Here is a 54,700-nt window from a genome sequence, read left to right as displayed (position 1 = left end):
GGGCGTCCAGTACCGGCGCAGCGCCTTTCGTCATGACTGGAGCGACTTCGTGAACGCCGGCGATCTGCTGACGGCGGGCTATTCGCCCGACTTCGACGGCGATCAGCAGACCGTGGCCGCCTATGCCGAAGGCCGTGTTCACCTGGGCGACCGGGTCGAGGGGCAATTGGCCGGGCGGTACGAGTCCTATGACGGAGAAGGACGATTCAGTCCTAAGGCCGCCGTGCGTTGGGATGTCACCGACACCGTCGCGCTGCGCGCGTCCTGGGGGCAAGGCTTCCGCGCACCTTCGGTCTATGCGCAGTCAGGGGCGCAAGCCTCTCAGCCGTCGGTATTTGATCGCGGCGCCTTTGTCTTCGTCAACACCTTGACGTCGGGTGACGCGGACCTGAAGCCTGAAAAATCCGAGAGCCTGACTTTCGGGGCTCAATGGCGTCCTGTTCAGGGCCTTGCGTTGGGATTGGACGCCTGGCGGTTCGACTACACCGATCAGGTGGTCAAGGAATCGGCCCAGGCGATCATCAACCAGGCGGCGGCTGACACGGCCGCCGGCCTGACGGGCACGGACGCTCAGTCGCGCCTGACGCGCTCGGCCAGCGGCGCCCTGACCTTCGTTCAGCTCTATTTCATCAATGCGTCGTCGGTGGAGACCCAGGGCATGGATGTCTCGGCCCGCTATGGTCATGCGCTTTGGGGTGGTCAGGCCACGGCTTCCGCGACCTGGACCTATGTGGATCGTTACGACATCCGCTTGAATGACAGTGCGGCGGAAGTGTCCGGCGTTGGTTCGACCAATCTGAACAACATCGGCCGTTCCTTGCCGCGCAATCGCGGGGAGTTTGTGCTGGGGTGGAGCGGCGGCGTCCATTCCGTGACCGGCCTGGTCCACTACACCGCCGGCTATGACAATGACCGCAGCGGGGTGACGGATACGACGATCGCCAGCCAGACGACGATCGACCTTCTGTATAGCCGTGCACTCGGCGCCGATCTCGAGCTGGCTGTGGGCGTGGTCAATCTGGCAGACAAGGCGCCGCCTCTGGCGCAGTTCGCCTTCGGCTATGATCCCGTCGTCGCCGATCCGCGCGGACGAGTGGTCAGCCTGGGGCTCACAAAGCGCTTCTGATCAGGCCGCCAGGGGGCGGGCAGGGGGCAGGGCGGCGCTCATCGCCTCGATCAACATATGGACGTCCAGCGGTTTGGCGACGAATCCGTCCAGGCCGGCTTCGCGGCCCTGTTCGCGGACTGATGCGGAAACATCGCCGGAGAGCAGGATCAGCGGGGTGCGGCGTCCATCGACCTCTTCCGCGCGGATCTTGCGAGTGGCCTCGAAACCGTCGCAGACCGGCATGCGAAGGTCCAGCAGGACCATGTCGTAGGAGTCGTCACGCCATGCAGCGACCGCCTGGTCGCCATCCTCCACAACCGTGACCTCCATTCCGAGGTTCGGCAGGATGGCGGCCAGCACCTTGCGGTTCACCGCATTGTCGTCGGCCGCCAGCACGCGAAGTCCGGCCAGGCTGGGCGCGCTTTCCGCCTCGGTGGCGGCGGCGATGCCGCGCTCGAGCGGCAGTTCCACCGTGAAGCAGGAGCCTTGGCCGGGCGTGCTCTCCACGGTGATGTCGCCGCCCATCATCCGGGCCAGAGAGCGGGAAATGGATAGGCCGAGGCCTGTCCCTCCATGGGTGTGCGAGGTTTCGGCGCTGGCCTGCACATAGGGGGCGAACAGTCTTCCGAGTGCGGCCTCGTCCATGCCGATGCCGCTGTCGCGCACATCCATCCGGAGCCCGCCTGCCGTCGAGACTGCGACGGCCACGACGACCTCGCCGCGATCAGTGAACTTCACGGCGTTGGAAATCAGATTGGCCAGGATTTGCCCAATTCGAACCTTGTCGCCGATCCAGTCTCCGGCGGCGTCCGGTGTCACTTCAATCCGCAAAGCGACGCCCTTCTTGTGGGCGACTTCGCCGAAAGCGGCCTTCATACGATCCAGCAACCGGGCCAGGTCGAAGTCCGCCTCCACAAGTTCCAATCTCCCAGCCTCGATCTTAGAGGCGTCCAGGAGATCGTTGAGAAGGGACGTCAGGGTTTCGCCCGACTCCAGCGCGACCTCCAGCCTCTGCTTCTGGGCTGGATCCATCGGTTCGCCGGCCATTATCTGCAACATGCCCAGCATGCCGTTCAGCGGCGTGCGAATTTCATGGCTGACCACGGCCAGCATTCGCGTCTTGGACTTGGCGAAGGCAAGGACCTCGCGTTCACGTCGGTCCGCGATGCGAACAGCCCAAAGGCCCATGCCGGCGCCGAAGCCGAGCGCGGCCAGACCCACGGCGACGATTGTAACCCGGGCGGTCGCATAGGCGAGATTGCGCGCGCCTTCGCGTTCAAGCGTCATGGCGGCCTCTTGCGCCCGAAGGGCTTCTAGCCGGCGGCGAAGCTCGTCCATCGCGGCTCGCCCCTCGATCGCCAGGACGGGGTCGGCGCCCTTGTCGCTCAAGCTCGACAGTCGAGGTTCAGCGTAGACCGCTCGCCAGGTTTCCATCGCCGTCCGCACGCCGTCGAGCTGAGCCTTCTGGGAGGGATTGCCGAGCGTCAGCCGGGACAAGGTCTGGAGCTCGTCAGAAAATTTCTGCTGGCCTTTGATGTAGGGCGGTAGGAAATTTCCGTCGCCGCCGCTCTCTACATAGCCTCTGACGCCCGTTTCCTGATCAAGAGCCGCCGTCAACAGATTGGCCGCTGCGCGTTCCACCATCGCCGTGTGCCTGACGGACTGATCGGCCGAGTTGAGCGTGGAGAGATTGGCCCAGACCACCAGCAACATGACCGCAACCATCGCCGTCATCGTCGCCAACACGGCCAGGGCGGAGCGCGCCGCCCGTGTCTGGATCAAGGCCCGAAGGCGAGCCGTCGGGACGGAGATCGTCATGTGCGAACCGTGTGTCAGCGTCTGACGCGAATTAGGCCTTTCCCGATGAAAAATGTCTTTCAGGACCGATCAGGATGATTATCTAGGCGGCCCAAATCTCCACCTCAGCATGGATCTCCGATGGCTGTCGTTCTTTATGGTATTCCCAACTGCGACACCGTCAAAAAGGCGCGTGTCTGGCTGGAGCAGCAGGGCGTTGACTACGTCTTCCATGACTACAAGAAGGCGGGTGTTGATGCTGGCGCTCTGGGGCGATGGGTCGACGAGCATGGCTGGGAGACGGTGCTGAACCGCGCCGGCACGACGTTTAAGAAACTGGCCGACGCGGAAAAGGCGAACGTGGATCGTGAGAAGGCCATGGCCCTGATGTTGGCCCAGCCGTCTATGATCAAGCGGCCGGTGCTGGATCTGAGCGACCGCCGCCTCGTGGGATTCAAGCCAGAGGCCTATGCGCAGGCCTTCAGTTAAGCGCAACCGTCGCGGTGACGCCGAAATGATCTGACGGGTATTCGCCGTTCGTGGGCTGGTCGCCAAAGACATGGGCGGCGGTGGGGGTGAAAAACTCCGGCTCCACGAAGATATGGTCGATGACGCGGCTGGCGTGGCCCTTGGCGGGATTCAGGGTGGTCGCCGCCGAACCGGGGGGCAGGGCGCTGACGAAGCGAGGACCGGTCATGGTCGCCAGTCCCGGATCCTCTTGGGGCGCGTTGAAGTCGCCCATGACGACAAGAGGGACGCCGTCCTGCGGGAGCCAGGACAAGAGGTGCGAAATCTGGCGGGCGCGCACGGCTCCCGCCTCCGGCTGGTGCGCCAGGTGGGTGACGACGACATCGACCGGTCGGTCCGCAACGGACACCCGCACCCGTAGCGCCGTGCGGTAATCATCCAGCGGTTCCAGCCGAACCGAGTCCTGGGCCAGTATGGGCAGCCGGGTCAGCAAGGCGCTTCCGTAACGGCGCGGCGCGCCCTCCGGGTCGGTCGAGACGAAGGCGACCTTATAGCCGCCCAGTTCTCGGGCCAGCATCTCAGCCTGGTTCTCCAGCCCGGTATTGGCGTCTTCCAGGACTTCCTGCAACGCGATGACGTCTGCGTTCTGGGCCCGCAAGGCTTCGATCAGTAGAGGCCGCCGCGCGGGCCAGTCGCCCATATTGTGCCAGATGTTGAAGGTCGTCAGCGTCAGGTGCGATGAGTCGGCCGTGACCGGCTCGGAACTCAAGCCGGCGTGCAACGCGGGCGCGCAGGCCGCCATCGGCACAAGCGCGGCTGCAGCGATCAGGAAACGACGTGAAACCACTCGCGTGGTTCTCAACCTTCGACGTCAGTGACGGGCCGATCATGGCCGTCGGCGGTTTCGGTGATCCAGCGACCGTCTGCGGTTTGATACTCGATGGCTGCGTTCTTATCCGGAACCTTCTGCTCCCGCGCCGCGCGGACCGCAGCCGCCTTGGCGGCGTCGTGGCTGGAGAAGGTCTCGGAATAGACGCTGTCCGACTGATAGGCCCAGCCGCCGTCGTGCTCTACGATGCGATAGGTGACGGTTGTCATGGGGGCTCTCCTTATGGATCAGGACTTACCCTAGCCCGAACCGTGCGACGCGTCATCGTGCCCGACGCCTGACCTTACGAAGATTTCACGTCCGTCGTCGCATCCATGGGCGCGTCCCGCAGCCTCTTGTGATCAGAAGGCCGCCGCATCAGGCTGTCGCACCGGATCAAAAGAGAGTTCATTATGGACGCTACACCCATCTTCGTCGTCTTCATCATCTTCTCGTCCATCGTTGCTGTGATCGTTGGACCATCCTTCCTGAAAAATCGGGAGCGTCGCGAGATGCAGCTGACGGTTCGCCATGCGGTGGACAAGGGACAGACCCTGCCGCCCGAATTGATCGACGCCATGACCAAGGATGTGGAGAAGGGCTTGCCGTCTCGCACCAAGGATATCCGCAAGGGCGTGCTCAGCCTGGCGACGGGCTTCGGCATCGCCGGCTTTGCGCTGGCGGTTGACAACGCCAGCCGTGACTGGGGCGGCAATGGGGAAGGCGCACTGTTGGGCCTTGCCTGTATCCCGGTGGCCATCGGCGTCGCCTTCATCATCCTGGGCATCTTCAACCCCAACAAGGCCTGAGGGTCGGGTCGGGGGAGAGGTCATGAGCAAGTCCTTGCGCGATCTCCACGACGTGGAGCTGGCCGCCCAGGCGGCGGCCGGCGGTCGGCGGGAGTATGGCGAACTGGTCCGCCGGCATGGTTCGGCGGTCCGGGGGCTTCTGCGCCGCATGGGCGCGGCGCCGTCCCTGGCTGACGATGTGGCCCAGGACGCCTTCTTGCAGGGGTTCCAACGCTGCTCGGAGTTTAGGGGGCAGGGGACGTTCGCGGGCTGGATCAAGAAGATCGCCGCGCGTCTTTATCTGAAGCGCGTCGCCCGCGAGGCCCGCTATGTCGCCGAGGTCGAGGCTGATGAGGCCGATGTCGTCGTCGATCGGGCGGGGGTCATGGACCTGGATGAGGCCCTGAAGACGCTCAGCGAGACCGAGCGTGTGTGCGTGTCCCTGTGCCACGGCGCAGGAATGTCCCATCCCGAAATCGCGGCGGCCATGGATTTGCCGCTCGGCACGGTGAAGTCCCATGTCAAACGTGGTCTGGATAAACTCCGCGCCCGGCTTCAGCCGGCGCACGGCTCAGGCGGGAGGTCGACCCATGTCGGCTGATGAATTCGATCCGATGATCGAGCGACTGTTCGCGCAGACGCCTCGAATGGCCGATGAGGCCCTGTTCCTGGCCACGGTCCAGGCCAGCATGGAGAAACGGTCGCGCTGGCGCACCCTGGCTCTGACGAGCGCCGGCCTGGTCGGCGGCGTCCTGGCGGTGAGGGAAGGGGTCAACTTCAACTTCTCCGCCGGCGACGAAACGACCCTGACGCAGGGCGTGCGGACGGCGGCGGCGACGGCCCAGGGCGCGGCTCAATCCGGGCTGGAGGGCTTGGGTGTCGGGTCCTTCGACCTGATGGACGGGTCCGGCATGATGGCGTTCTGGATCGTGGCTGGGGCGCTTGTCGCCCTTCTGGCGGCAGGGCTGGTGAAGCTGTCGCAGGACGTCTGAGGGTGACTTGGCGGATCGCGGGGCTTATCTGACCGCACTTCAGGTCAGGAGGCCCCTCGATGTCCGTTCACACCCAGGAGACGATCAAGCGCGTCTCCGTGCCCGATATCGCGAGCCGCAAGAGCGGCGAGCCCATCGTCTGTCTGACGGCCTATGACGCCCCGATGGCGGGATTGCTGGATCCGCACTGCGACGTGCTGCTGGTCGGGGACAGCCTGGGCATGGCGGTTCACGGCCTGCCCAACACTGTCGGGGTGACGCTGGAGATGATGATCCTGCACGGTCAGGCGGTGGTGCGGGGATCGCGTCGGGCCCTGGTGGTGGTGGATATGCCTTTCGGTTCGTACGAGGGCGGCAAGGAGGTCGCCTACGACAACTGCGTGCGGGTGATGAAGGAGACGGGCGCCCAGGCGGTCAAGCTGGAGACCAGCGTCGAATTGGCCGAGATCGTCGCCTTCCTGGTCAAGCGCGGCATCCCGGTTATGGGCCATGTGGGGCTTCGGCCTCAGGCGATACTGGCCGAGGGCGGGTTTAAGGCCAAGGGACGCACCGATTTCGAGCGGGACCGTGTCATGGCGGAAGCAAAGGCCACGGCCGAGGCCGGCGCCTTCTGCATCGTAATTGAGGGGGTCGCCGAATCGCTGGCGCGGGAAATCACCGAGAGCATTGACGCGCCGACCATCGGCATCGGCGCATCGGCGGCGTGCGACGGCCAGGTCCTGGTGGTCAACGACATGCTGGGCATGTTCGACTGGACCCCGAAATTCGTGCGGAAGTACGCGGATCTGCGCACCGAGATCGACCGCGCGGCCGCAGCTTTCGCCAATGATGTGAAAACCCGCCGTTTTCCTGCCGAAGTCGAGACCTACTTCTCGAAAAAGCCGGCTTCGCAGTAACGGACGACGTTGCGGGCGGGGAGCCGACCTTCTAGGGTCCGCGCCGGTTTGCTTTTTGCGATTTTGGGGCGACGTTTCAGTGGTTGATGTCTTCGAGCAGGTCGAGGAGGAGCTTCGCTCCGACCGGTACAAGCGCCTGGCCCGCACATGGCTGCCTGTCGTGGGCGTCGTTCTGGTGGTCGCCCTGGTCGCGGCCCTCGGCTGGTGGGGCTGGGACAGCCTGAACTCCAACAAGGCCGGAAAGGCCGCAGAGGCCTATGATCGCGGCATGGAGGCCCTGCGTGCTGAAAAGCCCGCCGAGGCTCGCCTCGCCTTCGAGGAAGCGGTCAAGGAAGGCAATGGCGCCTACAAGGTCCTGGCCTTGCAACAGCAAGCCGGCCTGGCCGTAACCGCCGACAAGATCCCCGACGCCGTCCGCCTGTTCGATGAGGCCGCAAAGGCGTCCAGCGATCCGATCCTGTCGGACCCGCCCGCCCTTAAGGCCGCCTTCCTGGTGATGGACACCGCGCCGCTGGCCGATATCGAGGCGCGCTTGACGCCGCTGGCCGAGGATGATCGCCCGCTGCACGCTTTCGCCCAGGAAGCCCTGGCCCTGGCGCGTCTCCAGCACGGCAAGACCAAGGAGGCCCGTGAGGCCTTCGTCCTGCTGCAACTGGGGCAGGATGTGCCTGACGACGTTCGTCAGCGCGCCAATATCGCCGTCGCCACCATCGACGCCGGCACGGCGGGTGCGCTCAAAGACATCGTGAATGCGGCTAAGGCCGCGGCTCCGTCGGCCGCCGGCGCCGCCAATGCGCCGACTCCCGGCGCTCCGGCCCAACAGTGACGACCCCTTACAGGACGCCAAAGATGAACCGAGTTCTGAAAGTCGCGCTGATCTGCGGCGTCGCTGCGACCATGGCCTCGTGCGGCACGGTCAGCCGCAACCTGCCCTTCGGCCTGGGCAAGAAGGAAGATCCGCAAGCGACCGCATCCGCCGGCGACCGTATCTCGGTGCTGGAGTTCGAACAGCAGCTGACTCCGTCGGCGGCCCTGTCCGGACGCGACTTCTTCCTGCCGGGACCTCAGGCCGCGACGGCCTGGACCCAGCCGGGCGGTTCTGCCGAAAACCTGGTGGAGCATGTCATCGCCGCTCCAAACTTCCAGATCGCCTGGAAGCGCAGCATCGGCGAGGGCTCGGCGCGGGTCGGCAACGTCATGGCGCCGATCGTGGCCGCCGACGGCAAGATCTTCGTAATGGACGGCGAATCGACCGTTTCGGCTGTCTCGGCCGATAGCGGCGAGATCCTGTGGAAGGCCAACGTCAAGGACGCCGACCGTGATCGCAATGGCGGCTTCGGCGGCGGCGTCGCCTTCGCCGGCGGCAAGCTGTTCGTCTCGTCCGGCTATCGCTCCATGACCGCGCTCGACGCCGGCACCGGCGCCGTCGTCTGGACGCAGCAGGTCGATTCTCCGATCCACGGCGCCCCGACGGTCGTCGGCGCCCACGTCTTCGTCGTCGATGTAGACAGCCAGTTGTTCGCCTTCGACGTCAATACCGGCGCCCAGGACTGGACCTATCGCGGCATCGCCGAGCCGGCCCGCGTTCTGCGAGCCTCCAGCCCCGCCGTGACGGGCAATACGGTCATCGCGCCGTTTGCCTCGGGCCAACTGGTCGCGCTCAGCGCCTTGAACGGCCAGACGCTTTGGGAACAGACGCTGTCGCGCACCAGCCGCACCAGCGCCCTGTCCGAAGTCCGGGACGTCGCCGGTCGCCCGGTCATCAGCCGCGGCATGGTTTACGGCGTCAGCCACTCGGGCGTGCTTTCGGCTCTGGACCTACGCTCGGGCCAGCCCAAGTGGCAGCTGCCCGTGACGGGCGTGAACGCGCCCCTGCCGGTCGGGGACGTCGTCTATGCGGTCTCCAAGTCCGGCGAACTGATCACCGCCAACCGCGACACGGGCCAGATCTACTGGACCCGCGAACTGAACGAAGGCCGTCAGCGCAAGGTCGGCGGCTTCTTGAACTTCGGCCGCCGGACCATCTATCCGCAATGGTCGGGTCCGCTGTTGGCCTCCAACCGCCTGGTGATGGTCAATTCCTACGGCGAGGCTGTCGCCTTTGATCCCAAGACAGGTGCGGCTCAAACCACGTTGAAGTTGGGCGCGCCCGCCTATATCGCACCCGCCGCCTACAACGGCGCCCTGTATGTGCTGACCGATAACGGTCAGCTGATTTGCATCCGCTGATTTTCAGCCCGAACTAAGCTAGAAAGCCGACATGGCTCTAAAGGTCGCCATCGTCGGCCGCCCCAATGTGGGCAAATCGACACTGTTCAACCGCCTCGTCGGCAAGCGCCTTGCGCTTGTCGATGATCGCCCCGGCGTGACCCGGGACCGGCGCTACGCCGACGGCAATATCGGCGACATGGATCTGACGCTGATTGATACGGCGGGCTACGAGGACGTCACCGACGACAGTCTGGAAGCCCGGATGCGCGAGCAGACCGAGGCCGCGCTGGACGACGCCGAACTGGTCATGTTCATGATGGACGCCCGCGAAGGCGTCACCTCGCTGGATCGGATTTTCGCCGAGCGCCTGCGTAAGGTTCACAAGCCCATCATCCTGCTGGCCAACAAGTCCGAGAGCCGCGAAAGCGGCGGCGGCGTCGGCGAGGCGCACGCCCTGGGCTTCGGCGAGCCGGTCGCCATCTCGGCCGAGCACGGCGAGGGCATGGCGGACCTGTACAAGGCCATCCGCGCGGCGTCCGAGGACATCTTCATCGAAGAGATCGACGAGCCGGACAAGCCGATCCGCATCGCTGTGATCGGCCGTCCGAACGCCGGCAAGTCCACCCTGATCAACCGCCTGATCGGCGACGACCGCCTGCTCACCGGGCCGGAAGCGGGGATCACGCGCGATTCGATCTCGGTCGACTGGGTGTTCGAGGGCAAGAATATCCGCCTGGTCGATACGGCCGGCATGCGTCGCAAGGCGCGTGTGCAGGAGAAGCTGGAGAAGCTGTCGGTCGCCGACACCATCCGCGCCATCACCTTCGCCGAAGTTGTCATCCTGATGATGGACAAGGACGACGCCTTCGACACCCAGGACCTGCAGTTGGCCGATCTGGTCGAGCGTGAAGGTCGGGCCTTGGTGTATGTGGCGTCCAAATGGGACCTGGAAGAAGAGCCCCAGGCCCGCATGGCCAAGCTTAAGGGCATGGCCGAGGACAAGCTGCCCCAGCTGAAGGGCTCGCCTTTCGTAGCCCTGTCTTCGCATTCGGGACGGGGCGTCGAACGCCTGATGCCAGCCGTGCTTCAGGCCTATGACACCTGGTCGGTCAAGGTGAAGACTAAGGACCTGAACACCTGGCTGTCCATGGCCACACAGCGGCACCCGCCCCCCGCCGTGGACGGCAAGCGGATCAAACCGAAATACATCGCTCAGACCAAGGCCCGTCCGCCCACCTTCGTGCTGATGGCCAACCGCGCCGAGTCGATGCCGGAGCATTACAAGCGCTATCTGGTTAATTCGATCCGCGAGAGCTTCGACCTGCCGGGCACGCCGATCCGTTTGAACGTTAAATCAAGCGGCGTGAACCCCTATGCCGAGGGCGGCGCCAAGTCGGGTCCGGAACGCTACAAGGGCGACGCCAAGACCGCGCCGCGCCGGATCAAGAAGGCGGAAAAGGAAGAGGCTCTGTCCAAACTGCCCGGCAAGGCGCTGGAGCAGAAGAAGACCCGCAAGGCCCAGCCCAAGGTCTTGGGCGGGCTGAAGTCCAGCGCGTCGAAGAAGGCCGGGTCGTCGGTGGCGGTCCAGAAGGGCGCCCGCGGCGGCGCCCGTCAGGTCTCGCGCTCCGGCCGCATCCGTACGGGCCAAAAGGGCGGCGCCAAGAAGTGAGCGCCAAGGTCTAGGATATGATCTCGGCCGATCCCGTCCTTCCCGATCGTCCGACTGCGCGCTGGCTGATCCTAGACGGGGAGGGACGGGTGCTGCTGTTCCGGTTCGCCTTCACCGACGGCCCCATCGCGGGATCTGAGTTCTGGGCCACGCCCGGAGGCGGTTGCGAACCCGGCGAGACCTACGAGGAGGCGGCTCGACGCGAACTGTTCGAGGAGACCGGATTGGTCGTCGCCGATCCAGGCCCCCAGGTCGCACGTGTGCGTGTCAGCTTCCGTCTCCCCGACGGCCGCATGGCGGATGTGGATCAACGGTTTTTCCTGCTCCGCACTGAAACCTTCGACCTGTCCTCTACCGGTTGGACCGAGGAGGAGCACCGCATCCTGGCTGAACACCGCTGGCGGAGTCTCGATGACATCCACGCTTCTGACGAGACGATCTGGCCGGCGGAGTTGGCGGATTTTCTTTCTAGAATCCAAGATTGACGATTAGGCCGTGGTCTTGCCATGGTCACAGCCGGAGGGGCTATGGACAATTTCGCCATTGCGGCTATCGCGCTCGCGCTCATTTTTCAGGCTGAGGAGCCGCCGCCCGGCGTATGCAAGGTTCCCGAGCCTCCTCCGGTTATTCGTCCGACTAAGCCCGAGCGCCCTGCAGTCCCGGCCTGTGTGGATGAAGCTCGATCCAGGCACAACTGCCGCGCCTCCGTGATCGCAGTTTACAATCGTCAGATGGAAACCTACGCAGCCGCATTTGATGGCTATGTCACGCAGATGAACGGCTACGTCGATGCCTTGAACCGCTACATTGCGGAGGTGAACACCTATGCATCATGCGAGCGCAGGGCCATCGGGGCAGATCGCTTCATCGCTGGTTGATCGGTGTGGTTTAAGACTTACGTCCCAGCCGCGCCAGTACGGCGTCCCGGTAGGTGCGGCTGACCACCCGTTCGGCGCCGCTCTCCATCGTCAGTCGCCATGCCCCGTCCGACAGTGGCTGCACCCCACAAACCCGCGCCAGGGCCAGGAACTAGGTATTGAAATGTAAGGCCGTCATCACCCGGGCGCAGGCCAGAAGCGTGATCATAAGGCCTGCAAACAACCGTCCCCACCACCGATGGGCGCACGATCCCTAGCGGGTCCAACTGGGCGAGACCGATCAAGACAGCGACCAGGCCAGTGAGATATGCAGAATGAGCAGACGGGCGAACAGGGTCATGCCCCGCCGTCCTGCCCGCCGCCGCCGTCGCTAACGCCGCTGGGATCGGATGTGGCTCCTGGGGACGAATGGTCAGCCGGGCATCAGGCTTTCGCGCATCCGCGCCGCGTCCCGGCTGGGCGGCAGGCCGAACTGGCGGGCGTATTCGCGGCTGAACTGGGATGGGCTGTCATAGCCGACGGCAAAACCGGTCTCCGCCGCTCCGTCGGCGCCGGTCAAGAGTCTGGCACGCGCCTCACGCAGTCGCACCTGTTTGTGGAACTGCAGCGGGCTCATGGTCGTGACCGTGCGGAAATGCCGGTGGAAAGTGGATAAGCTCATCCCCGCCAAGTCCGACAAGGCCTCGACCCGCATCGGTTCGGCGTAGTTGGCGCGGATCCAGTCGATGGCGCGGCCGACGCCCGATAAGCGGCTTTCGGCCGAACCGATCTGGCGCACGGTCGCTGCGTGCCGGCTGTGAAGTAGTCGCCAGATCAACTCTCGCTCGATCATCGGCGTCATCATGGCGATCTCGTGTGGACGGTCCAGCAGGCGTAGCAGGCGCGCCATCGGTTCCAACAGTTCGTCTTCTAGCCGCGTGACATGTATGCCGGATGGAGGGGGCTGATCCGCCGCGGCGGGGGCGTCGATTTCCAGCATCAGTCCGGCGATCGTTGCGGGGTTCAGGTCAAAGCTCAGTGCGCGGTACGGGGTCTCGATGATGCTGCCGCAAACCGGCAGTTCCGCCGACACCACCAGGCAGTCGCCGGCCCGATAGGAATAGACGGTCTCGCCGAGGATCGTCTGTTTGCCGCCGGACACCACCAGACACAGCATGGGATCATAGTTCACCGACACCATCCGAGTCGGCGCGTCGCTGCCATACAGGCGCAGGCCCGGCACGGCCGAGCGCGACAGGTCGGGCGGCGCGTGGCGCGCAACGATGTCGCTCATTTCGGGCAAGTGGCTCATGTCTGCATCCAACGCTTCTCGTCACACTCGCGCAAGTGACCGGGAGTGGTTTGACAGGATTGTGCAAGACTTCGCCCGGATCGCCCTAACGCCGGACCGGCAATCGGGCGTTTCCTCCTCGCCGTCAGACAGAGGAGACTTCCATGACAACCCCGACCCCCAAGACCTGGCTCATCACCGGCGCGGCCCGCGGATTGGGCGCCGCCATCGCTCAAGCCGCCGTGGACGCTGGCGACCGTGTTGTCGTCACCGGCCGTCGCCGTGAGGCTCTTGTCAAAACCTTCGGCGAAGATGGCGACGCCCTGTTGTCTCTGGCCTTGGACGTCACCGACGCGGCCCAGATCGCGGCCGCCGTCGAGACCGCTGTGGCTCGCTTCGGCCGGATCGACGTCCTGGTCAACAACGCCGGCTACGGCTACCTCGGCCTGTTCGAAGAGACCCGGCCTCAGGACGCCCGCGCCCAGTTCGACACCAATGTCTTTGGCCTGTTCGACATGACCCGCGCCGTCCTGCCGGTCATGCGGGCCCAGCGCTCGGGCCATGTATTCAACGTCTCGTCCGTGGGAGGGATGGTCGGCGGGGCGTCCGGCTCGATCTACTGTGCCTCCAAGTTCGCGATCGAGGGCTTCAGCGAGTCCATCGCCCAGGAAGTCAGCCCCTTCGGCGTCCATGTGACCATCGTCGAGCCGGGCTTCTTCCGCACCGACTTCCTCGACGCGAGCTCGGTGGTCTACGCCGCCAACCCCATCGCCGACTACGCCCAGGCCTCGGCCGCAATTCGCGAATTCTATGACGCTCGCAGCCATAATCAGGCGGGGGATCCGGTCAAGCTGGGCCAGGCTCTGGTGACCCTGGCCAATGCGGAAAACCCGCCCGTGCGATGGGCGGCCGGGACGGACGCCGTCGGCATGATCGAGGGCAAGATCGCGGGGCTGACGACGGAGTTAGAGGCCTGGCGCGACCTGTCGCAGTCGACCGACGGTGACTTCTCGTTCCGTGAGGAGCCGGGCGCTGGCGCCTGGGGCTGACTTTGCCTTAGACCAGCGCTTCCGCCGTCGGGCCGGCCTTCCAGTTGCGGAAGCGGATCGTCGGCGGGGGCGTGGCGTCGCCGCGCGCAAGATCGACGACCAGTTGACCGATCTCGGACGGGTGGGGCAGGGTCTGCGGGTCCTCGCCGGGGAAAGCCTGGGCGCGCATGGCCGTACGCATACGGCCGGGGTCGACGATGCTGACGCGTATGGAGGTGCTCTCCACCTCGTCCGCCCAAGCCTTCATCAGGGCCTCAGCGCCGGCCTTGGTCGCGGCGTACATGCCCCAGAAGGCGCGGGGCGTCGCCGCCACGCTGCTGGTGAAATGGATCGCCCGTCCGGCGTCGGAGGCGCGCAGCAGCGGCTCCAGCGAGCGGATCAGCCGATAGACTGCGGTGAAGTTGACCTTCTCGACCTTGGCGAACTCGCGTGGGTCAGCATGGGCCACCGGCGTCAGGCCCGACGGCCCCATGGTCGCAGCCGCCTGGACCCAGATGTCCAGTTTCTTGAAACGATCGAAGATGGCGCCGCCCAGTCGGTCGATCCCGCCGCCATCGACCAAGTCGAACGGGACCAGGGTCGCGTGCTTACCAGTTGCGGCGAAGATGGCGTCGTCCAGTTCTTCCAGCCCACCTTGCGTCCTTGCCGTGGCGACCACGTGCGCGCCGGCCTTGGCCAGCGCCAGAGCGCTCTCGTAGCCAATGCCGCGCGAGGCCCCGACGACGAGGGCGATGCGATCGTTCAGGGGAAGTTCTGACATAGAGCGCTGATAGCGCGGCCTTGACCCTCAAGCCAAGGCCCGCCACGCGGTGGAGTTAGGCGCTGACGAGCAGCGACAATTGCTTGGCCCCAAATTCCCGGCCGCCTTCCTCGATCTCGCGATCCAGCAGACGGGTGGGGTAGTCGCCGGTGAAATAGTGGTCGGTGAATTGAGGGGCGGCGTTGTTGCGGCCGGTCTCGCCCATGGCGCGGTACAGGCCGTCGATGGACAGGAAACCGAGCGAATCGACCTCCAGCAGTTCGCGCATCTCTTCCAGCGTCTTGTTCGCCGCCAGCAGCTGCGCCCGTTCCGGCATGTCGATACCGTAGAAGTCGGGGAACAGGATCTGCGGGCTGGCCGAGCGGAGGTGGACCTCCGTCGCGCCGGCGGCGCGGACGGCGCGGACCAGCTTGACCGAGGTGGTGCCGCGCACGATGGAATCGTCGATCAGCACGACCCGTTTGCCGGCCAAAGCCGACTTGTTGGGGCTGTGCTTCATCCGAACGCCCTTCTGACGGGCGCCCTGGCTGGGCTGGATGAAGGTGCGGCCCAGATAGTGGCTGCGGATGATGCCCATCTCGTAGGGGATGCCGCTCTCCTGAGCATAGCCCAAGGCCGCGGGCACGCCCGAGTCCGGCACCGGCACGACGATGTCGGCCTCGACGCCCAGTTCGCGCGCCAGGCCGCGACCCATCTCCTTGCGAACCTCATAGACCGAGCGGCCGTTCACGACCGAGTCCGGGCGCGAGAAATAGACGTATTCGAACAGGCAGGGGCGGGCGGCGCGGGCGGGGAAGGGCTTCATCGATTCCAGGCCGTTCTCGTCGATGACCACGACCTCGCCGTGTTCGACATCACGCACGAAGGTGGCGCCCATCATGTCCAAGGCGCAGGTCTCGGAGGCCAGAACCCAGGCCTCGCCGACCTGACCCAGCACCAGCGGGCGGATACCCAGGGGATCGCGCGCACCGATCATCTTGTGACGGGTCTGGGCGACCAGTGCGTAGCCGCCCTCGATCCGGGCCAAGGCGTCGATGAAGCGGTCGACGATCTTGGCCTTACGGCTGCGGGCGATCAGGTGGAGGATGACTTCTGAGTCCGAGGTGGACTGGAAGATGGCGCCTTCGCTGACCAGCTGGCTGTGCAGAAACTTGAAATTGGTCAGATTGCCGTTGTGGGCGATGGCGATGCCGCCCTGGTCCAGGTCGGCGAACATCGGCTGGATGTTGCGCAGGAAGGACCCGCCGGCGGTCGAATAACGGGTGTGGCCCACGGCCGCGCGGCCCGGCATACGGGTCATAAGGTCCGCGCCGCCGAAGGCTTCGCCCACCAGGCCCTGGTGGCGTTCGGTGTGGAACCGTTCGTCCTTGACGCTGGCGATGCCGCAGGCTTCCTGGCCGCGATGCTGCAGGGCGTGAAGGCCCAGGGCGACGATGGCCGAGCCTTCGTCCTCGTCAGCGCCCCAGACGCCGCAGACGCCGCACTCCAGACGAAGCTGGTCGTCCTCCGGCTCGCGCCAGTGCTCGCGGTGAACGACGGGATCGGCGATATGGTGGCGCATCGTGGGGCTCCGATGACCGGGGAAACTTACGGGGCGGCTTCGCGCGGCGAGTTAGTCTCGGATTGCGTCCGAGGCAAGGCTTCGTCGTTCGAAAACCCTTTGCGCACGGATGAATCCACCACAGGCGTGATCGCATCGGCGCCCCGCCCGATCCCGGGCAGGATGATCTGAATGGCCCGGGCGCCCACGGCGCTGACCTTGTAGAGGGCGGCTTCGCTGAGCCAGCGCGGCGTCCGTTCGCCCGGCATGGCGGCCACGATGACCAGATGGACGGCCCCCAACAGCACCAGGGCGCGGCCGGTTCCGACGAAGACGCCGATGAACCGATCGACGCCGCCCAACTGAGGATGGGCCTGCGCCTGTTTCGACAGATAGGAGCCGAAGATGCGGATGCCGAAATAGACGATCAGGAAGGCGACGATGGCCGCAAGGATGGTCCCGGCCCAGTCCGGATTGACCAGGGCCCGGCCCAGCATCGCCGTCCAGGGCAGGGTGACCAGGGCCACCAGCGCCGCCAGCAGGGCGCTGAGCAGGGTGATGATCTCGCGCACGCCACCACGCACCCAGCCGGCTGCTGCGGAGAACAGAATCACCACGATGGCGAAGACGTCGTAACCGGTCACTCAGGGGTCCAGCGGCTGTTGCGTCTGTCTAATAGCGGTTTTGCGAGATTCGTTCGACCACATCCGTCAAACGTGTCGCCGACGTCACCTTGACCCCCTTGGTCTTGCCGCCGTTCTGGGCAAGGGGCGGGCAGAGCACATGTTCAAAGCCCAGTTTCTGGGCCTCCCGAACCCGCGCCTCGGCCCGGCCTACGCTTCGGACCTCGCCTGACAGGCCGATCTCGCCAAACACGACGCAGCCCTGGGGCAGGGGCATGTCCAGCGCGGAGCTGATCAGGGCCGCCGCCGCCGCCAGGTCCGCCGCCGGCTCATTGATCCGCAGGCCGCCCGCGACGTTCAGATAGACGTCCTTGTCACCGAACCCCAGGCCGCACCGGGCCTCGAGCACCGCCAGCAGCATGGCCAGGCGACCGGAGTCCCAGCCCACTACCGCCCGGCGCGGCGTGCCATAGGCGGAGGGCGCCACCAGGGCCTGGATCTCGACCAGCACCGGCCGCGATCCCTCGATCCCGGCGAAGACCGCCGCGCCGGGCGCCCGGTCCTTGCTGTCGCCCAGGAACAGGGCTGACGGATTGGCGACTTCGCGCAGGCCGCTGTCGCCCATTTCGAACACCCCGATCTCGTCGGTGGCGCCGAACCGGTTCTTGCCGGCGCGCAGGATGCGGAACGGATAGCCGCGCTCGCCCTCGAAGGTCATGACGGCGTCGACCAGGTGTTCGACCACGCGTGGCCCGGCCACCTGGCCGTCCTTGGTGACGTGTCCGACCAGGACGACCGCCACCCCTTGGGTCTTGGCAAGCCGCACCATCTCGCCCGCGCAGGCCCGGACCTGGGTGATCGAGCCGGGGCCGCTCTCATGGACGTCGGACCACAGGGTCTGGATCGAATCGACGATGACGATGTCGAACTGTTCGCGCTTCAGCGTGCCCAGGATGTCGCGCAGGGCCGTCGCCGCCGCCAGATTGACCGGCGCCTGTTCCAGCCCCATCCGCTTGGCCCGCGCGCGGATTTGTTCAACCGCCTCTTCGCCGGAGATATAGGCGATGCGTGCGCCGCGCAGGGCTGCCTTGGCCGCTACTTCCAGCAGCAGGGTGGACTTGCCCACGCCCGGATCGCCGCTCAGCAGAATGGCCGAACCCGGCACCACCCCGCCGCCGCAGACCCGGTCGAACTCGGCTACGCCCGTCGTGATGCGCGGCGGTTCGGGGGTGTCGGATTGCAGCGTTTCGAACTGCAGCCCACGGCCGCGCGCCGAAGCGGCCGCCGAGGGTTTGATCGCGCCGGGAGGCGCCGACCGGCTCTCTTCGGTGAGGGTATTCCACTGCCCGCATGACGAACACTGGCCCGACCACTTGCCGTGGACCGAGCCGCAGGACTGACAGACGTAGAGGGCGGAATCGCGAGCCATGGGTTTCCTTAGCAGCGGGAGCGGCCGATGGGGCGCTGCAATAGGGTCGCTCTTTGCACCGTCGCGACGTCATTTCCGGTCGCAGCCGCAACCTTTGCCTTAGTTCCGGGTTGAGATTGTGTCGCATAAGATCGGTGGGCTCAGTCCCGCAGAACTGATGCGACGTCTATCTCCGTCTCGTCTCAGTTTGCAGGCCGCCCATGACCGATCAGTCGCCCCCGTCGCAACCCGCCGTCGATCCGGCCCTGATCGCACGTGTGAAGGGGATCATCCTTCAGCCGAAGCTTGAATGGGCGCGCATCGACGGCGAGTTCGCCACGACCCGCAGCCTTTTCACGCGCTACGCCATGATCCTGGCCGCCATCGGCCCGATCTGCAGCCTGATCGGCGGACAGCTTCTGCCCGTGTTCGGCACGCCCATGTCGATCGTCGGCGCGCTTCTCGTCGCCGCAGTCAGCTATGTGCTGTCGCTAGTCGCCGTTTATGTTCTGGGCCTTATCATCAACGCCCTCGCCCCCAATTTCGGCGGGACCGGCAACCCCGTCCAGGCGATGAAGGTGGCGGTCTATTCCTATACGGCGGCCTGGCTGGTCGGTGTGTTCGGCCTGATCCCGATGCTGGGCGTCCTGTCGATATTGGGGCTGTACAGCTTTTATCTGCTGTACCTGGGTCTGCCGGTGCTGATGAAGGTCCCCGCTGAAAAGGCCGTCGGCTATTTCATCGTCACCGTGATCCTGGGCCTTGTGATGTCCTTCATCATCAGCGCCATCGTGGGGACGATCGCCGCCAGTTTCGTTATCGCCGGCGCAGGGATGCCGGCCATTGCTGGCGGCTAGGTACCGACATAGGCGCGGGGAACGCGGGCGGTGATTGCGGTCAGAAGTTCGTAGCTAATGGTCCCTGCCGCCGCCGCCGCCGCGTCCAGAGCACGATTGGCCCCGAACAGTTCGACCCGGTCGCCGGCCGCGACATCCAACCCGGTCACATCGACGGTGCAGACATCCATCGAGATCCGGCCCAGCAGCGGCCGGGTCTGGCCCGCGACCCAGACTTCGCCAAGCGCTCCATAGGCGCGCAGAACCCCGTCGGCATAGCCCGCCGCTACAACCGCCGCCCGCATCGGGCGTTCGGCCACGAACCCCCGAGAATAGCCGATGCTGTCGCCCGCCGACACGTCGCGCACCTGCAAGACTTCGGCGGTCAGGGTGGCGACAGGTGCGATGCGGTCGTCTTGTCGCGCCTGCGGGCCGCCGCCGTACAGGCAGACGCCCGGTCGCACGGCGTCGAAGGCGTAGTCTTGCCCCAGAAAACAGCCGCCCGAATTGGCGAAGGATCGCGTCACGCCGGGATAGCGTTCGGTCACGCCGGCGAACCGGTCCCGCTGACGCCGGTTCATCGGTTGGTCCGGTTCATCGGCGCAGGCGAGGTGGCTCATCACCAATCCAACCCCGTCGAAGGCTTCTGGCGCATCCTCAGGCCGGAAGCCGAGCCGGTTCAGCCCGGTGTCAATCTGTATGCCGCAGGCCCCGCCGCCGGCCTCGGTCCAGGCCTTCATCTGCGCCGGTTGGTTAAGAACGGGCCGCAGGCCCGCCGCCTTCAGCACGCCCGCCGCCCCGTTGTGGCAACCGTCCAGGACATAGATGACGGGCGCGTCGCCAAGGGCTGTCCGCAGCGCCGCCCCTTCGTCCGTACGGGCCACGAAGAAGGTCCGCGCCCCCTCCGCCATCAGCCGTGTCGCACACGCCTCGGCGCCCAACCCATAGGCGTCGGCCTTGACCACCGGATGTACCGGAACGCCCGTCAGGGCTCCCAGCGTGTGATAGTTGCGCGCCAGGGCGTTCAGATCGACGGACAGCAGGGCGGGGGAGGGCATGGCGGCCCTTATGCCGCAAGTTCCCGACGATGGAAGAGCCGGGAGCGATCAATCCTCGTCGCTGAACGGCGGAGGCAATCGTCCGGACTTGAAGATGATGGTCGGTTCTTCGTCGTAGTCGCCCATCTCGGTGTCGGCCGAGACCGAAAAGGCCACCACGCCCAGCCGCAGGGGCGCCAGCCGCTCGGCCTTGCGCCGCGCTTCCTCGGCGTCTTTGCAGCCCACCTGCGGCTCGGCCTTCAGCCCCTTGCCGCGCCCCTGCACATAGGTCTGGAGGATGTAGACGGTTTCGCTGGCCATCCGCACCCAAGGGGCCTGTTTGCGGCCCAGGTCAACAGCCGCCTGCTATTCGTAGCTGACTTCCTCATAGCCGTGCGCCAGATTCCCGAACCGGACCGTGTCGGCGTCGAAGGCCAGTTTGACGATGCCGATGGGGCCGTGGCGTTGTTTGCCGATGACGACCTCGGCCTGGCCTTGCAGCCGGTCCATGTCCTGCTGCCATTGCAGGTGTTCCTCCGTGCCTTCGCGCGGCTCGGCCCGGCCCAGGTAGTAGCTTTCGCGATAGACGAACATCACGCAGTCGGCGTCCTGCTCGATCGAGCCGGATTCGCGCAGGTCAGACAGTTGCGGCCGTTTGTCTTCGCGCTGTTCCACCTGACGCGACAGCTGCGACAGGGCGATGATCGGCACCGACAGTTCCTTGGCCAGGGCCTTCAGGCCGCCGGTGATCTCCGACACCTCCTGCACCCGGTTCTTCTGCCCGCCGCTGTCGCCGGTCGTGACCAGTTGCAGATAGTCGACGATGATCAGGTCCAGCCCATGCTCCATACGCTTCAGCCGTCGCGCCCGCGCCGCCAGCTTGGACATGGACAGGCCGCCGGTGGCGTCGATGTAGAGGGGACTCTCGCCGATCTCGACCGCCGCGTCGCGCAGCTTGCCGAAGTCGGTGGCGTCGATCTCGCCCTTGCGCAGCTTGTCAGAGGACACGCCCGACGCGTCGGCCAGTATCCGCATCGCCAGCTGTTCGGCGCTCATTTCCAGTGAGTAGAAGGCGACGACCCCGCCGTTGACGGTCTTGCGGCCCTCGGGCGTCGGCTCCCACTGATAGGCCCGGGCTACGTTGAAGGCCATGTTGGTCGCGAGCGCGGTCTTGCCCATCGACGGACGGCCGGCGAGGATCAGCAGGTCGGAGGGGTGCAGCCCACCCAGTTTGCGATCCAGATCGTTCAGCCCTGTCGCCAATCCCGCCAGCTTGCCTTCGCGCTGATAGGCTTCGGCCGCCATCTGAACGGCGCCGGACAAGGCGTGGGAAAAGCTGACGAAGCCGGACGATGGCTTGCCGGTCTCGGCGAGCGAATACAGGGTCTGTTCGGCCTGTTCGATCTGTTCGTCGGCGGGCGTCTCGGGATTGGGCGCTTCCTTGATGATTTCGCCGCCGATGCGGATCAGGTCGCGCCGCAGCGCCGTGTCATAGACCACCCGGGCGTAGTCCGGGGCGTTTGCCGCAGGGGGCGCCCGGTCCACCAGGTCGGCGAAATAGCGCAGGCCGCCGAACTCCTGGAAGGCGGGGTCCTGTTTGAACCGTTCCATCAGGATCGTCGGCTCGGCCAGCATGCCCTGGCGGATATGATCCTCGATCGCCTCGAACAGCCGCTGGTGGAAGGGCTCGTAGAAATGCTGGCCGCGCAGGCGGTCGCTGAGCCGTTCGAACACGCCGTTGTCGAACATCAGCGCGCCCAGCAGCGCCTGTTCGGCCTCCAGGTTATGAGGCATCGAGGCGACGCCGCTGGAATCCATCGGCGAGGACGAGAAGGGCAGGGGGGCGAAGGCGTTCATTGTCTTAACGCTTTATCCCTGACAGGCGCCTGCGTCAGTCCGGGACGTCGCCGCGACCGTGGACAGATCATCCACCCTGTGGGCGAACGGGAATTCTTTAATCGCGAAGCGTCGAACCTGGCTGGCTTAGCCCGGGCAGGGGTATTTCTCGATCATCCATTCGCGCATGGCCTGGGTCACGCTGATGTTCCGACGGGCCTGCGGAATAGTGTTGAACCGGCCCAGTATTTCGTCCGGCGAAAAGCCGACCTTGTCCGGCATGCAGGTCGCGGGCGTGCGTCCCGCCGCCGTCGCCGCTGTCTGTTCGGCGCGCACCGTCCGCGCCGCCCCGCGAAACTCGCCCATCAGCCGCCGGGTGTCGGATCGAAGCAGGGCGGCGGGGTTCTGGGGAATGCCGGCGGCGGTGGTCAGGAATTCCTGCACCGACATGGCCTGAGCCGCCCCCGCGACCAGCGACAAGGCCAAGACCCCCGCGATGATTTTGGCCTTCATATCGAACCCCTCCTAAGTCAAGCGCGCAGATTGATCGCCGATATGTGGCGCGACGGCGGCGCGAATTTCGCGTGGCTCTGAAGCTTTGGTAATCTTCCTGCAAAAATAGACGACTGAAACAAAAGGGGCGCGTCCCTTTCGGAACGCGCCCCTGATGTTTCCGGCGATCCGACCTTTAAGGGCCGGGTCTGGATCAGGCTTCGTCGCCGAAGCCCTCTTGTTGACCGGCGCCGCCTTCGATCAGTTCCTGGGCCGATTGCTCGGCGGCCTGGCGCTCATCGTCGAATTGACTGCGGATCACGTCCTCGCCCTTGGCTTGACGCTCGGCTTCATCCATCGAACGGGCGATGTTGATCTTGACCGATGCGCGGACCTCGGCGTGCAGGCGGACCGGCACTTCGTGGACGCCCAGGGTCTTGATCGCCGTGTTCAGGACGACCTGCGAACGCTCGACCTTGCCGCCTTCGGCCTGGATGGCCTCGGCAACGTCGCGACCGGCGACCGACCCGTACAGGTGACCGGTTTCACCGGCCTGACGGATCATGATGTAGGTCTGGCCGTCGATCTTGTCGGCGACCTTCTGTGCATCAGCCTTGTTCTTTTCGTTGCGCTGCTCGATGGCGGCGCGGTCGAGTTCGAACGCCTTCAGGTTGGCGGCGGTGGCCCGGCGGGCCTTGTCGCGCGGCAGAAGGAAGTTACGGGCGAAGCCGTCCTTGACGGACACGACGTCGCCGATGGCGCCGAGATTCTCGACGCGTTCCAGCAGAACGACCTTCATCTTACTTCACCACGTACGGCAGGAGGGCCAGATAGCGAGCGCGCTTGATGGCCTTGGCCAGTTCGCGTTGCTTCTTCTGGGAGACGGCGGTGATGCGCGAGGGCACGATCTTGCCGCGTTCGGAGACGTAACGCTGCAGCAGCTTCACGTCCTTGTAGTCGATCTTCGGCGCATTGGCGCCCGAGAACGGGCAGACCTTGCGGCGACGATAGAAGGGGCGGCGGCCGGCGGCGCCGGAGCCAGCCGGGGCGCCCGGGGTCGGGGCGGTGGTATCGGTCATGTTCCGGGTTCCTTATTCGGCGTCGGCGGCGGCGTCGTCGCGCGGGGTGCGCTCGCGCTCACGCTCGCGTTCACGCTCGCGGCGGGCCAGCAGCGGCGACAGTTCCAGGTCGAGTTCCTCGACGCGGACGGTCAGCCAGCGCAGCACGTCTTCGTTGATGCCCAGCTGACGCTCGACTTCGGCCATGGCGGCCGGAGGGGCGTCGACGGCCAGCAGCGAATAGTGAGCCTTGCGGTTCTTCTTCACGCGGTACGTCAGGTTGCGCAGACCCCAGTACTCGATCTTGGCGACGGAACCGCCACCTTGCACGATCAGGTCCTTGATGGTGTCGTTCAGCGCTTCGGCCTGCTGCGCCGAGATATCCTGGCGCGTCATGACCGTGTGCTCGTAAAGAGCCATGCGGTAGTCTCCCTTGTGGGCGTCGGCACAGAGACGACCGGGTAAGTCGGTCTCTATGATGGCTCCTGGCGCGGCGGCCGGACCGAACGTCCAACCCTTTGGTGTTCCACGACAGGACCGAAGCCCTGGAAAGGCGGGGCCTATAGGGGAAAAGGAGCGGGGAGGCAAGGATGGCTTCTCCCTCCCCTTCATGGGGAGGGGCGGCGCAGCGCAGCGGAGCCGGGGTGGGAAAGTATGGAGCGCTCCGAATGCTCTCACAGCCCCACCCGGATCGCTGCGCGATCGTCCCTCCCCATGAAGGGCAGGGAGAGACGCTTGTGACGCTCCGCCAGCCCGCCTAAACCAACCCCATGCCGAAGCTGACGTCAGCGGTCGATCCGCAGAGCCCTAAATACAAGTCCTTGCACGCGTACAACAGCGCCCTGGTCGCCGAACTTCGCGACCACGTGGCCAAGGCGGCGTGCGGCGGGTCCGACAAGTCGCGAGAGCGCCATGTGGCCCGTGGCAAGCTGCTGCCGCGCGACCGAGTCGAGCGGTTGCTGGACCCCGGCTCGCCGTTCCTCGAGGTCGGTCAGCTGGCGGCCCATGGCATGTATGAGGGCGAGGCCCCGGCCGCCGGTGTGATTGCAGGCATCGGCAGGGTCTCGGGCCGCGAGGTGATGATCGTCGCCAACGACCCGACGGTGAAGGGCGGCGCCTATTTCCCGATGACAGTGAAGAAGCACCTGCGGGCTCAGGAGATCGCCGAGCAGAACCGCCTGCCGTGCGTCTATCTGGTCGATTCCGGCGGGGCCAATCTGCCGCACCAGGCCGAGGTCTTCCCCGACCGCGACCATTTCGGCCGCATCTTCTTCAACCAGGCCCGGATGAGCGCCAAGGGCATCGCTCAGATCGCCTGCGTCATGGGCCTGTCCACCGCCGGCGGCGCCTATGTGCCCGCCATGTCGGACGAGACGATCATCGTGCGCAACCAGGGCGCCATCTTCCTGGCCGGCCCGCCCTTGGTGAAGGCCGCGACCGGCGAGGTCATCTCGGCCGAGGAACTGGGCGGAGCCGAGACCCACGGCCGTCGTTCGGGCGTGGTCGATCACGTGGCAGAGAATGACGAGCATGCGCTCGAGATCGTCCGGTCCATCGTCGCCAACCTGAACACGACCAAGTCCGTGGACATGGACGTGCGCGAACCGCGCGCGCCGGCCTTTGCGGCCGAAGAACTGTACGGCCTGATCCCCGACGACGTCCGCGCTCCCTATGATGTGCGCGAGGTCATCGCCCGGCTGGTGGACGGGTCCGAGTTCGACGAGTTCAAGGCCCTGTACGGCTCGACCCTGGTCTGCGGCTTCGCCCGCATCTGGGGTTATCCGGTCGCGATCCTGGCCAACAACGGCGTCATCTTCTCCGAAAGCGCCCAGAAGGGCGCCCACTTCATCGAACTGGCCTGCAAGCGCAAGATCCCGCTGCTGTTCCTTCAGAACATCAGCGGCTTCATGGTCGGCGGCAAGTACGAGGCCGGCGGCATCGCCAAGGACGGGGCCAAACTGGTCACCGCCGTCGCCTCTGCCGAGGTGCCCAAATTCACCGTGTTGATCGGGGGCAGCTTCGGCGCGGGCAATTACGGCATGTGCGGTCGGGCCTATAGCCCGCGTTTCCTCTTCACCTGGCCCAACAGCCGGATCGGCGTGATGGGCGGCGAACAGGCGGCTTCGGTCCTGGCCACCGTCCACCGCGACGCCGACACCTGGTCGCCCGAGGAGGCCGAGGTATTCAAGGCGCCGATCCGTCAGAAGTACGAGGACGAAGGCAATCCCTACTACGCGACGGCGCGGCTTTGGGACGACGGGATTATTGATCCTGTGCAAACACGCGATGTCTTAGGCTTGGCCATCAGCGCCAGCCTGAACGCCCCGATCCCGGAGACCACATTCGGCCTCTTCCGGATGTAACCTATTCCGCCGCCCCTCGTTGGGATGCGGAACCGCAGTTTGGAGACCACCATGGCCGATCAACCTACCGAAGCCGACCTGAACGCCCTGGATGTCACCGACGCCGAGGCTGCGGAGATCAACAGCATCTCGCATCCGCTGTTGGCTGATCCCGCGCCCGACGCCAATGACGACCTGGTGCGGATTGACGCGACCAGCGACGGGGTGGTCTTCATCACCCTTGACCGGCCTGAGAAGAAGAACGCCTTCGACGCCGCGACCATCGCCGCCCTTCACGAAGCCTTTGAGACCCTGCACGGCGCCGACCATGTGCGCGCCGTGTTCATTCGCGGCGCGGGCGGGACCTTCAGCGCTGGCGCTGACCTGAACTGGATGCGCGACGCCGCAGACTGGTCCGAGGCGGATAACCGCGACGACGCCTTGGGTCTGGCGAAGATGCTGAAGGCGCTGCACGACGTGCCCGCCCTGACGTGCGCCATCGTCGAGGGTGCGGCCATGGGCGGCGGGGCGGGCATCGTCGCCGCCTGCGACATGGCCGTGGCGGTCGAGGGCGCGCGTTTCGCCTTCTCCGAAGTCAAGCTGGGCCTGATCCCGGCGACCATAGCTCCCTATGTGATCGAGGCCGTCGGCGCTCGCCGCGCCCGCCAGCTGTTCCTGACCGGCAACAGCTTCGACGCCGACTACGCCGCCCATGCCGGCCTGATCGACCTGGTCCTGCCTGCGGGATCGGTGGACGAGTTCATCGCCATGCTGACCGATAGCCTGACCGGCAACGCGCCCGGCGCCATGGGTGAGGCCAAGCGACTGGTCAATGATATAGCCGGCCAGAAGATCGACGGCGGCCTACTGGACGACACGGCCAAACGCATCGCCCGGGCCCGCGTCTCGCCCGAAGGTCAAGAAGGCGTCAGGGCCTTCCTGGACAAGCGCAAGCCTGACTGGGCGCAGTAAGCTGAATATTGACGCCCGCAGGGCTTCCAATCGGCGCTTCAGGCGTTAGACCCGCCCCATGTTGAGCGCCTCTCCTATCGCAGAAGCCGTCGCCGCCGGGCGTCAGGCCGTCGCCGTCGATTCCGCCATGATCGCCAAGATCACCGATATGGCGGGCGACTTCGCCATCAATCTGACCATCGCGGTTCTGATCTTCGCCGCGACGCTGTTTGCAGCGAAATGGGCGTCGCGGGCGTCGCGAAACGCCCTCTCGCGAGTGCGGGGCTTCCGGCACGACCCGACCGTTCTGAGTTTCGCCGTGCAGGTGGTTCGGGTCGTTGTCGTCATCATCGGCATGATCGCCGTGCTGCAGCGGCTGGGGGTGCAGACGACCTCGATCATCGCCGTCCTGGGCGCCGCGTCGCTGGCGGTGGGCTTGGCGCTGCAAGGGACTCTGTCGAATGTGGCGTCGGGCATTATGCTGCTGGTGCTGAGGCCCTACCGTGTCGGCGACGTCGTTGATGTGGGCGGCATGGCCGGCACGGTGCAGCGGCTGGACTTGTTCACGACCCAGTTGTCGAACGCCAATAACCACAAGATCGTCATTCCCAATTCCAAGGTGCTGAGCGACCCCCTGACCAATCTGACGGGTCAGCAGACGCGTCGGATCGAGATCAATTTCGGCGTCGGCTATGGCGACGACCTGAACAAGGCGCGCTGCGTCCTGGCCGACATGGCGGCGGCGCACGAGAAGGTGCTGGATGACCCGCATCCGTGGACGGGCGTGACGGCTCTGCTCGACAGTTCGGTCCAGGTGACCCTCCACGCCTGGGTCAAGGTCGAGGACTGGTGGCAGACCCAGGCGGATCTGATGCAGGGCGGCAAGGAGGCGCTGGACGCCGCCGGGATCGAGATTCCATTCCCACATCAGGTCGCCGTGCCCTATGGCGACGACGACGTTGTGCCGGTGGTCCGTGTAAGGACGATGGACGCCGACGAGAGTGATCTTAAGGCCGAGAAGAGCTGATGCGTTACGATTTCGGATCCGACAACACCGCCGGCATGGCGCCGAGCGCCTTCGAAGGCCTTGTGCGCGCCAACGCGGGCTTCGTCCGGTCGTACGGCGCCGACGAGATCACGGCGCGCGCCGCCGACCAGATCCGCCAGAGGCTGGACGCCGACGCCGAGATTCGGTTCGTGTTCAGCGGGACGGCAGCGAACGCCATCGCCCTGTCTATGCTGGCCTTTCCGTTCGAGGCCGTGCTGGCGCACAACGCCGCCCATATCTGTACCGACGAGACGGGCGCGCCCGGCTTCTTCGGTCAGGGCGTCGGTTTGATTGGTCTGCCGGGTCTTTCTGGCCGGATCGATCTGCGGGCGCTGAAGGCGCAGCTGGCGGAGCCCGAGGTCGGTCATCGCCAGCCCCCGGCGGCTTTATCGCTGACCCAGGCGACCGAATACGGCGCGGTCTATACCGAGGAAGAGCTGCGTCATCTGATCGAGCCGGTGAAGGCGGCGGGATACGGCGTCCATATGGACGGAGCGCGGCTGGCCAATGCGGCGGCGGCGGGTTTCGATCTGAAGGACATTCCGCGTCTTGGGGTGGATGTCCTGGTGTTCGGCGGGGCAAAGGCGGGGGCGAACTGTGTTGAGGCCCTGGTCCTGTTCGACAAGAGCCTGGCGCGGCGGCTGGACAACCGGCTGAAACAGGCAGGCCAGGTGGCGTCCAAGGCGCGGCTGCTGGCCGGGCCGATGTTGGGCCTGCTGGAAAGCGGGGACTGGGAGGCTGGAGGCGCTCATGCCAATTTGATGGCCCAGCGGCTGGCTGCGGGCGTGGCCACGCGCTCGCCCTATGTGCTGGCCCACCCGGTCGAGGCCAACGCCGTCTTCGTTCGTATGCCCGCCGAGGCGCACCAGAGGCTGAATGCCTTGGGCTGGGCCTGTTATCGGTTTGACGACGGATCGGTGCGGTTCGTCTGTTCCTGGGCGACGCAGGAAGACGCCGTCGACGAACTGATTGAGGCGATCGCCGGCCTGAACTGAACCGTCTAATGTGTGCGGCCTTTTCCCGGTCGCATAGACTGTCCATATGCGGAGCATGGCGATGCGCGGAGAGCGCTCCGGCGGCCGGCGCGACCCTATGGTCAAGGCGCAACAGGCGGGGAGCATGCAGGAAAAGACGGAAGGCCCGGCGACGCTGAAGGCGTTGGCGGATCTGGTGCGACTGGTCGGCCGGTCAGGCGCGCCGCGCTTGCGGTTGCGGCTGGTTTCGGCCATCGGGCTGACGCTGGCGGGTAAGGGTCTTGGGGTGCTGGCGCCCCTGGTGCTGGGTGCGGCGGTCAACCAGCTGGCGGCTGGGGAGGGGGCGGCCGTGGCCGTCGGCTGGGGCTTTGCGGCCTTCGCCGTGGGTTGGGCTTTCGTGCGGTTCCTGTCGGCGGCCGCGCCGCAGATATCGGATGTCGTGTTCGCGCCCGTTCGCGCAGCCGCGCAACGGGCGACGGCGGCCGAGGCCTTCGCCCATGCGCTCAGCCTGTCCTTAGATTTCCACCAGACCAAACGGTCTGGCGCCTTGTCACGGACGATGGATCGCGGGTCGCGGGCGGTGGATTTCCTCCTCCGAATCTTGGCCTTCAACCTGGTTCCGACAGGGTTGGAGCTAATTCTGGCGGCGGCCGTGCTCGGCGGCAAATACGATTGGCGCTTCGCCGCCGTCGCGGTGGCGGTGGTGGTGGTCTACACGGTCACGACCTTCGCCCTGTCCAACTGGAGGCTGGAGCACCGACGCGTCATGAACGCCGCCGATTCAGAGGCGGCTGGGGTCTCGGTCGACGCCCTGCTGAACTATGAGACAGTCAAGTCCTTTGGGGCCGAGACGCGGGCGGCCCAGACCTATGATCGGGCGCTGGGGGACTACGCTCAGGCTTCGCTGAAGGCCAACAGTTCGCTGGCTCTGCTGAACGGGGTGCAAGCCCTGATCATGAACCTCGGTCTGGGCGTCATGGCCGTAATGGCGGGTTTCGAGGCGGCGGCGGGGCGGATGGGGCCGGGGGACGTGACGGCGGCGGTGCTGATCATGATCTCGCTGTACGCCCCGCTGAACATCCTGGGCTTCGCCTATCGCGAGATACGTCAGTCCTTCATCGACATGGAGGAAATGCTGAAGGTGACGCGGCAGACGCCCCAGGTGGCGGATGCGACCGAAGCGACGCCCCTGCCGCGCCCCGCCGATGCGCGCGGCGCCTCGGTCGAATTTCAGCAGGTCGGCTTCCGCCACGACGCTCGGGCAAACGGGCTGGAGGACGTCAGCTTCGTCGCGGCGCCGGGAACGACCACGGCGCTGGTCGGACCCTCGGGCGCGGGCAAGTCGACCATCGTCAAGCTGGCGCTGCGGTTGCTGGATCCGCAGGAGGGACGGGTTCTGATCGACGGCCATGACGCCCGGGCGGTGACCCAAGCTTCGCTGCGGGCAGCGGTCGCTCTGGTGCCGCAGGACGTGGCCCTGTTCAACGACACCCTTTACGCCAACATCGCCTTCGCCCGACCCGACGCCGATGAAGCTCAGGTGTGGGCGGCGGCAGAGGCTGCCGAGTTATCAGACTTCATTCGCGGCCTGCCCGATGGCATGGCCACGCGGGTGGGAGAACGGGGACTGAAACTGTCGGGGGGAGAACGTCAGAGAGTGGGCATCGCCCGCGCCCTGCTGGCTGACCCCTGTATTCTGATCCTTGACGAGGCCACCAGCGCCCTGGACAGCCGTACAGAGGCGGCGATCCAGAAGACCTTGAGACGGGTCAGCGCCGGTCGCACCACCCTGGTGGTGGCGCACCGGCTGTCGACGGTGGCGGACGCCGATCAGATTCTGGTGCTGAAGGCCGGGCGGATCGTCGAGCGAGGGGCGCACCATGAACTGGTGGCGCGGCTGGGCGGGGAATACGCCGCCCTGTGGCGCAAGCAGACGCGGACAGGCAGGGCGGTTCAGGCCTGAGCTTGAGGAAGCTTGCGTTTGAGGACCTCGCCGAGGTTGGCCATGATGGCCGTGCGCGCTTGGGGCGTTTCGGGGGCGTCGGCCGGAAGGGCCAGCAACAGCTTCATGGCCTGGGCGTGGACCGTGGCGATGCGCCAGTCGAAACCGCCCTCGCGCGGGGCGGCGTCCAGAAGGTCGCACAGGCCCTTGGCCGCCGTGCACAGGTCGTCCAGGGCGAAGGGGCTGGCGGCGTCAATGATCTGACCCGAAGCGGCATAGGCGTTATCGAGCCGGGCGGCCTCGGGGATGTTGGGCTCTTGTTCGGCCAGCAGGGCGGCGATGTTCTCGACGATGATGGCCAGCCCCTGGTCTTTCAACGCGTCCAGATTGGTCTGGGCCTGGGCCAGGGCGACTCCGACACTGACGCCGCCGGGACGATCAATCATCTCGGCAAGGCGCGAGGGGCGTCTGGGGTGTGTGATGACGGTCATGCGAACTCCACCGTTTCTGGGCGGATAAGTCGGCCGCGCCGTTCCTCGCCCTCGTATCCTTCATTTCGGAACCGGCGGTCGGGCCCCAGATAATCGCCGACCTCAAGGAAGGGGCGGTCATCGCGGGCGACCCACAGGATACGTTCCAGCAGCATGGCGGCGCTGAAGGGCTTGGTGACGACGAAGTTGGCGCCGCAGTCGCGGGCCTCCGCCACCCGACTGCGGCGGATGTGACTGGCGGTCATGATGACCGGCGTGAAGGCGTTTGGGTTGGGCCCAGAACGTCGCAGCCAACGCACCAGTTCGAATCCGTCGATCTCCGGCATGTCGGTATCGACCAAAAGCAGATCGACCGGCTTTTCCTGAAGGATCCGCCGCGCCTCGACGCTTCGCCCGATGGTGAAGGCGGGGCGGACGCCGAAGCCTGCGAGGACACCTGTCGTAAGGGCCAGGGAGAATGGGGAATCATCGACGACCATGGTGATGGCGCCGCTCAAATTGAAAACCGCGCTGTCCCTAAGGGAGTCGCCCGCCGCCATGCCCGCCAATGCTCTGTCCGATGAGACCGGCAGGGTCGCGCCATATGATGGACGGGCGATTAACGCCGTTCTTTCAGAGGGCGCCGATGGCGTAGAATCGGTCGGCGCGCCGGGTCTTGATCTGCTGCGCCGACAGGCCTTCGAAGGCCTTCAACTCTTCGGCCAGGACGTCGCCCACATTAGCCATGGCGGCGTCGCGATCGGCGTGCGCGCCGCCGACGGGTTCGTCGATCAGGCGATCGACGATTTTCAGGCCCATCAGATCCGGGCCGGTGATCTTCATCGCCATGGCCGCGTCGCGCGCCCGGGCGCCGTCGCGCCACAGTATGCCGGCCGCGCCCTCGGGCGAGATGACCGAATAGATCGAGTGCTCCAGCATCAGAACGCGGCTGGCCGCCGCTATGGCGATGGCGCCGCCCGAGCCGCCTTCGCCCGTGATTGTGGCGATGGAGGGCACGCCCAGGGTCAGGCAGCGTTCGGTCGAGCGGGCGATGGCCTCGGCTTGACCGCGCTCCTCGGCGCCCAGGCCCGGGTAGGCGCCGGCGGTGTCGATGAAGCTGAGAACCGGCAGACCGAATTGCTCGGCCATGTCCATCAGGCGCACGGCCTTGCGATAGCCCTCGGGCCGGGCCATGCCGAAGTTGTGGGTGATGCGAGTGGCGGTGTCGTGGCCCTTTTCGTGGCCCATGATCACGACCGGACGGCCCCGGAACCGCGCCAGGCCGCCCAGTATGGCTTGGTCATCGCCGAACTGGCGGTCGCCGTGCAGTTCGTTCCAGTCGGTGAACAGGCTTTCGACGTAGTCAACGAAGTGCGGACGCTGCGGATGGCGCGCCACCTGGGTCTTCATCCAGGGGTCGAGACCGGAATAGGTCTTCTTGCGCAGTTGCTCGGCCTTCTTGCGCAGCCCGGCGATCTCGGCGTCGAAGCCGCCGGAGGTCTCGGACAGGGCCGACAGTTCCTCGATCTTGGCTTCCAGATCGGCGATTGGCTTTTCGAAGTCGAGATAGTGCGTGGCCATAAAGGCGTCCGGGAACTGCGGGCGAGAAAACCGCCCCTAGGGAAGGCGGGCGAAACTAGAGAGGTCGGCGCGATGGGGCAAGCGGCGGTTCAATCATCCCGCGCCAAGGGGTGGTTTTGCTGGATGACCTGGGTCAGGCGGTCCGTGGCGACGTGGGTGTAGATCTGGGTCGTGGCGATGTCTGCGTGGCCGAGCAGGGTCTGGACGACGCGCAGGTCGGCGCCGCCTTCCAGCAGATGAGTGGCGAAGGCGTGACGCAGGACGTGAGGGCTGACGCGCGCCGGGTCGATGCCGGCGACAACGGCCGCCTCGTCCAGCAACTGAGCGAAGCGGCGTGGGGTCAGGTGGCCGGTGCGGCCGGATGACGGAAAGAGCCAAGGGCTGTCGGGCGCCTCGGGCTTGCGCTTCGCGTCACGGGCGATCAACCAGGCCTTTACGGCCTCTCGGGCGGCGGCGTTGAGCGGCGCCAGGCGTTCCTTGCCGCCCTTGCCGCGCACGATCAGATAGGCGGGGTCGCGGCGGACAGCCTCGACCTTTAGCCCCAGCAGTTCCGACACCCGCAGCCCCGAGGCGTAGGCCATCTCGACCAGCGCCACCAGGCGCAGGCCCGCGGCCGCGTCGCGGGCGGCCGAGGCGGTCAGCAGCCGGTCGATCTCGTCACGACTGAGCAGTTTCGGCAGGGGGCGGCCTTGTTTGGGCGCGTCCAGACGGCGTGAAGGGTCGTCGGTGCGCCAGCCTTCGGCCAGGGCGAAGCGATAGAACTGGCGCGCGGACGAACGACGCCGGGCGGCGGTGGCGGCAGACAGGCCGCGTCGCGACAGGTCGGCGAACCAGGCCTCCAGCGCCTCGGCGTCAGCCTTCATCAGCCCGCCAGCATCAAACAATGCGGTTTCGGCGTCGGCAAGGTCGCGGCCATAGGCGGACAGGGTGTGGGGCGAGGCGTCCCGTTCGACCGCCATCATCTCCAGAAAGGCTTCGATCTGAGGCGTCATTCCTCAATCCGTTCCGCGAACGGATGGCGTGTGGTCAGGCTTGGTGTAGAGGTTTTCAGGATCATGCCTGCCTTTGCCGCCGCCTTCGCCGTTTCCTCGACCGTCTGTTCCGCCGGAGCCGCCGGATGAGGCGGCGCGCGAATCCAGGACCGACGCGCACCATAGCTCTGGTCGGACTGATGGGGGTGGGCAAATCGTCGGTGGGCCGTCGGCTCGCTAACCGACTAAGGCTGCCGTTCGCCGATGGGGATGTGGAGATCGAATCGGCGGCGGGGATGACCGTGTCCGAAATCTTCGCCGCCCTGGGAGAAGACGAGTTCCGAGCGGGCGAGGCGCGGGTGATCCGCCGTCTGCTGGAAGGGCCGCCCCTGGTGCTGGCGACCGGCGGGGGGGCGATGATGAACCCCGAGACGCGGGCTTTGCTGAAGGCGCGGGCCGACACGGTCTGGCTGAGAGCCGATCTGAAGGTCATCGCCGAACGGGTGGCGCGACGCGACACCCGGCCGCTGTTGCGCGGCAAGGACCCGCTGACGGTGCTGACCGACTTGGCCGAGGTGCGTTATCCGATCTATGGCCAGGCGGACGTGACGGTGGACGTGGGGCAGGGCTCGCACGGCCAGGCGGTCGATTCCATTCACAGAACGCTGCGCCGGCACTGGCGCGAGCGTCGCCGGACAGAGACGAAACCATGACGATCATTCCAGTCAGCGGCGGAGCCTTTGCGGCCTATGACGTCGTGGTGGGGCGTGGGCTGCTCGCCGAGGCGGGCGTGCGGATTGCGCCGCTGGCCAAGGGGCGGACGGTCGTTGTTACGGACGAGACAGTGGCGGCGATCCACGGGCCGGCTCTGACCGCCTCCTTGGCGACGGCGGGCGTCCGCAGCGAGGTCGTCGCCGTGCCCTCTGGCGAGGGATCGAAGTCCTTTGCTCAACTGGAACAGGTGCTGGACCGACTGTTGGAGATCGGGCTGGACCGCAAGGATGTGGTTATCGCCCTAGGCGGCGGGGTCGTGGGCGATCTGGCCGGCTTGGCGGCGGCGCTCTACATGCGCGGCATCGACTTCGTGCAGATCCCGACGACTCTGCTGGCCCAGGTGGACTCGTCCGTCGGCGGCAAGACGGCCATCGACACGCCACGCGGCAAGAATTTGGTCGGGGCCTTCCACCAGCCGCGACTGGTGCTGGCCGACATCGACGTTCTGGCGACCCTGCCTGCGCGGCAGGTGAAGTCCGGGTGGGCCGAGGTGCTGAAGCACGGGCTAATCTGCGACGCGGCCTTCTTCGACTGGCTGGCGGGCGAGGGAGCCGCGGGCGCGGCCGGCGATCCGACTGCGCTGGAGCGTGCGGTGATCCGCTCGGTCGAGATCAAGAGTGCGGTGGTCGGCGAAGACGAGAAGGAGGCGGGGCGTCGCGCCCTGCTGAACCTGGGCCACACCTTCGGCCATGCGGTGGAGACCGAGGTCGGGTTCGACGAGGGGGCGCTGGCGCATGGCGAGGCCGTGGCCTTGGGGTGCTGTATGGCTTTCCGCTATTCGGCGCGGGAGGGGCTGTGTTCGGCCGCCGACGTCGAACGGGTCGAGACGGTGGTTGCGGCTGCGGGCCTGCCGACACGGCTGGAGCAGGCGGGGGCCTTCGCGGCCGACCGGTTGCTGGCCCTGATGGCGGGCGACAAGAAGGCCGAGGGCGGAGCCCTGACACTGATCCTGGCGCGCGGCGTCGGCCAGGCCTTCGTGGCCAAGGGTGTCGATGCGGCCAAGGTGCGGGCCTTCCTGATCGAGGAAGGCGCGACGGCGTGATGCGGATCGCAACGGTCCCGCTGGAAGACCGGTTCGTGCGGCTGGAGCCTTTTGAGGACAGTCTGAAAGACGAAGTCCGCGAGTCGCTGGACTGCGATCCCGAGGCCTGGGCGGCCATGGTCGGCTCGGCCCAGGGTGAACATTTCGACGGCTGGTGGGAGAGCGCGCTGACGGCCATGCGGGTCGGGACTCGGATCGCCTATGCGGTGCGGCGGCGCTCGGACGAGGCGGTGGTCGGCACGACCAGCTTGTACGAAATCAACCCGGCCTATCGTCGCTGCGAGATAGGATCGACCTTCTATCGGCCCGAGGCGCGCAGCGCGGCGATCAATCCGGCCTGCAAACGGCTGTTGCTGGGTCACGCCTTCGACGCAGGCGCGGTGCGGGTGGAGATCATCACCGACGCCCTCAACGCCCGGAGCCAGGCGGCGATCCTCAAGCTGGGCGCCAAGGCCGAGGGCGTTCTGAGGAAGCACAAGATCACCTGGACGGGGCGTGCGCGGGATACGGCGGTGTTCGCCGTTATCGACGACGACTGGCCCGAGGTGCGGGACGGACTGGATCGACGGCTGGCGGCGTTCGGGTAGCGGCCCGTCAGGGGATCAGCCGCTCGGCCCTCAGCTGCTCGAACAGGGCGAAGAAGGCGTCGTCGGTCGGCTGATAGTCGAGGAAGCCCAGGCGGCGGCTCTTGCCCATGTCGGTCACCACTTCGATCGGGCGGCCGAGGTCGGCGTCCGTGTGCCAGGGCGAGGCCAGGCGGTCGAGGTCCGGCTCCACCAGGTCTTCGCGGGCGGCGAGACCGCGCCAGATCTCAGCGTCCTCAGCCATCTGGGTCTCCAGCGGCGTGATCGTCCCGTCGAACTCGGCGGGCGAGAGCCCGAACCAGTCGGCGATCCGCCCCCACATCCACTTCCAGCGGAAGACGTCGCCGTTGACGACGTTGAAGGCCTGGTCGGCGGCGGCGGGCGTGGTCGCGGCCCAGACGAGGTGACGCGCCAACTGGGTGGCGCTGGTCATGTCGGTCAGGCCGTTCCACTGGGCCTCGGAGCCGGGGAAATGGAACGGGCGGCCTGTCTCGCGGCACAGGCTGGCATAGACCGCCAGGGTCGTGCCCATGTTCATGGCGTTGCCGATGGCCTTGCCGATGATGGTGTGGGGGCGGTGGATGCTCCAGGTGAAGCCGTCGCGTTCGGCGGCGGAGAAGACCTCGTCTTCCTGGGCGTAGTAGAAGTTGTCGATGTCGAGCCGCCCCTGTTCCTCGCGGAACGGAGTCTGGGGCAGCACGCCTTGGCCATAGGCCTCGAACGGGCCGAGGTAGTGCTTGAGTCCGGTCACCAGGGCCACATGGCGGACCGAGCCTGCTGGGCGCACGGCGTCGAGCACGACGCGCACCATGGCGGCGTTGACGCGGATGTTCTCCGCCTCCGTCGACTGGCGCGCCCAGGTGGTGAAGAAGACGGCGTCGGGATGCGCATCGGCGAGGGCGGCCGCTGTCGCCGCCGGATCGTGGAGGTCGGCGACGACGGGGCTGACGCCCGCCTGTGCGACGGGCCTGCGGGCGAGGCCGAGCACCGACCAGCCCTGGGCCACGAGTTCGGCCGCGGCCGCGCCGCCGGCGATTCCGCTGGATCCCACGACTAGGGCTGTTTTCGACATCGTCATCTCCGCTTCGTCTACTTCGTCTTGAGGGCACACCTAGTGGGGCCGACGACGGGTCGCTAGAAGGCACCATTTGGGGACCTGGCTCCCAGAAGGTGACTACCATGCAAGCGAGCGGCGAGGACGAGGACTGGCGCGAGGATTGCGCGCCCCGGCGGGTGCTGGAACTGTTCGCGACCAAATGGACCAGCATGGTTCTGCACACGCTCCATGCCCGTCATGGCGGGTGCGCGAGGGCCGGCGTCCTGCTGCGCAGCCTGCCGGGCGTGTCCAAGAAGATGCTGACCCAGACGTTGCGCGAGATGGAGGTCAGCGGCCTGATTAGTCGCCATGTGCTGGAGACCCTCCCGCCCGCCGTGGAATACCGGCTGACGGACCTAGGCGTGCGGTTCGTGGAACCGGTCGAGCTGCTCTATGCCTGGGGGCGGGACAATGCGGAGGCGCTCGACCAACTGGCCCCGCGTCCGACCTCGCGCAGAGGCTAGGACTCAGTCCACCGCGCGACATTGCGTCGGCTGGCGGCCCTCGACCGACCAGGTCGCCAGGACGCCCTTGCCGCGCAATTCGACGTTGGAGGCGCGGTACCAGATGCCGTCGGCGGCGCGCTCCTGGTACAGGTCGATGGCCTCGCCGGACGAATTGCGGATGGTGGCCATCTGGCGGGGGTTGTCGAAATCCACCGACAGGCGCTCGCCATTGTCGCACAGATAGACGGTGTGGACGACGCGGTTGAGGGTACGGTCCTGGATCTCTGCGCCGGTGCGCTGGCGGGCGGTCTGGGCCTCGATGGCGCGTTCCTTGACCTCGTCGCCGGTGCTGGGCGCGGTGTCGGGGTCGGGACCGCAGGCCGTCAGGAGAAGGGCGGCGGCGAGGCCGCTGAAGACGATCGACGGCGGCAGGCCCGGTTTGGACAAGGCGACACTCCTGATAACGGCGCCGCTTGGCGCGGCGATCTAACGTGCGCCGTTCGCGGCCGTTCCCCTCCGTTGACGGAAGAAGGATTTCAGCAGGGCGGACGCCTCTTGCGCCAACAGACCCGAGTCCGTCGCCGGGCGCCAGTGGCAGGTGGGTTGTTCGAACAGGCGGGGGCCGTGGAGCACCGCCCCGCCCTTGGGATCGTCGGCGGCCCAGACGACGCGGCCGATGCGGGCGTGGCTGATGGCGCCGGCGCACATGGCGCAGGGCTCGAGCGTCACATAAAGGGTCAGGCCGGTCAGTCGGTAGTTCTCCAACGCCGTCGCCGCGCGTCGCAGGGCGACGATCTCGGCGTGGGCGGTGGGGTCGTGCGCGCCGATTGGGCCGTTGGCGCCGGTCGAAATTACCTCACCTGAGGCAGGATCGACAAGAATTGCGCCCACAGGCACCTCTCCTGCGTCCGCCGCCGCTTGCGCTTGGTCCAGCGCCATGCGCATGAACCGCTCATCATGGTCCGCCATACAGACGACAACGACAAGAAGCCCCGCGCCCGTCAAGACGAACGGTCGCCTCGGCCCTTTAAATCCTCCGGTCCTCGCAAGAGCGGTGACGGGAAGACCTCCTTCGGCGACAAGCCGCGCAGCCCTCGCGAAGACGGCCCCAAGCGGTTCGGCGACAAGCCGGACCGAGGCGACCGGCCGCGCGCCGGCAAGGACGGCAAGCCGTCGTCCGGTTCGGGCAAGTCCGACACGCCTCTGCGCGCCGAGCGAATCGCCAAGACCATGGCCCGCGCCGGCATCGCCTCGCGGCGCGAGGTCGAGCGGCTGATCGGCCTGGGCAAGGTGGCGGTCAATGGCCGCATCCTGGACACGCCGGCCACCCTGGTGACGCGCGACGACGTGATCACGGTCGACGGCAAGCCCATCGGTTCGACCCAGGCGACGCGGGTCTGGCGCTATCACAAGCCGGCCGGCCTGCTGACCAGCCACAGCGATCCCACCGGACGGCCGACGGTGTTCGACGCCCTGCCGGCCGGTCTGCCGCGCGTGATCTCGGTCGGACGGCTCGACCTCGCGACCGAAGGCCTGCTGCTGCTGACCAATGACGGCGAGCTGAGCCGGGCGTTGGAATTGCCGGCGACCTCGCTGGTGCGTCAGTACCGGGCGCGGGCGCGGGGCAAGATCACCCAAGCCCAACTGGACGCGCTGAAGGACGGCGTCGTCGTGGACGGCGTCTCCTATGGCCCCATCGAGGCGACGCTGGACAAGGCCAAGGAGTCCAAGTCCGAGGACGGCAAGGCCCCGGCCAATCTGTGGATCTCGGTCTCGATCACCGAGGGCAAGAACCGCGAAGTCCGCAAGGTGCTGGAGTCGGTCGGCCTAACGGTCAACCGCTTGATCCGCCTGGCCTATGGTCCATTCCGTCTGGACGTCCTGCCCATCGGCTCGGTCGAAGAGGTCGGGCCGCGCGTGATCCGCGAACTGCTGGCCGACTACATCCGGCCCGAGAACCTGCCGACCGGCAATACGGTCGAGACGCCGGCGCCCATCCCCGGCCGTCGGGTCTCGACGCCCATCGTCAAGGGACGCTCGGGCTCGGCCATGTCGGATCCGTCGCGCAAGCCCAGCCGCGTCCGCGCCGCTGAGACAGCCCAGGCTGATGCGGTCGAGCGCCGCGAGCGCCCGCCGAAGAAGGAAGGCTGGGCCAAGGCCGCGCCCAAGACCGGCCATCCGAAGAAGAGCTTCAAACCCCGCGAAGGCGCGCCGACCGACGGCGAACGCCCGGCCCGCACCTACAGGCCGCGCGAGGAGGGGGATCGTCCCGCCCGCGCCTTCAAGCCCCGTGAGGGGGCTCCGGCCCGCAGCAGCGACGGGCCCAAGCGCGAGTACAAGCCGCGCACGGCGGGCGCCGACGCGGGCAAGCGGGAGTTCAAGCCCCGCGGCTTCGGCGCGGCCTCGCCCAGCGGACGCGAAACGCGACCGCCGCGCACCGGCGGCGGCAAGCCGGCCGGGCCTTCGGGCACTAGCGGCCGCGCGCCGGGGGGCAAGCCCCGCACGCCCCGGAGCTGAGGCTTGCGGATCGTTGCGGGAAGCCTGAAGGGCCGGGCCATCGTCGCGCCGGAGGGGCAGGGCACGCGCCCGACCTCGGACCGGGCGCGGCAGGCCGTGTTCAACGTGCTGGAACACGCCGCCTGGGCCGAGAGCCTGAACGGCGCGCGGGTCATCGACCTGTACGCTGGATCGGGCGCCCTGGGCTTCGAGGCCATCAGTCGGGGCGCGGGCTTCTGCCTGTTCGTCGAGACTGACGACGGGGCGCGGGGCGCGATCCGCGAGAACGCCGACGCCTATGGGGTGATGGGCCGCACGCGTGTTCATCGGCGCAGCGCGACGGACCTGGGCGTCCGGCCCGGATCGGACGGCGAGGCCTTCGACGTCGCCTTCCTGGACCCGCCCTATGGCAAGGGTCTGGGGGAGCAGACGCTGGCCAGGCTGATCGAGGGCAACTGGCTGAAGCCCGGCGCCCTGGTGGTGTTCGAGCGCGGGTCAGACGAGCCGGACATCGACACCCCCGGCTATCAGCGGCTGGACGCGCGGGACTATGGCGCGGCGCGGGTGCTGTTCCTGCGGGTCGGGGCGAAATAGACGGAATCGACTCGAATTTTTTTGAGTCTATTTTCGTCTATTCTGACGCCGGCGAAGGCCCGTCCTGAGGCGGCATGGGCAGGAGCCGAGCCTCTTCCTCCGTCTCCGGCTCCTCCTCGGGCGGCGTGACCAGGTAGGCCACCCTTTCCATCGGCGTCATCTCCTTCGTCCAGAGTTCTCTGATCTGGACATGGGTCTCGCTGAGTTCAATCCACAGCCGGCGCCAACGCCGCGCCTCCACCGCCTTGCCGCCCTCCAGCGCCTCGATGAACCTCAGACCCGCCGTCTTGATCTGGGCCTCGAGGTCGATGTCGGAATAGAGGGTGAGATCCGCCTCGCCCGGCGGCGGCGGAACCTGATCGCAGCGCCGCCAGCCATAGCGGCGCGCGCGCAGGCGAAAGGACGCCAGGCCGAGATCATAGCGGCGGCATACGGTTTCGGCGCTGGAGCCGGCCAGATAATCATCCCTGGCCTTGGCCCAGGTTTCAGCGGGTCGGGTGCGGTAGAGGCGGGTCATGAAACGGACCCTAGAACGTCGTTACGTCAGATTCGGTCGTCGGCCTCAGTCTCCGAGGGTTCCACCGCCAGCGCCTCCAGCGCCGCCTGATGCGCCGCCATCCGACGGCGGCAGCGGCGGGCGTGGCGCAGGTAATAGCCGATGCAGATCACCAGGAAGCCGAACACCCCGGCTGTGACGGCCCCGATATGTCCCCGCGCGGGATCGACCGTCGTCAGGATGACGCCCTGGAAGATCATGGCCGCGACGCTGATCGCCACCCCGGATAGAGCCCAGCGATAGCCGGTGCGGGCCTGGCCCAAGGCCGAGCGCAGCACGGCCTCGGGCGTCTCGGTCAACAGGCCGGGATGACCGCGCCGCGACCACAGGGTCAGGCCCATGGCGAACAGGACGAAGACCAGGGCGGCCCCGGCGGCGGGCAGGGGCACGCCGCGACGCACGGCCCAGGCCATGACGCCCAGCACGACGACCCCGCCGCTCATCTCCAGCCAGAAATTGAGCCGCGCCAGTCGGTCGCGGCGGCGTAAGGACTGGAGGAAGCCGGCGTCCAGGCGGGGTTCGGGATCGGGGGTCTCGGTCCAGGCCTGGGTCAGGTCGGTCCAGTCGTCATCAGGGCGGGTCATGGGCGGACCTCTTGGGACGGTGTGGGGTTCAGCGCCTCGCGCAGCGCCGCCTTGGCGCGGGTCAGGCGGATGGAGACGGCGTTGGGGTTCATCCCCAGCATGTCGGCGATCTCGGCCGGGGCGAAGCCTTCCAGGGTCAGCAGGGCCGGCTGGCGCAGCGACAGGGGCAGGGCGCGCACCGCCTGGCCCAGCCGGTCGTGCAGATCCCGCGTCTCGGCCGCCTCGTGCGGGGTGGGGGCGTCCGAAGGGGCGGCCTCGTCCAGGGGCTGGCGGCGCGGCTCGGCCGCCTCGCGGGCCACATGGGTGACGGCGCGGTTGTGGGCCACGCGGGCGATGAAATGGCGCAGGGGCGCCTCGCCCCGGTGTTTGGGCAGGGCGCGCCAGACGGCCAGCAATATGTCCTGCTCCAGCTCGCGCCGCCGCTCGCGATCCGCCTCATAGGCCGAGGCGATGCGGCGCAGCATGCCGCCGTGCTCGGCCAGCAGGGCCTCGAAGGTCTGGTCGCGTCCCAAGCGCGGCGGTCTCCGTGAAAAAATCGTCGGTCGGGATGAAAGACTCAGGAACCGGGCGAGACTTTCAGGTCAGGCGTCGAAAAACAAAGGAGTTCGCCATGACCATTGAGACGGGGACGATAGAGACGCCGAAAAAGGGCGTGCTGACGCGGGGCAAGGGGTTCTTGAAGGTGCTGGCCCTGCTGCTGCTGGTCGGGGCGATCTGCGCCTGGATCGGCCTGGGGATCGGCCTCTATCTGGATGTGGATCGCGGCGCGCGCATCACCCTGGCCATCGTCGCGGCGGTGACGACCGAGGCCCTGTTCTGGACCACGGCGGCCCTGCTGGGGATGTCGGTGGTCGAGGCGCGCAAGCGCATCTGGCGCAAGATCACGGGACGGGGGACGCCCGAAGCCGCGCCGCCAGCTGTTCCGCTGCAGCCGTAACCTCGGCCCAGGTGACCTCGAACCCGGCGTCGTCGCCGAAATAGGGATCGGTCACGGCCTGGCCCTCGCGGCCGGGCACGTGGTCGAGCAGCAGGCTGAGTTCGGCGACCGCGTCGGCGGGTTGGATGCGGCGCAGATTGGCCAGGTTGTCGTGGTCCAGGGCGATGACGTGGGTGAAGCGGCGGAAGTCCGCCGGCGTCACCTGCCGGCCCTGATAGCCGGAAATATCGATCCCATGTTTGCGCGCCACGGCCTGGGCGCGCGGATCGGGCGGATGGCCGACATGCCAGTTCCCCGTGCCGGCGGACTCGACGATCAGATCGAAGCGCAGGCGTTCAGCCTCGGCGCGGAGGGCGGCCTCGGCGAGGGGGGAGCGACAGATGTTGCCGAGGCAGACGAAGAGGATGGAGCGGTCATGCCCTAGGCGTATGTTTTCGGAGGAGATGCTTTGATCCGACGAATTGATAAATTTACGCATAGGTCCAAGCTTGTCTGTAAAACTGGAGAATATGTAGTTCTATGATGGTAGTCAGACTACTCTGATCAGTCGCTCCTGAACGCTAAGGAATTCCATGGCCGCCATCGCGATCGTAATTGCCAGTGCCGACTACGCTCGACTGTCTCCACTACCTTGCTGCGTTGATGATGCAGAGGCGATTTCGACACTGTTGAGCGCCACCGGACGTTTTGATGATATCCACCGCTTTAATGATTTGGACGCGGCGGGATTGAAGGCGCAACTGCGAGCGGCACTTGAGCCTGTGCCATCAGCGTCGGAAATATTCTTCTACTTCTCAGGTCACGGGCACAGCGAGGACGGAGAATTTTTCTTTTGTCCCAAAGACTTCGACGCGCGGAAGCCCAATGCTACGGGCCTGTCCAATGCAGAATTACATGCGCTCCTGCGTGAGACCTCACCAGAACTGGTAGTTAAGGTCATTGACGCCTGCAGCTCTGGTTCGCTTCTGGTCAAATCAGGAGGCGATTTTCTGCCAGCAGATAAGGGTGGCCTAAAGAACCTAGTTCAAATCGCCTCTTGTATGGACTCTCAAACGTCGCTCACAGGTGAGCCATTAAGCGAGTTTACAGAGCAATTCTGCTTAGCAGTAACGCAGAAGACAGAAGGTTCTGTATACTACACCGACATAGTCAGTGAAATTCGAGATCGTTATATCAATGATCGAGATCGAACACCACATTTTGCGTTTCAATTCTCTGCTCGAGAGACGTTTACTGACGACGCAAGCGCGTTTGATGATTTTCGCGCTCGATTTGAAATTGAATGGAGCTCAAAACGGTCTGTTGCATTAAACATTGTCGATAGCGCTGTTCCGTCTGCTGTCTTGTCCAATCCTGTTAGCCTTTTGGACCTATTGCGCGAAACTGACGAAAGGCTCGCTAAGCCAGAAGAAGTGACGGCCACCATAGGTGCATTGTTTGATGGTCTCAGAGCTCGACTAGAGAGTGAGGACTTTGCTGATTACTACGAGACCAATGCCGCAGAGAGCTCGAACTTTGATGACACTGGATCTCGCAGTTTTATGATTCGGGTGCTGTCACAGCAAAAGCGGTCGGACAATTTCGTTACTGCTACAATTACGCGAGAGCACAAGCGTAATAACCGATTAGCGACTTTGACCGCATCTTTTGCAATGGGGTTATATGATGACGACCAAATCGTTGAGCATTGGGACCTTCAGCTAAATATGAGCTTGAAGCGGGCGCAGATTACATTCACGCTTACTCCGTATTTTATGGCCCTTCAAAAGATTAAGTTAGTCGTGACTTGCGCACCAAGCCTGGAGCGCTGTTTTGTGTTCGAGTTGGCAACTGGACATCCTCGAACGGACTTTCAGGCCTTCGACTACGAAGGGGCTGAGTTAACGCGTCGGTGGTATAAGCAAGATTGGGGAGCAGACGTGGAATGGTTGGTCGAAAAGATAGTGAGCAAACTCAGTGAGACTGTTAAGTCGCAGTTATCTGAAGCTCAAGAACGCTTATCGATCTCGTAAATCACTAAATGTCCGCCTCTTTTTCACCGCCTCCCGAACAGCTTCTCCAGATCGTGCAGCTTCAGCTCCACATAGGTCGGGCGGCCGTGGTTGCACTGGCCCGAATGCGGGGTGGCTTCCATCTGGCGGAGCAGGGCGTTCATTTCGGGGGCGGTGAGGATGCGGCCGGAGCGGACGCTGCCGTGGCAGGCCATGGTGCCGCAGACCTCGGCCATCCGCTCCTTCAGCGACAGGGCGGCGCCGTGTTCGGCTAAATCGTCGGCGATGTCGCGGATCAGGCCCTGGACGTCCGTATCGCCCAGCATGGCCGGGGTCTCGCGCACCAGGACGGCGCCGGCGCCGAAGGCCTCGACGATCAGGCCCATCTCGGCCAGTTCCTCGGCGCGCGAGGCGACGCGTTCGGCCTCGGCCGGGTCCAGATCGACCACCTCGGGCGTCAGCAGGGCCTGACGGGTCACGGACCCCTCGGCCATCTGGGCCTTCATCCGCTCATAGACCAGGCGTTCGTGGGCGGCGTGCTGATCGACGATGACCAGGCCGTCGCGGGTCTGGGCGACGATATAGTTGGCGTGCAGTTGGCCCCGCGCGGCGCCCAGAGGGTAGTCGAGAGGGTCGATGGGGGCGTGAGGGGGGAAGCGTGGGTCGTGACTGGCGGCGTCGGCGGGCGCTTGCTGGGGCCAGGCGGGCCCGTCCCAGCTGGGTTCGACGCGGGCGCTGCGTTCGTTGAGGCCGGGCAGGACTTGGGCGGCGGCGGCGGGCTGGGACCAGCCGGTCCAGCCGCTGAAGCCCTGGGCCGACGGGGAGCTGGGGCTGTAGGCAGGACCGGTGGAGACGCCCGTGTGGGGCTGAAAACCGGCCATGGCGTCGGCGGCGACGGTGGTGGAGGCGCGGTGGCCGGCGGCGTGCAGAGCGTGCCTCAGGGCGCCGACGATCAGGCCGCGGACCAGGGCCGGATCGCGGAACCGAACCTCGGCCTTGGCGGGGTGGACGTTGACGTCCACGTACAGCGGGTCGATGTCCAGGAACAGGACGGCGGCCGGGTGCCGGTCGCGCGCCAGGAAGTCGGCATAGGCGCCGCGCAGGGCCCCTTGCAGCAGCCGGTCCTTCACCGGGCGGCCGTTAACGAACAGATACTGATGCGCCGCATTGCCGCGCGAATAGGTGGGCAGGCCGGCGTAGCCCGACAGGCGCACGCCGTCGCGCGCCTGGTCGATCAGCAGGGCGTTGGCCTCGAAGTCGCGGCCCAGCAGGGCGGACAGCCGTTTCAGCCGGCCCTCGTCGCCGGGGTGTTCGGCGGGCAGGCGTAGCGCGACCTTGCCGTCCAGCGACAGGGTGAAGGCGACGGCCTCGTGCGCCATGGCCTGGCGTTTGATCTCTTCCGAGATGGCCATGGCCTCGGCCCGTTCGGACTTCATGAACTTGAGCCGGGCGGGGGTGGCGTAGAAGAGGTCGCGCACCTCGACCCGCGCGCCGTGCGGGCCGGGGAAGGGGGCGGGGGCCAGGGGACGGGTCGCGCCGCCCTCGACCTGGATGACCCAGGCCTCGGTCTCGTCGCGGGACCGAGTGGTGATCGACAGGCGGGCGACCGAGCCGATGGAGGGCAGGGCCTCGCCCCGGAAACCCAGGGTGTGGATACGCAGCAGGTCCACATCGCCGGCGTCGTCGGGTTCCAGCTTGGACGTGGCGTGGCGTTCGATGGCCAGGGGCAGTTCGTCTTTCGGAATCCCCTTGCCGTCGTCGGCGATCAGGATGCGCGACAGGCCCCCGCCGTCGGCCTGGATCTCGATATTGCGGCCGCCCGCGTCCAGGGCGTTCTCGACCAGTTCCTTGATGGCGCTGGCCGGCCGCTCGACCACCTCGCCGGCGGCGATGCGATTGACGGTTTCGGGGGAGAGGCGGCGGATGGGCATCGGAGGGGGAAGATAGGGGGGCGGAGGGATTCGCGCCATTGATGGTTCGGGGGCAACCTTGTCCGCTTGCCATTGGCCTCCCTCTTTCGTCATTCCGGGCGAAGGGCCGCTTGGCCCGCAGACCCGGAACCCAGCGGCGCGCGAGAGCGCGAACCTGTCGCGGACTCGATCTTCAAACATTGTGCGGCGGATAGATTTCGCCTTCGGCGCCGCTGGGTTCCGGGTCTCCGCTGCGCTTCGCCCGGAATGACGAAAGGAAAACGGGCGACGAAAGATGGAGCGCAGCGCGTTGCCCGACTCCGCGTGGGCGGGTAGAGCGTTCGGCTTCTCCCGCCCAGCCGAAGTTCCAGACCATGCACGATATCCGAGCCATTCGCGAGAACCCCCAGGTTTACGTCGCGGGCTGGTCGTCGCGCGGGGTGGACGAGGCCGACGGGCTGGTGGCGGACATCCTGCGGCTGGACGCCGAACTGCGCCACGCCCAGACCACGGGCCAGGACGCCCTGGCCAAGCGCAACGCCGCCTCCAAGCTGATCGGCGCCGCCATGGGCAAGAAGGACATGGCCGAAGCCGACCGGCTGAAGGCCGAGGTCGAGGCGCTGAAGGGCGATATCGCGGCGGCGGCCGAGGTCGAGGCGCGTGTCGGCAAGGAGCTGCGCGACCTGCTGGCGGGGTTGAAGAACCTGGCGGCCGAGGACGTGCCGGACGGCGAGGACGAGGCGGGCAATGTCGAGGTCTCGCGCTGGGGCACGCCCCGCGAAGGCGGCCCGGCTAAGGATCACGCCGACCTGGGCGAGGCCCTGGGGATGCTGGACTTTGAAGCCGCAGCCAAGATGTCGGGCGCCCGGTTCGCGGTGCTGAAGGGCCAGCTGGCGCGGCTGGAACGGGCCGTGGGCCAGTTCATGCTGGACCTGCAGACGGATCAGCACGGCTATCTGGAGGTGAACCCGCCGCTGCTGGTGCGGGACGAGGCGATGTTCGGCACCGGGCAGTTGCCGAAGTTTGCCGATGACCTTTTTATCAGCTTCAACGGTGCTCAAAGCCTGACTGATTACGAGAGTATGGTGCGCAGGCATGTATTCTCTAGCGTTTGGAATGGCTCGCCCGAGCATGGTGCTGAGTTGATTTCGCGTGAAGTTGCTGCCGATCACGCACTCGACGTCACTGATGAGGACTTGGCTACCATCCTGGCTAGCCAGACAAATACCCGCTGGCTCATCCCCACCGCCGAAGTCTCCCTGACCAACCTCGTACGCGAGACTATCCTGTCCGAGGACGATCTCGCCACGCCGATGCGGATGACGGCGCTGACGCCCTGCTTCCGCGCTGAAGCGGGGTCGGCGGGGCGGGATACGCGCGGGCTGATCCGCCAGCACCAGTTCTCCAAGGTCGAGATGGTGTCGATCGCGCGGCCGGAAGACTCCGACGCCGAGCACGAGCGGATGACGGCCTGCGCCGAGGCGGTGCTGAAGGCGCTGGAGCTGCCGTTCCGGCGGATGCTGCTGTGCAAGGGCGACATGGGCTTCTCGGCCCAGAAGACCTTCGACCTGGAGGTCTGGCTGCCCAGCCAGGGGACCTATCGCGAGATCAGCAGCTGCTCGAACTGCGGGGATTTCCAGGCGCGGCGCATGGAGGCGCGGTTCAAGCGAGCCGGCGAGAAGAAGACCGAGTTCGTCCATACGCTGAACGGGTCGGGGCTGGCGGTCGGGCGGACCCTGGTGGCGATCATGGAGAACTATCAGCAGGAGGATGGGCGGATCGCGGTGCCGACGGTGTTGCAGCCGTATATGGGCGGGCTGGAATTCGTGGGAGCGGCCAAGTGAGCCCCTCTCCCATCGGGAGAGGGCTTGAGCGCACGGCGGCGCAAGCCGTCGTCCTTGCGCGAAAGGGTGAGGGGCACGGTGGTGCGGACTGGCCCACCGGCGGTCCCTCATCCGGCCCTGCGGGCCACCTTCTCCCAACGGGAGAAGGGAGCGTTGTGGCATGAGGATCCTCCTGACAAACGACGACGGAATCGAGGCAGAAGGTCTTGAATCCCTTGAGCGGATCGCGCGGACGCTGAGCGACGACATCTGGGTGTGTGCGCCCGCCGTCGAACAGTCGGCCAAGGGGCGGGGGATCACCCTGAGCGAGCCGCTGCGGGTGCATAAGCTGGGCGAGAAACGGTTCGCGGTGACGGGGACGCCGACCGACTGCGTCATCCTGGCGGTCAATGACCTGATGCCGGAGCGGCCGGACCTGGTGCTGTCCGGCGTGAACCGGGGGCATAATATCGGCGAGGACGTCAGCTATTCCGGCACGGTGGCGGGCGCCCTGCAGGGCATGGCCTTCGGCATCCGCTCCATCGCCCTGAGCCAGAGCCTGGAGCGGTTCCACGACGAGGTGGTCGCCCATTGGGAGACAGCCGAGGCCTTTGCGCCGGCGATCATCACCAAGCTGCTGGACCAGAAATGGGCCAATGGGGTGGTGATGAACCTGAACTTCCCTAATCTGCCGCCCGAACGGGTCGAGCAGATCGAGGTGACGACCCAGGGCTTCCGCGACGTGGGCGAGATGCATGCGGTGCGGCGCACCGACCTGCGCGGGCGGGACTACTACTGGATGAGCTTCCGCGGCGAGAAGCAGGAGCATGCCGAGGGCACCGACCTGAGGGCCATCGAGGCGGGGCGGATCTCGGTCACGCCGCTGCACATCGACCTGACCCATATGGCCAGCGTCCATGACCTGAAGAAGGTGCTGGGCGGGGCGCCGCCCAAGGCGGTGGTGAAGGCCGCATGAACCTGCACGACGACCGCGCCGGACGGCTGATCCTGTCGCTGCGCCAGCAGGGGGTGACGGACCCCCGCGTGCTGGGCGCGATGGAGAGCATCGACCGCGCGGTCTTCGTGCACGAGAAATTCCTGGATCAGGCCTGGGAAGACCAGGCCCTGCCCATCGACTGCGCCCAGACCATCAGCCAGCCCTATATCGTCGGCCTGATGACCCAGGCCCTGGACGTCCAGCCCCGCCACCGGGTGCTGGAGATCGGCACCGGCAGCGGATACCAGTGCGCGGTGCTGAGCCGGCTGGCGCGCTATGTCTATTCGGTGGAGCGGTATCGCAGCCTGCTGGTCGAGGCCGAGGCCAAGCTGCGCACGCTGGAGATCGACAATGTCATCACCAGACACGGCGACGGCGGTTTGGGCTGGGTCGAACAGGCGCCCTTCGACCGGATCATGGTGACGGCGGCCTCGCCCGGCGAGCCGACCGAACTGTTGAAACAGCTGAAGCCGAACGGCGTGCTGGTCGCGCCGGTGGGCCGGACCTCGGTGCAGATGCTGCACCGCTATGTCGGACAGGGCGACGGGTCGTTCCACCGCGAGAGCCTGACGGAGGTGCGGTTCGTGCCCCTGGTGGAGGGGACGGCGAAGGAAGGGTGAGGCGTTTCAACCACGCAGATGTGGGCGGTTCCGCCGTCACGCTTGAACCGGGGCGGTTTCAAACCACATACTCATCCGAACGCCGTCGGAATCGACGGGCCGTCATGCGCCGGTCGGGCCTCTTGCCCGGGCGACCGTGGCGGCGGGCCGGCGATCATCAATGGCCCAGGAGTACGCATCCATGACTGAATCCAAGATCCTGCCCGTCCTGCCGCTGCGCGACATCGTCGTCTTCCCGCACATGGTCGTGCCGCTCTTCGTCGGCCGCGAGAAGTCGGTGAAGGCCCTCGATGAGATCATGAAGGGCGACAAGCAGATCCTTCTGGCCACCCAGAAGAACAGCGTCGACGACGATCCGTCGCCCGACGCCATCTATCCCATCGGCGTGCTGGCCAGCGTCCTGCAGTTGCTGAAACTGCCCGACGGCACCGTCAAGGTCCTGGTCGAGGGCAAGGGCCGCGCGCGCCTGACCCGCTTCACCGACCGTGAGGAGTATTTCGAGGCCGAGGCCGTCGAGATCGAGGACGAGCCGGGCGAGGCCTCCCAGGCCGAGGCCATGCTGCGCGCCGTGGTCGAGCAGTTCGAGAACTACGTAAAGCTGAACAAGAAGGTCCCGCCCGAGGCCCTCAGCTCCATCCCCCAGATCACCGACGCCTCCAAGCTGGCGGACTCGGTCGCCGCCCATCTGTCGGTCAAGATCGCCGACAAACAGGGCCTGCTCGAAACCATCGACGTGCCCAAGCGGCTGGAGAAGGTCTATGGCCTGATGGAGGGTGAAATCTCCGTCCTCCAGGTCGAGAAGAAGATCCGCTCGCGCGTGAAGCGCCAGATGGAGAAGACCCAGCGCGAATATTATCTGAACGAGCAGATGAAGGCGATCCAGCGCGAGCTGGGCGAGACCGACGACGCGCGCGACGAGATCATGGAGCTGGAGAAGCGCATTCGGAAGACGCGCCTGTCCAAGGAGGCCCGCACCAAGGCCGAGGCCGAGGTCAAGAAGCTGCGCAACATGTCGCCGATGTCGGCGGAATCGACCGTGGTCCGGAACTATCTCGACTGGCTGCTGTCCGTGCCGTGGGGCAAGGCCAAGCAGAAACCGATCGATCTGGTCAAGGCGGAGGAGATCCTCGAGGAGGACCACTTCGGCCTGGAGAAGGTCAAGGAACGGATCATCGAATATTTGGCCGTCCAGGCCCGCACCGGCAGCTTGAAGGGGCCGATCCTCTGCCTCGTCGGCCCTCCCGGCGTCGGCAAGACCTCGCTGGCCAAGTCCATCGCCAAGGCGACCGGGCGTGAATATGTCCGCATGTCGCTGGGCGGCGTGCGCGACGAGAGCGAGATCCGCGGCCACCGCCGGACTTATATCGGCTCCATGCCCGGCAAGATCATCCAGTCGATGAAGAAGGCCAAGACCACCAACGCCTTCGTCCTGCTGGACGAGATCGACAAGCTGGGGGCCGACTGGCGCGGCGACCCGTCCTCGGCCCTGCTCGAGGTGCTGGACCCGGCCCAGAACTCGACCTTCGGCGACCACTATCTGGAGGTGGACTACGACCTGTCCCAGGTCATGTTCGTGACGACGGCGAACAGCCTGAACATGCCGCAGCCGCTGATGGACCGGATGGAGATCATCCGGGTCTCGGGCTACACCGAGGACGAGAAGGTCGAGATCGCCAAGCGTCACGTCCTGCCCAAACAGCTGACCGACCATGGTCTGAAAGCGGGCGAACTGATCATTCCGGAAGAGACGATCCGGGACCTGATCCGCTATTACACCCGTGAAGCTGGCGTGCGCTCGCTGGAACGCGCCCTGGGCGGTCTGGCTCGCAAGGCCGTGCGCGAGATGGCCAAGACCAAGGTCGCCTCTATCACCGTCGATGCGGACAAGCTGGCCGACTATGCGGGCGTGAAGAAGTTCCGCTACGGCGAGACGGACGAAGAGGATCAGGTCGGCATCGTCACCGGTCTGGCCTGGACCGAGTTCGGCGGCGACATCCTGACCATCGAGGCGATCAAGATGCCGGGCCGCGGCCGTATGACCGTGACCGGCAATCTGAAGGAGGTGATGAAGGAGTCGATCTCCGCCGCCGCCTCCTACGTCCGGTCGCGCGCGCTCGATTTCGGCGTTAAGCCGCCGGTGTTCGAGAAGACCGACATCCACGTCCACGTGCCGGACGGGGCCACGCCCAAGGACGGTCCGTCCGCCGGCGTCGCCATGACCGTGGCCATGGTCTCGGTCCTGACGGGGATCCCGATCCGCAAGGACATCGCCATGACCGGCGAGATCACCCTGCGCGGCCGGGTCACCGCCATCGGCGGCCTGAAGGAGAAGCTGCTCGCGGCGCTCCGCTCGGGCGTCAAGACGGTGCTGATCCCGCAGGAGAACGAGAAGGACTTGGCCGACGTGCCCGACAATGTGAAGTCGGCGTTGGAGATCGTGCCGATCTCTACGGCGGACGAAGCGTTGAAATGGGCCCTGATTGGCCCGTTGACCCCGGTCGAATGGGACGAAGCCGCTGAGCCCCTGCCGGCGCCCGTGCCACCGCTGGAGGGGGCGACGGCGACCGTCAGCCACTGAGCCGCGACTTAAGTCGAATGCTTAACGCCGCCGACATTCGTGTCGGCGGCGTTTTCGCTTTTGACGCGAGCGCCAATCCGCCGTTTACTGACGGTCAAGGGGAGAACGACATGACAAAAGCCGAACTTATCGGCCGCATGGCCGTGGCCGCGAACATCAGCCGCGATCAGGCCAAGACGGCCCTCGAAGCCTTCACTGAGGGCGTGGTGGAGGCCCTGACCCAGGGGCGAGACGTCAAGCTGATCGGCTTCGGCAGTTTCAGCCCGGTGGATCGCAAGGCCGGGGTGGCCCGCAACCCCCAGACGGGCGAGGCCATAGCCCGCGCCGCTTCTCGCACCGCGCGCTTTCGCCCCGGCGAGGGTCTGAAAAGCGCCTTGAACGGCTGACGGCCGCAGGGCATAAGCCCGCTTCGGTTCAAGGGCGGCTAGCTCAGCTGGTCAGAGCATCTCGTTTACACCGAGAGGGTCGGCGGTTCGAACCCGTCGCCGCCTACCACCGTTTCCGGGCTTTCTGGGGAATGCTGTGCGGCTATTTCCCAGAAATGTTCCCAGAAACCGTCACCCAAACTTGTCGGCGACGTCGTTCTGATAGTCCGGCCGATGGTGGCCGTAGTGCTTCAGCAGGGTCGTGGGCGACATGCCGAGGAAGCCGGCGGCGTCCCAGGTATCGACGTTGCGCTCCATCAACCAGGTCGCGCAGGTGTGGCGCAGATAATGCGGTGACACGCCCTTATCGAGCCCGGCGTCGCTGACGCAGCTGGCGAAGCTCTTTTTGACCCGCAACACCGGCTCGCCGCCGAAGTGGATGACGGCGGTGACGCCCGCCTTTTCGTCGAGGCGTCGCCACCTTTCCATGTGGGCCTGCAGGCGCTTCGGAAATTTCACGACGGGGCGGCGCTTGGTTCGCTTATCGCGCTGGCCTCGAGCGCGCCGGTACATGACGCCGGCGTCTACGTTCGCCCAGGGATGCGCCGGGCTCTCTTCCCATAGTGCGGCGGCCGTCACGCCCGAGCGCGAGCCGGTGTACAGAGAGATCAGGATGAACCGGCGCAGGTGCATCCGATTGGTCCGCGCGTTGGTCGACGGCCTCACCCACCGTCCGGGCGCTCCCGTCCTTGGGTTCGTCACCTTTTCATCCCAGCGCCAGCCCATGGAGGCCCAGAGCAGCCGAGCGGCCTCGCGTCTGCTCAAGGCGTCGCGGGGCGATTCCGATTTCGCAGGCAGGACGACCTTTGGAACGACGCGGAGATGATGCTCCTCGTGCCACTTCCCGATCGCCGTCGATAGGCACTCCAGTTCGCGCCTCGCTGTCTGGTCGCTGACGCGCGGCGCGTTCGCCGGATCCTTTGTGTAGGATTTGATCGGGTCCAGGATCCGCGTCTCGACATACGCCTCGGTGCTCGATCGACGCACATCGGACAACACCCTGCCTTCCCACCTGGGGAGCAGGGTGGCGATGAAGCTCGCCTCCTTGGCCGGATTGGATAGGCGTGTGGCGGGACCGGCCGCGTATTCGGCCAGGACCTCCGCTACGTAGACCTGATCTGGATCACTCTTGCGGCGTCGTTCGACCTCCCGGTCGGTGGGTTGCTCGACAGCACTGGCGTTCTTTTGGAGGATGTAGAGGGCGAGTTGCTCGTCCGCCCCGCCAGGGCCCTCACGGCGATCAGGGCCGCAGCCTGTGCCGATTTCGACCGTGCCGTCTCGGATGCAGTAGGTATCGGGGATGGTGACGCCGTCGGGCCGCCGCCTGCCTTTTCGAAGATAGAGGCGCGGGCCTTTCGAGGGACGGGGCATGCAAACAGAGCCT

Annotated in this window: 59 protein-coding genes and 1 tRNA gene (1 of these 60 only partly in view); 32 read left to right on the top strand and 28 right to left on the bottom strand. The window is 66.3% G+C overall.

The genetic code is table 11. The annotated features are described in order from the left end of the window. Window positions 1-1,126, top strand: the 3' portion of a protein-coding gene (locus PKE72_RS13495) for a TonB-dependent receptor domain-containing protein (protein ID WP_271165901.1). Its footprint begins 1,493 nt before the window's first position; 1,126 of the gene's 2,619 nt are visible here — the last part of the coding sequence; its start codon lies beyond the left edge, outside the window; the stop codon is at window positions 1,124-1,126. Here PKE72_RS13495 and PKE72_RS13490 read toward each other — a convergent pair whose 3' ends face one another. Next, a complete protein-coding gene (locus PKE72_RS13490; RefSeq protein ID WP_271165900.1) occupies window positions 1,127-2,926 on the bottom strand; it encodes an ATP-binding protein in 1,800 nt (599 codons plus the stop codon). 120 nt (window positions 2,927-3,046) lie between these two features. Between PKE72_RS13490 and PKE72_RS13485 the strand changes: the two genes are divergently transcribed. After that, window positions 3,047-3,394 (top strand): ArsC family reductase, encoded by a 348-nt coding sequence (locus PKE72_RS13485; protein WP_271165899.1) that lies wholly within the window; start codon window positions 3,047-3,049, stop codon window positions 3,392-3,394. Here PKE72_RS13485 and PKE72_RS13480 read toward each other — a convergent pair. Further along, window positions 3,387-4,220, bottom strand: a complete 834-nt coding sequence (locus PKE72_RS13480) for an endonuclease/exonuclease/phosphatase family protein (RefSeq protein ID WP_271165898.1) — start codon at window positions 4,218-4,220, stop codon at window positions 3,387-3,389. The genes PKE72_RS13485 and PKE72_RS13480 overlap by 8 nt on opposite strands. Window positions 4,221-4,231: 11 nt before the next feature. Continuing rightward, window positions 4,232-4,471, bottom strand: a complete 240-nt coding sequence (locus PKE72_RS13475) for a hypothetical protein (RefSeq protein WP_271165897.1) — start codon at window positions 4,469-4,471, stop codon at window positions 4,232-4,234. Between the two features lie 183 nt (window positions 4,472-4,654). Here PKE72_RS13475 and PKE72_RS13470 point away from each other — a divergent pair, with 183 nt between their 5' ends. From PKE72_RS13470 to PKE72_RS13430, 9 genes are all read left to right on the top strand, one after another. Next, entirely contained in the window at window positions 4,655-5,050 is a 396-nt protein-coding gene (locus tag PKE72_RS13470; RefSeq protein ID WP_271165896.1) for a DUF6249 domain-containing protein, read from the top strand. A 22-nt stretch (window positions 5,051-5,072) separates the two neighbouring features. Beyond that, window positions 5,073-5,630, top strand: coding sequence for an RNA polymerase sigma factor (locus tag PKE72_RS13465; RefSeq protein ID WP_271165895.1), 558 nt, complete (start codon window positions 5,073-5,075; stop codon window positions 5,628-5,630). Further along, entirely contained in the window at window positions 5,620-6,021 is a 402-nt protein-coding gene (locus PKE72_RS13460; protein WP_271165894.1) for a hypothetical protein, read from the top strand. Before PKE72_RS13465 ends, PKE72_RS13460 begins: the two co-directional genes overlap by 11 nt. 59 nt (window positions 6,022-6,080) lie before the next feature. Further along, window positions 6,081-6,917 (top strand): 3-methyl-2-oxobutanoate hydroxymethyltransferase, encoded by an 837-nt coding sequence (gene panB / locus PKE72_RS13455; protein ID WP_271165893.1) that lies wholly within the window; start codon window positions 6,081-6,083, stop codon window positions 6,915-6,917. A 79-nt stretch (window positions 6,918-6,996) separates the two neighbouring features. Continuing rightward, window positions 6,997-7,743 carry a tetratricopeptide repeat protein gene (locus tag PKE72_RS13450; RefSeq protein ID WP_271165892.1) on the top strand — a complete coding sequence of 249 codons (747 nt, stop codon included), beginning with the start codon at window positions 6,997-6,999 and terminating at the stop codon, window positions 7,741-7,743. A gap of 23 nt (window positions 7,744-7,766) precedes the next feature. Beyond that, a complete protein-coding gene (locus tag PKE72_RS13445) occupies window positions 7,767-9,146 on the top strand; it encodes a PQQ-binding-like beta-propeller repeat protein (RefSeq protein ID WP_271165891.1) in 1,380 nt (459 codons plus the stop codon). Between the two features lie 31 nt (window positions 9,147-9,177). Further along, a complete protein-coding gene (gene der, locus PKE72_RS13440; RefSeq protein ID WP_271165890.1) occupies window positions 9,178-10,797 on the top strand; it encodes a ribosome biogenesis GTPase Der in 1,620 nt (539 codons plus the stop codon). 17 nt (window positions 10,798-10,814) lie between these two features. Continuing rightward, window positions 10,815-11,282, top strand: a complete 468-nt coding sequence (locus PKE72_RS13435; RefSeq protein WP_271165889.1) for an NUDIX hydrolase — start codon at window positions 10,815-10,817, stop codon at window positions 11,280-11,282. A 42-nt stretch (window positions 11,283-11,324) separates the two neighbouring features. After that, window positions 11,325-11,675 (top strand): hypothetical protein, encoded by a 351-nt coding sequence (locus tag PKE72_RS13430; RefSeq protein ID WP_271165888.1) that lies wholly within the window; start codon window positions 11,325-11,327, stop codon window positions 11,673-11,675. Window positions 11,676-12,087: 412 nt separating this feature from the next. Here PKE72_RS13430 and PKE72_RS13425 read toward each other — a convergent pair whose 3' ends face one another. After that, on the bottom strand, window positions 12,088-12,966 hold the full coding sequence (locus tag PKE72_RS13425) for an AraC family transcriptional regulator (protein WP_271165887.1): 879 nt from the start codon (window positions 12,964-12,966) through the stop codon (window positions 12,088-12,090). 143 nt (window positions 12,967-13,109) lie between these two features. Between PKE72_RS13425 and PKE72_RS13420 the strand changes: the two genes are divergently transcribed. Beyond that, window positions 13,110-13,994: an oxidoreductase gene (locus PKE72_RS13420; RefSeq protein WP_271165886.1), complete on the top strand. Its 885-nt coding sequence runs from the start codon at window positions 13,110-13,112 to the stop codon at window positions 13,992-13,994. A gap of 7 nt (window positions 13,995-14,001) precedes the next feature. Here PKE72_RS13420 and PKE72_RS13415 read toward each other — a convergent pair whose 3' ends face one another. From PKE72_RS13415 to radA, 4 genes are read right to left on the bottom strand one after another with little or no spacing between them, the layout of a single operon-like run. Next, a complete protein-coding gene (locus PKE72_RS13415; RefSeq protein ID WP_271165885.1) occupies window positions 14,002-14,754 on the bottom strand; it encodes an SDR family NAD(P)-dependent oxidoreductase in 753 nt (250 codons plus the stop codon). Between the two features lie 55 nt (window positions 14,755-14,809). Then, the gene (gene purF / locus PKE72_RS13410; RefSeq protein WP_271165884.1) at window positions 14,810-16,315 is read right to left on the bottom strand and encodes an amidophosphoribosyltransferase; all 1,506 of its coding nucleotides are present in this window, start codon (window positions 16,313-16,315) and stop codon (window positions 14,810-14,812) included. Between the two features lie 26 nt (window positions 16,316-16,341). Next, a complete protein-coding gene (locus tag PKE72_RS13405; RefSeq protein ID WP_271165883.1) occupies window positions 16,342-16,938 on the bottom strand; it encodes a CvpA family protein in 597 nt (198 codons plus the stop codon). 28 nt (window positions 16,939-16,966) lie between these two features. Further along, entirely contained in the window at window positions 16,967-18,346 is a 1,380-nt protein-coding gene (gene radA, locus PKE72_RS13400; RefSeq protein ID WP_271165882.1) for a DNA repair protein RadA, read from the bottom strand. Window positions 18,347-18,546: 200 nt separating this feature from the next. On the opposite strand from radA, the gene PKE72_RS13395 reads away from it, so the two are divergent. Then, entirely contained in the window at window positions 18,547-19,182 is a 636-nt protein-coding gene (locus PKE72_RS13395; RefSeq protein WP_271165881.1) for a Yip1 family protein, read from the top strand. On the opposite strand, the gene alr is transcribed toward PKE72_RS13395, so the two are convergent. From alr to rpsF, 7 genes are all read right to left on the bottom strand, one after another. Continuing rightward, window positions 19,179-20,219: an alanine racemase gene (gene alr, locus PKE72_RS13390; RefSeq protein ID WP_271165880.1), complete on the bottom strand. Its 1,041-nt coding sequence runs from the start codon at window positions 20,217-20,219 to the stop codon at window positions 19,179-19,181. The genes PKE72_RS13395 and alr overlap by 4 nt on opposite strands. Before the next feature lie 48 nt (window positions 20,220-20,267). Continuing rightward, window positions 20,268-20,519, bottom strand: coding sequence for a hypothetical protein (locus tag PKE72_RS13385; protein WP_267513585.1), 252 nt, complete (start codon window positions 20,517-20,519; stop codon window positions 20,268-20,270). 45 nt (window positions 20,520-20,564) lie between these two features. Next, window positions 20,565-22,055 carry a replicative DNA helicase gene (locus tag PKE72_RS13380; protein WP_271165879.1) on the bottom strand — a complete coding sequence of 497 codons (1,491 nt, stop codon included), beginning with the start codon at window positions 22,053-22,055 and terminating at the stop codon, window positions 20,565-20,567. A gap of 126 nt (window positions 22,056-22,181) precedes the next feature. Then, window positions 22,182-22,547: a hypothetical protein gene (locus PKE72_RS13375; protein WP_271165878.1), complete on the bottom strand. Its 366-nt coding sequence runs from the start codon at window positions 22,545-22,547 to the stop codon at window positions 22,182-22,184. 193 nt (window positions 22,548-22,740) lie between these two features. Further along, window positions 22,741-23,325, bottom strand: a complete 585-nt coding sequence (gene rplI, locus PKE72_RS13370) for a 50S ribosomal protein L9 (RefSeq protein WP_271165877.1) — start codon at window positions 23,323-23,325, stop codon at window positions 22,741-22,743. A 1-nt stretch (window position 23,326) separates the two neighbouring features. Continuing rightward, complete coding sequence (gene rpsR / locus PKE72_RS13365) at window positions 23,327-23,605, bottom strand: 30S ribosomal protein S18 (protein ID WP_008259463.1); 279 nt, start codon at window positions 23,603-23,605, stop codon at window positions 23,327-23,329. Window positions 23,606-23,617: 12 nt separating this feature from the next. Further along, complete coding sequence (gene rpsF, locus PKE72_RS13360) at window positions 23,618-24,004, bottom strand: 30S ribosomal protein S6 (protein WP_040349448.1); 387 nt, start codon at window positions 24,002-24,004, stop codon at window positions 23,618-23,620. Window positions 24,005-24,354: 350 nt separating this feature from the next. Here rpsF and PKE72_RS13355 point away from each other — a divergent pair, with 350 nt between their 5' ends. The 5 genes from PKE72_RS13355 to PKE72_RS13335 all read left to right on the top strand — a co-directional run bounded on the left by PKE72_RS13355 (window position 24,355) and on the right by PKE72_RS13335 (window position 30,862). Continuing rightward, window positions 24,355-25,947, top strand: coding sequence for a carboxyl transferase domain-containing protein (locus tag PKE72_RS13355; protein WP_271165876.1), 1,593 nt, complete (start codon window positions 24,355-24,357; stop codon window positions 25,945-25,947). A 51-nt stretch (window positions 25,948-25,998) separates the two neighbouring features. Then, window positions 25,999-26,898 carry an enoyl-CoA hydratase-related protein gene (locus PKE72_RS13350; protein ID WP_271165875.1) on the top strand — a complete coding sequence of 300 codons (900 nt, stop codon included), beginning with the start codon at window positions 25,999-26,001 and terminating at the stop codon, window positions 26,896-26,898. A gap of 58 nt (window positions 26,899-26,956) precedes the next feature. Continuing rightward, window positions 26,957-27,904, top strand: coding sequence for a mechanosensitive ion channel family protein (locus PKE72_RS13345; RefSeq protein ID WP_271165874.1), 948 nt, complete (start codon window positions 26,957-26,959; stop codon window positions 27,902-27,904). Next, the gene (locus tag PKE72_RS13340; RefSeq protein WP_271165873.1) at window positions 27,904-28,920 is read left to right on the top strand and encodes a threonine aldolase family protein; all 1,017 of its coding nucleotides are present in this window, start codon (window positions 27,904-27,906) and stop codon (window positions 28,918-28,920) included. Before PKE72_RS13345 ends, PKE72_RS13340 begins: the two co-directional genes overlap by 1 nt. Before the next feature lie 61 nt (window positions 28,921-28,981). Next, window positions 28,982-30,862 (top strand): ABCB family ABC transporter ATP-binding protein/permease, encoded by a 1,881-nt coding sequence (locus tag PKE72_RS13335; RefSeq protein WP_373878100.1) that lies wholly within the window; start codon window positions 28,982-28,984, stop codon window positions 30,860-30,862. Here the strand turns inward: PKE72_RS13335 and PKE72_RS13330 are convergent. From PKE72_RS13330 to PKE72_RS13315, 4 genes are all read right to left on the bottom strand, one after another. Beyond that, a complete protein-coding gene (locus PKE72_RS13330) occupies window positions 30,853-31,332 on the bottom strand; it encodes a chemotaxis protein CheE (RefSeq protein ID WP_271165872.1) in 480 nt (159 codons plus the stop codon). The two genes, PKE72_RS13335 and PKE72_RS13330, sit on opposite strands and share 10 nt — an antisense overlap. Then, window positions 31,329-31,829 (bottom strand): response regulator, encoded by a 501-nt coding sequence (locus PKE72_RS13325; RefSeq protein ID WP_271165871.1) that lies wholly within the window; start codon window positions 31,827-31,829, stop codon window positions 31,329-31,331. Before PKE72_RS13325 ends, PKE72_RS13330 begins: the two co-directional genes overlap by 4 nt. Window positions 31,830-31,944: 115 nt before the next feature. Then, entirely contained in the window at window positions 31,945-32,892 is a 948-nt protein-coding gene (locus PKE72_RS13320; RefSeq protein ID WP_271165870.1) for an acetyl-CoA carboxylase carboxyltransferase subunit alpha, read from the bottom strand. A gap of 89 nt (window positions 32,893-32,981) precedes the next feature. Continuing rightward, window positions 32,982-33,884, bottom strand: coding sequence for a site-specific tyrosine recombinase XerD (locus PKE72_RS13315; protein WP_271165869.1), 903 nt, complete (start codon window positions 33,882-33,884; stop codon window positions 32,982-32,984). A gap of 125 nt (window positions 33,885-34,009) precedes the next feature. Here PKE72_RS13315 and PKE72_RS13310 point away from each other — a divergent pair, with 125 nt between their 5' ends. Genes PKE72_RS13310 through PKE72_RS13300 form a run of 3 tightly spaced genes read left to right on the top strand, consistent with a single transcriptional unit; the run spans window position 34,010 to window position 36,266 of the window. Then, window positions 34,010-34,576: a shikimate kinase gene (locus tag PKE72_RS13310; RefSeq protein WP_271165868.1), complete on the top strand. Its 567-nt coding sequence runs from the start codon at window positions 34,010-34,012 to the stop codon at window positions 34,574-34,576. Beyond that, window positions 34,573-35,679, top strand: a complete 1,107-nt coding sequence (gene aroB / locus PKE72_RS13305) for a 3-dehydroquinate synthase (protein WP_271165867.1) — start codon at window positions 34,573-34,575, stop codon at window positions 35,677-35,679. The genes PKE72_RS13310 and aroB overlap by 4 nt, the downstream gene beginning before the upstream one ends. Further along, window positions 35,679-36,266, top strand: coding sequence for a GNAT family N-acetyltransferase (locus PKE72_RS13300; RefSeq protein WP_271165922.1), 588 nt, complete (start codon window positions 35,679-35,681; stop codon window positions 36,264-36,266). Before aroB ends, PKE72_RS13300 begins: the two co-directional genes overlap by 1 nt. 7 nt (window positions 36,267-36,273) lie before the next feature. Here PKE72_RS13300 and PKE72_RS13295 read toward each other — a convergent pair whose 3' ends face one another. Then, window positions 36,274-37,335, bottom strand: coding sequence for an SDR family oxidoreductase (locus PKE72_RS13295; protein WP_271165866.1), 1,062 nt, complete (start codon window positions 37,333-37,335; stop codon window positions 36,274-36,276). A 107-nt stretch (window positions 37,336-37,442) separates the two neighbouring features. On the opposite strand from PKE72_RS13295, the gene PKE72_RS13290 reads away from it, so the two are divergent. After that, a complete protein-coding gene (locus PKE72_RS13290; protein WP_271165865.1) occupies window positions 37,443-37,823 on the top strand; it encodes a winged helix-turn-helix transcriptional regulator in 381 nt (126 codons plus the stop codon). A gap of 3 nt (window positions 37,824-37,826) precedes the next feature. Here the strand turns inward: PKE72_RS13290 and PKE72_RS13285 are convergent, their stop codons facing one another. After that, window positions 37,827-38,252, bottom strand: coding sequence for an MliC family protein (locus PKE72_RS13285; protein ID WP_271165864.1), 426 nt, complete (start codon window positions 38,250-38,252; stop codon window positions 37,827-37,829). Window positions 38,253-38,291: 39 nt separating this feature from the next. Continuing rightward, complete coding sequence (gene tadA / locus PKE72_RS13280) at window positions 38,292-38,750, bottom strand: tRNA adenosine(34) deaminase TadA (protein WP_271165863.1); 459 nt, start codon at window positions 38,748-38,750, stop codon at window positions 38,292-38,294. A gap of 12 nt (window positions 38,751-38,762) precedes the next feature. On the opposite strand from tadA, the gene PKE72_RS13275 reads away from it, so the two are divergent. Both PKE72_RS13275 and rsmD read left to right on the top strand, forming a co-directional pair. Further along, window positions 38,763-40,322, top strand: coding sequence for a pseudouridine synthase (locus tag PKE72_RS13275; RefSeq protein WP_271165862.1), 1,560 nt, complete (start codon window positions 38,763-38,765; stop codon window positions 40,320-40,322). A gap of 3 nt (window positions 40,323-40,325) precedes the next feature. Further along, entirely contained in the window at window positions 40,326-40,895 is a 570-nt protein-coding gene (gene rsmD, locus PKE72_RS13270) for a 16S rRNA (guanine(966)-N(2))-methyltransferase RsmD (RefSeq protein ID WP_271165861.1), read from the top strand. 37 nt (window positions 40,896-40,932) lie between these two features. Here the strand turns inward: rsmD and PKE72_RS13265 are convergent, their stop codons facing one another. The 3 genes from PKE72_RS13265 to PKE72_RS13255 are packed head-to-tail and all read right to left on the bottom strand — an operon-like array spanning window position 40,933 to window position 42,547. Further along, window positions 40,933-41,412, bottom strand: coding sequence for a hypothetical protein (locus tag PKE72_RS13265; protein ID WP_271165860.1), 480 nt, complete (start codon window positions 41,410-41,412; stop codon window positions 40,933-40,935). 26 nt (window positions 41,413-41,438) lie between these two features. Continuing rightward, the gene (locus PKE72_RS13260) at window positions 41,439-42,035 is read right to left on the bottom strand and encodes a hypothetical protein (RefSeq protein WP_271165859.1); all 597 of its coding nucleotides are present in this window, start codon (window positions 42,033-42,035) and stop codon (window positions 41,439-41,441) included. After that, entirely contained in the window at window positions 42,032-42,547 is a 516-nt protein-coding gene (locus PKE72_RS13255) for an RNA polymerase sigma factor (protein ID WP_271165858.1), read from the bottom strand. Before PKE72_RS13255 ends, PKE72_RS13260 begins: the two co-directional genes overlap by 4 nt. 98 nt (window positions 42,548-42,645) lie before the next feature. Here PKE72_RS13255 and PKE72_RS13250 point away from each other — a divergent pair, with 98 nt between their 5' ends. Beyond that, window positions 42,646-42,972: a hypothetical protein gene (locus tag PKE72_RS13250; protein ID WP_271165857.1), complete on the top strand. Its 327-nt coding sequence runs from the start codon at window positions 42,646-42,648 to the stop codon at window positions 42,970-42,972. Here PKE72_RS13250 and PKE72_RS13245 read toward each other — a convergent pair. After that, complete coding sequence (locus tag PKE72_RS13245) at window positions 42,917-43,450, bottom strand: low molecular weight protein-tyrosine-phosphatase (protein ID WP_271165856.1); 534 nt, start codon at window positions 43,448-43,450, stop codon at window positions 42,917-42,919. The genes PKE72_RS13250 and PKE72_RS13245 overlap by 56 nt on opposite strands. Window positions 43,451-43,544: 94 nt before the next feature. On the opposite strand from PKE72_RS13245, the gene PKE72_RS13240 reads away from it, so the two are divergent. Then, the gene (locus PKE72_RS13240) at window positions 43,545-44,984 is read left to right on the top strand and encodes a caspase family protein (RefSeq protein ID WP_271165855.1); all 1,440 of its coding nucleotides are present in this window, start codon (window positions 43,545-43,547) and stop codon (window positions 44,982-44,984) included. Window positions 44,985-45,007: 23 nt separating this feature from the next. On the opposite strand, the gene mutL is transcribed toward PKE72_RS13240, so the two are convergent. Continuing rightward, window positions 45,008-46,894 carry a DNA mismatch repair endonuclease MutL gene (mutL, locus tag PKE72_RS13235; RefSeq protein ID WP_271165854.1) on the bottom strand — a complete coding sequence of 629 codons (1,887 nt, stop codon included), beginning with the start codon at window positions 46,892-46,894 and terminating at the stop codon, window positions 45,008-45,010. Window positions 46,895-47,247: 353 nt separating this feature from the next. Here mutL and serS point away from each other — a divergent pair, with 353 nt between their 5' ends. From serS to PKE72_RS13205, 6 genes are all read left to right on the top strand, one after another. Further along, window positions 47,248-48,717 (top strand): serine--tRNA ligase, encoded by a 1,470-nt coding sequence (serS, locus tag PKE72_RS13230; protein ID WP_271165853.1) that lies wholly within the window; start codon window positions 47,248-47,250, stop codon window positions 48,715-48,717. A 160-nt stretch (window positions 48,718-48,877) separates the two neighbouring features. Next, the gene (gene surE / locus PKE72_RS13225) at window positions 48,878-49,672 is read left to right on the top strand and encodes a 5'/3'-nucleotidase SurE (RefSeq protein ID WP_271165852.1); all 795 of its coding nucleotides are present in this window, start codon (window positions 48,878-48,880) and stop codon (window positions 49,670-49,672) included. After that, window positions 49,669-50,313 (top strand): protein-L-isoaspartate(D-aspartate) O-methyltransferase, encoded by a 645-nt coding sequence (locus PKE72_RS13220; RefSeq protein ID WP_271165851.1) that lies wholly within the window; start codon window positions 49,669-49,671, stop codon window positions 50,311-50,313. The genes surE and PKE72_RS13220 overlap by 4 nt, the downstream gene beginning before the upstream one ends. A 181-nt stretch (window positions 50,314-50,494) precedes the next feature. Beyond that, a complete protein-coding gene (gene lon / locus PKE72_RS13215; protein WP_271165850.1) occupies window positions 50,495-52,891 on the top strand; it encodes an endopeptidase La in 2,397 nt (798 codons plus the stop codon). Window positions 52,892-53,001: 110 nt separating this feature from the next. After that, window positions 53,002-53,277 carry an HU family DNA-binding protein gene (locus tag PKE72_RS13210; RefSeq protein WP_271165849.1) on the top strand — a complete coding sequence of 92 codons (276 nt, stop codon included), beginning with the start codon at window positions 53,002-53,004 and terminating at the stop codon, window positions 53,275-53,277. Between the two features lie 32 nt (window positions 53,278-53,309). After that, window positions 53,310-53,386: transfer RNA gene (locus PKE72_RS13205), tRNA-Val, on the top strand. A gap of 62 nt (window positions 53,387-53,448) precedes the next feature. Here the strand turns inward: PKE72_RS13205 and PKE72_RS13200 are convergent. Further along, window positions 53,449-54,687 (bottom strand): site-specific integrase, encoded by a 1,239-nt coding sequence (locus PKE72_RS13200; RefSeq protein WP_271165848.1) that lies wholly within the window; start codon window positions 54,685-54,687, stop codon window positions 53,449-53,451. Between the last annotated feature and the right edge of the window lie 13 nt (window positions 54,688-54,700).

The organism is Brevundimonas intermedia, assembly GCF_027922165.1.
GTDB lineage: Bacteria > Pseudomonadota > Alphaproteobacteria > Caulobacterales > Caulobacteraceae > Brevundimonas > Brevundimonas intermedia.
The sequence above is the reverse complement of the archived record's forward strand: the minus strand, read 5'-3'. Positions and strand labels throughout refer to the sequence as shown.

Coding starts and splice junctions, on each gene's coding strand:
- PKE72_RS13490 (WP_271165900.1), bottom strand. CDS start 2,926: ATGACGATCTCCGTCCCGACGGCTCGCCTTCGGGCCTTGATCCAGACA.
- PKE72_RS13485 (WP_271165899.1), top strand. CDS start 3,047: ATGGCTGTCGTTCTTTATGGTATTCCCAACTGCGACACCGTCAAAAAG.
- PKE72_RS13475 (WP_271165897.1), bottom strand. CDS start 4,471: ATGACAACCGTCACCTATCGCATCGTAGAGCACGACGGCGGCTGGGCC.
- PKE72_RS13470 (WP_271165896.1), top strand. CDS start 4,655: ATGGACGCTACACCCATCTTCGTCGTCTTCATCATCTTCTCGTCCATC.
- PKE72_RS13465 (WP_271165895.1), top strand. CDS start 5,073: ATGAGCAAGTCCTTGCGCGATCTCCACGACGTGGAGCTGGCCGCCCAG.
- PKE72_RS13460 (WP_271165894.1), top strand. CDS start 5,620: ATGTCGGCTGATGAATTCGATCCGATGATCGAGCGACTGTTCGCGCAG.
- panB (WP_271165893.1), top strand. CDS start 6,081: ATGTCCGTTCACACCCAGGAGACGATCAAGCGCGTCTCCGTGCCCGAT.
- PKE72_RS13445 (WP_271165891.1), top strand. CDS start 7,767: ATGAACCGAGTTCTGAAAGTCGCGCTGATCTGCGGCGTCGCTGCGACC.
- der (WP_271165890.1), top strand. CDS start 9,178: ATGGCTCTAAAGGTCGCCATCGTCGGCCGCCCCAATGTGGGCAAATCG.
- PKE72_RS13435 (WP_271165889.1), top strand. CDS start 10,815: ATGATCTCGGCCGATCCCGTCCTTCCCGATCGTCCGACTGCGCGCTGG.
- PKE72_RS13430 (WP_271165888.1), top strand. CDS start 11,325: ATGGACAATTTCGCCATTGCGGCTATCGCGCTCGCGCTCATTTTTCAG.
- PKE72_RS13425 (WP_271165887.1), bottom strand. CDS start 12,966: ATGAGCCACTTGCCCGAAATGAGCGACATCGTTGCGCGCCACGCGCCG.
- PKE72_RS13420 (WP_271165886.1), top strand. CDS start 13,110: ATGACAACCCCGACCCCCAAGACCTGGCTCATCACCGGCGCGGCCCGC.
- PKE72_RS13415 (WP_271165885.1), bottom strand. CDS start 14,754: ATGTCAGAACTTCCCCTGAACGATCGCATCGCCCTCGTCGTCGGGGCC.
- purF (WP_271165884.1), bottom strand. CDS start 16,315: ATGCGCCACCATATCGCCGATCCCGTCGTTCACCGCGAGCACTGGCGC.
- radA (WP_271165882.1), bottom strand. CDS start 18,346: ATGGCTCGCGATTCCGCCCTCTACGTCTGTCAGTCCTGCGGCTCGGTC.
- PKE72_RS13395 (WP_271165881.1), top strand. CDS start 18,547: ATGACCGATCAGTCGCCCCCGTCGCAACCCGCCGTCGATCCGGCCCTG.
- alr (WP_271165880.1), bottom strand. CDS start 20,219: ATGCCCTCCCCCGCCCTGCTGTCCGTCGATCTGAACGCCCTGGCGCGC.
- PKE72_RS13385 (WP_267513585.1), bottom strand. CDS start 20,519: ATGGCCAGCGAAACCGTCTACATCCTCCAGACCTATGTGCAGGGGCGC.
- PKE72_RS13380 (WP_271165879.1), bottom strand. CDS start 22,055: ATGAACGCCTTCGCCCCCCTGCCCTTCTCGTCCTCGCCGATGGATTCC.
- PKE72_RS13375 (WP_271165878.1), bottom strand. CDS start 22,547: ATGAAGGCCAAAATCATCGCGGGGGTCTTGGCCTTGTCGCTGGTCGCG.
- rplI (WP_271165877.1), bottom strand. CDS start 23,325: ATGAAGGTCGTTCTGCTGGAACGCGTCGAGAATCTCGGCGCCATCGGC.
- rpsR (WP_008259463.1), bottom strand. CDS start 23,605: ATGACCGATACCACCGCCCCGACCCCGGGCGCCCCGGCTGGCTCCGGC.
- rpsF (WP_040349448.1), bottom strand. CDS start 24,004: ATGGCTCTTTACGAGCACACGGTCATGACGCGCCAGGATATCTCGGCG.
- PKE72_RS13355 (WP_271165876.1), top strand. CDS start 24,355: ATGCCGAAGCTGACGTCAGCGGTCGATCCGCAGAGCCCTAAATACAAG.
- PKE72_RS13350 (WP_271165875.1), top strand. CDS start 25,999: ATGGCCGATCAACCTACCGAAGCCGACCTGAACGCCCTGGATGTCACC.
- PKE72_RS13345 (WP_271165874.1), top strand. CDS start 26,957: ATGTTGAGCGCCTCTCCTATCGCAGAAGCCGTCGCCGCCGGGCGTCAG.
- PKE72_RS13340 (WP_271165873.1), top strand. CDS start 27,904: ATGCGTTACGATTTCGGATCCGACAACACCGCCGGCATGGCGCCGAGC.
- PKE72_RS13335 (WP_373878100.1), top strand. CDS start 28,982: ATGCGCGGAGAGCGCTCCGGCGGCCGGCGCGACCCTATGGTCAAGGCG.
- PKE72_RS13330 (WP_271165872.1), bottom strand. CDS start 31,332: ATGACCGTCATCACACACCCCAGACGCCCCTCGCGCCTTGCCGAGATG.
- PKE72_RS13320 (WP_271165870.1), bottom strand. CDS start 32,892: ATGGCCACGCACTATCTCGACTTCGAAAAGCCAATCGCCGATCTGGAA.
- PKE72_RS13315 (WP_271165869.1), bottom strand. CDS start 33,884: ATGACGCCTCAGATCGAAGCCTTTCTGGAGATGATGGCGGTCGAACGG.
- PKE72_RS13310 (WP_271165868.1), top strand. CDS start 34,010: ATGAGGCGGCGCGCGAATCCAGGACCGACGCGCACCATAGCTCTGGTC.
- aroB (WP_271165867.1), top strand. CDS start 34,573: ATGACGATCATTCCAGTCAGCGGCGGAGCCTTTGCGGCCTATGACGTC.
- PKE72_RS13300 (WP_271165922.1), top strand. CDS start 35,679: ATGCGGATCGCAACGGTCCCGCTGGAAGACCGGTTCGTGCGGCTGGAG.
- PKE72_RS13295 (WP_271165866.1), bottom strand. CDS start 37,335: ATGTCGAAAACAGCCCTAGTCGTGGGATCCAGCGGAATCGCCGGCGGC.
- PKE72_RS13290 (WP_271165865.1), top strand. CDS start 37,443: ATGCAAGCGAGCGGCGAGGACGAGGACTGGCGCGAGGATTGCGCGCCC.
- tadA (WP_271165863.1), bottom strand. CDS start 38,750: ATGCGCATGGCGCTGGACCAAGCGCAAGCGGCGGCGGACGCAGGAGAG.
- PKE72_RS13275 (WP_271165862.1), top strand. CDS start 38,763: ATGGTCCGCCATACAGACGACAACGACAAGAAGCCCCGCGCCCGTCAA.
- PKE72_RS13265 (WP_271165860.1), bottom strand. CDS start 41,412: ATGACCCGCCTCTACCGCACCCGACCCGCTGAAACCTGGGCCAAGGCC.
- PKE72_RS13260 (WP_271165859.1), bottom strand. CDS start 42,035: ATGACCCGCCCTGATGACGACTGGACCGACCTGACCCAGGCCTGGACC.
- PKE72_RS13250 (WP_271165857.1), top strand. CDS start 42,646: ATGACCATTGAGACGGGGACGATAGAGACGCCGAAAAAGGGCGTGCTG.
- PKE72_RS13245 (WP_271165856.1), bottom strand. CDS start 43,450: ATGCGTAAATTTATCAATTCGTCGGATCAAAGCATCTCCTCCGAAAAC.
- PKE72_RS13240 (WP_271165855.1), top strand. CDS start 43,545: ATGGCCGCCATCGCGATCGTAATTGCCAGTGCCGACTACGCTCGACTG.
- mutL (WP_271165854.1), bottom strand. CDS start 46,894: ATGCCCATCCGCCGCCTCTCCCCCGAAACCGTCAATCGCATCGCCGCC.
- serS (WP_271165853.1), top strand. CDS start 47,248: ATGCACGATATCCGAGCCATTCGCGAGAACCCCCAGGTTTACGTCGCG.
- surE (WP_271165852.1), top strand. CDS start 48,878: ATGAGGATCCTCCTGACAAACGACGACGGAATCGAGGCAGAAGGTCTT.
- PKE72_RS13220 (WP_271165851.1), top strand. CDS start 49,669: ATGAACCTGCACGACGACCGCGCCGGACGGCTGATCCTGTCGCTGCGC.
- lon (WP_271165850.1), top strand. CDS start 50,495: ATGACTGAATCCAAGATCCTGCCCGTCCTGCCGCTGCGCGACATCGTC.
- PKE72_RS13210 (WP_271165849.1), top strand. CDS start 53,002: ATGACAAAAGCCGAACTTATCGGCCGCATGGCCGTGGCCGCGAACATC.
- PKE72_RS13200 (WP_271165848.1), bottom strand. CDS start 54,687: ATGCCCCGTCCCTCGAAAGGCCCGCGCCTCTATCTTCGAAAAGGCAGG.